Source organism: Emticicia sp. BO119 (genome assembly GCF_013912375.1).
GTDB lineage: Bacteria > Bacteroidota > Bacteroidia > Cytophagales > Spirosomataceae > Emticicia.
In genome coordinates, this window is sequence record NZ_JACETV010000003.1 from 461,370 (window position 1) to 519,040 (window position 57,671).

Genomic DNA, 57,671 nt, shown 5'->3' on the forward strand with positions numbered 1-57,671 from the left:
GATGAGTACTCGGAAACGGTGGGGTTTCAGATAAAAACTGCTCAGAAATCGCTGATTTATATTCCTGATATTGATAAATGGCAAAAATGGCAAGAGAGTCTACCTCAGGTTATCAGAGAAAATGACTTTGTATTAATTGACGGAACATTCTATAAGGACGGAGAAATAAACAGACCTATGAGCGAAGTACCCCACCCATTTGTAACTGAAAGTATCGAACTTTTAAAAGATTTACCAATCAGTGAACGGAACAAGGTGTATTTTATTCATCTGAATCATACGAATCCGCTTTTAAGAAAAGAGTCAGCGGCCTATAAAAGCCTGACAAAACAAGGGTTTAAGGTAGCCTATCAGGGGTTGAGAATTGGGATGTAATTGATATAGCAGACAATTAAAGTGCCATACACAAAATAAGGCATTCAAGAATCATGAATTCCTTCAAATGTACACGCAGGGTTCTAATGCCCTGGGTAATGTGATACTCGACGGTGCGTTCAGGGATAGATAATTGCTCAGAAATTTCTTTGACAGATTTGTATTCCAGCCGATTGAGGGTAAATATCTGACGGGTTTTATCGGGTAGTTTTTCAATACTTTTTTCAATAGCAGTCGAGAGTTCATTGAAGGCGATGGATTCATCAACAGTAACCGAAGACTCGGTTTTGTTCGCTGCATATTCCATAAATCTCTCCTGCAATATCTGGCGTTTGATATGGTTGATAATAAGGTATTTTAATGAAGTATTGAGATAGGCTTCCAGGTTTTCAATTATTCCCTTATCCCGTTTTTCCCATAGACTAATGAACAAATCCTGTAATAATTCTTCGGCTATCTCTTTAGACTGAATCTTGAACTGGGCTGTACGGAGTAGTTTACTGAAATACCTTCTGTAAATTTCCTCAAACGCCCCCTCGTCTCCTACTAACAGGAGCTTCACCAAGAGTTCGTCGCTGAGTAATTTGTATTCCATAGGTTAGAGAATGAAATACAAAGGTAACTGAATTTTGTGAATGTCCTGAAATTTGATTTACCCGATCGAATGATTTTGATACTATAATAATTATTTACTGGTCTGCTTAACCATAAAACCCTAAAAGCAGGTAAATCAAATTTCCAGATAAATTTTCTCAATCACACCCTCCATTTTTTGCAGTAAATACGCTGCCTGTACTGGCCGAAAATCCGGCGGTTAATTCTACGAATTGGGCCTGATAGATGACAGTGGCTGCATTCGGAATGGTGTTGGCACCTATGGATATTACGCTGACTGATGCCTTCTGGTCGGTGGTAGTTGTGCCTGTCGGGGTAAGTGCGGATGGGCAGGGAGACCCTGCAATTTTATAGAGAGCAGTGCTGTTATTGGTACCCATTGCCCAGAAATACAGGTTGTTTCCCATTATCACATAGCTTTGTGTAACAGACCCGGCCAGGCCAGGCACTAAATCCTGTATTAATGAGATAGTATTAGAGGTATTCATGCTTCGGGGTTCATAACCACTGGTATTATCACCCCCAAACAGATACATCTGATTGTTGAAAACCTGAAAACCAAAGGGTGCTCCTCCCCCGCTGCCGGGTAGCATATCCTGTACTAAGGTTGTACCTGCGGCTGTGCCATCGCTCTGCCACATTTCATAGCCCGTAGTACCATCTAAGGCTGTAAAATAAAGTTTATTGTTAAAGACGGTAAAACCAAAAGGCGCGGCATCGGTAGTCGGGTTGATGTTCTTTACTTTTTGAGTAGTTGTCCCATCGGTTTTCCAGAGCGTAAATGCTCCTACAAAGCTCTGCGCCAGTGTGCCATCGTCGGCTGCAAAATAGAGAGTGCCATTCATCTCTGTAAAACCATAGGGGTTGCTATTTGGCCGAAGCACAGAGCTACTGATATTATACACAAGGGTTGTTCCGGCACCCGTACCGTCAGTCCGCCAGAGTTCTATACCGTTGGTAGCGTCTCTTGCCCCAAAATAGAGTTTATTGTTGTAGACTGTCAGCCCGTAAGGGTCAGAGGAGGTTGAGCCTGAATAAATGTCTTTTACCATAATAGTATTGGCGGCGGTTCCGTCTGTAACCCATAATTCATTACCGTTAGATCCATCAGAAGCAGCAAAATAGAGCAGGTTATTAAAAATAGTAAAGTTTTTAGGCAAAGCACTATTGATGCCCGCATTGATATCCTTTACCATCATTGTTCCTATATCTGTTCCGTTGGTTACCCACAATTCAATCCCTTCTGTCGAATTATTAGTGGCAAAATACATTTTCCCGTTATAGACCGTCATATCTGTTGGCCCTGTGGTTCTGACGGTGGCATCTATGTTTTTCAACAGGGTTGTTCCGGCTATTGTACCATCAGTTTTCCAGATTTCTCTTCCGTTAACAGGGTCGTACGCTGTAAAATAGACCGCACCATTGTAGAGCGTAAAGCCATTGGGATCGGAGCCGCCAACACCCGTATTAATATCTTTCAACCTGAAAGTACCTGCCTGTGTGCCATCAGTTACCCAGGGTTCTGCGCCTGCGGTGGGGTCGGTGGCGGTAAAGAATATTCTATTGGTAGTGGATATCCAGAATTTTGCCTCGCCGGCACTGCTGCTAAACGAAGGATAAAGTTGCTTGCTGATGATGGTTTCAACGGAAGCACTACTGGGATTTGTATCTTTTAAAAGTGAAATAGTAGAGCCATCAGACATCCAGGGCTCAGAACCGTTGATCAGATTATTGGCTTTGAAGTACACCTTGTTATTAAAAACATAGAGTTTAGACGGGAAACCGTTGTAATACAAACCTGAAGCAACACCTGGCTGGAGGTCGCCAACCATTACAGTATTTGCTTCTGTGCCATCGGTCTTCCAGAGTTCAGAGCCATTGATGCCATCGTTTGCTACAAAAAACAAGAGATTATTGGCAACTGCCAGACTTGCCCGAAACGGGTTTTCGGTAATGCTGCCTGAGCCTGCCCGTATATTTTTGACTAATGAAGCATTACCGACAGTACCATCGCTTTGCCAGAGTTCTTTACCATTGATGCCATCGTCGGCCAGAAAGAAAAGTGTTGTGCCTTTGGCCGTGAATCCAATGGGGTTAGATGAGGCAAATGAATTATTAATATCTTTTAGCAGAACTGTACCTACGGTAGTTCCATCGGTTACCCAAACCTCTGTTCCGTTCAAATCGTTGGTAGCAGAAAAAAACAGTTTTGCACCCATAGCTGTAAATTCTTTGGGTGATGAGCTGCTTGTTGGGTGAATATCTTTCAGCATAAATGTATTGACTGCCGTTCCGTCAGATACCCACAATTCAGTATTATTGTTGGCATTGGTGGCAGAGAAATAAATTTTATTATTGAATACCGCAAAATTATCGGGCGATGAAGAGGCAGTTGAAAAAGTAGTATTGATGTCTTTTAGTTGCACCGTTCCGCCGGGAGTGCCATCGCTTACCCATAGCTCTATGCCCGTGCTTCCGTCGTTGGCGGCAAAATAGAGTTTATTATTCATCACAACCTGATTGGTGGCAATGCTATGATTATATTCTGTGGAAATCATTGAGGTAGTTCCGGCCAGAGTACCATCGGTTACCCATAGTTCTTCAACACCTGTGCTAAGGTCGGTGGTCCAGAAAAAGGCTTTGGTAGTGCCAACCACCAGATTTTTTACAAATTTCGGATAGAAACTTTTCACCAGGCTTGTTCCGGCATTGGTACCATCAGATACCCAAACACCCGTAGGAAATGCAAAAGTAGAGGAAGGGTCGTTGCCAATGAAGAAAAATCTGGTAGAAGTGCCTCCGAAATTACTACCTGTAGCTATATTTTTGATGGCCTGTGTGCCTGCGGATGTGCCGTCTGTCGACCATAAGGCACTATATGGCGAGTTGACAATGCTGAAATAATTATGCTGACTACTGAAATACATCTTTAAATTCCAGACCAGAAAACCATCGGGCTCGGCTCCGGTTGTCGGAATCTGCACGTTGGCAACCAGACTGGCCTGCCCGGAAACCTGAGTACTTGTGGCAAGTATCAAAAAATAAAAAAAGTAAGATTTAAAGGATAGATTTTTCATGGAAGATGGGTATTGTATTTCTACATACAAAGTACTGTTTTACAACAATACATGTAAATCTACAAACCCCTACATTTCCTCTACAGGAAACCCTGTATTTCTTTAAAGAGGAATATGTAGGGAAACCTACATTTTACCTTAAACGCTTGGAAATAAAGGTATTCTGAGTGTATCTTTTGGGAGGAATTGAATGTTGAACAATGGTCTTTTCAGTAGAGCAATACGTCTCTACGGAATTTACCCTTTACCATATCCCATTTCTCTTAATTGAGAAAATTAAATACCTAACCCCATGCCAAGAGTTCTCCTCTTATTATTTTACTGCTTCTCTTTTCAGGTTGTTTCAGCTCAAACGACCAATAAAACCCTTGATTCGTTGCAGGTTGCCCTTGAAAACCTGAAAAAAGAAAATCCTTCCATCGAACGGGATTCATTAATTATTATGAATCTCAGAGATATAACCTATGAAATACCTGCCGGAGACACAGCACAGTATAACGCCCAGAAACGGTATTTTCAGCAACTTCTGGCATTTACACCATGGGACAAGGCACAGGCGCATTATGATTTCATGAGTGGTACGATGCATCTATTTACCAATGAATTATACGCAGCTTTTTATGATCTGGAGCGAGCGATGCTGGCTTTCAGACAACAGAAGGATTATGAAAATTATCTGAGAGTCAACAATAAGTTTATTCCGTTGATGAGTTGGAATATGATTGAAAATGATATTCCTGAAGAGGCTCAACAGCGGTATCTGCAATACATTAAAGATGCTCTATCTTTGCCTCAGGTGAAAAAAGATACAGCCGTATGGGCCAATATCCAGATTACGCTCGCAGGATACTATATTTTTGTATTAAAAGACTACCAGAAATGCTATGAGAATGCCGGAGAAGTGATACAACTGATAGAAAAGAAAAACCGCCTTAAGTGGTTTGATTATTACTATATCAGCAAATTAGGGCAAAGCCTGAGCCTGTTGAATATGGGTAAAGAAAAACAAGGGCGAGCGATGCTCAATGAGATTATTGCAGTATGCCAGCAAAATAAAAACCTTAACGAAGCCAAATATGTTCTGAGCCAGATCGGGGCTTTTGCAGGACGCTATTATTTAGCAAAGAAAGACTACGCTAATGCGCTTCAACTCTCACTTATGGGTGAGCAGAATGCCAATTTTCTGAATTTCCCCTACTATAATAATATTCTGAACCAAACGCTTTACCAGACCTACAAAGCACTTAACCAGCCTGCCAAAGCCTTTACTTATTTAGAAAAAGTAAAGAAATATGAAGATGATGCAGAAGCCCGAAAACTGAACCAGAACTTTGGTGAATGGCAGATAAAATATGAAGATGAAAAACAGAAAAACCAGATAAAGACCCTTGAAAACGAGAACCTGAAACGTGGCAACGAACGAGACGAATGGATTCGGAACACATTGACTATAAGCCTGTTGATAGGGCTTGGCCTGGTAGCCTATGTATTTTATAATAACAAGCAGTTGAAAATCAAAAACGAAGAACTCAAGACCAAGAATGACGAGATTTCGGGGGCGATGTTTAAAGGACAAACCCTTGAGCGAAAACGCGTAGCCTCTGAACTACACGATAATCTGAACACCAAAATTGTTGCCCTGAAATGGCGGTTTGAAGCGTTGGATACCTCGAAATACAGCGAACATGACCGTAAGGTACTATCAGATTTTGTAAAGGTATTAGATGATATTTATATGGATGTCAGACTGATTGCCCACAACCTCTTACCTGTAGAACTTGAAACACAGGGCTTACCAGTAGCCCTGCAAAAACTGCTGAACAATATCAGCAACCGACACATCAGTTTCCATTTTCTGACTGAAGGGGTTACACACAGGCTTGAACCCCAACTGGAACATGAACTTTATAATATTGCCCTGGAACTCATCAATAATATTCTGAAACATGCCCAGGCCACACAGGCATGGATAAGCCTGACACAGCAGGATGACAGAATCTCGCTGACGGTATCAGACAACGGCAAGGGAATAGATTTAGACCAGAATATGAATGGCGTAGGCTTGCGGAACGTACACTCAAGAGTAGATAATCTGAACGGACGTGTACAGATAACCCGACAAAGCACACATGGCACGAATGTACAGGTTGATGTAACGCTTTAAATCAGGCGGTACTTAATGGCGTATTTGATAATACCAATGGTATTCTTTACACCTAATTTCTGTAAAATATTATGGCGGTGATTTTCAACCGTGCCTACGCTGATAAACAGGCGGTCGGCAATCTGAGAAGAGGACAACTCCTGGGCAATGAGTTTTACTATCTCCAACTCACGCAGGGTCAGGGCTTTAGGCTCTGGGTGAATTTCTTCTGCCGGACTTGCATTGAATGAGACGGGAGTCAGCAGTTCTTTCAGAACAGCTTCGCTGAAATACTTCTCTCCTGCGGCAATAGTAGTGAGTGCCCGTTCGAGTTCGGTACGATTGGCTTTTTTGGTAACATAGCCGGATATACCTGCCTGAAACGCATGGCGGATATTCTCGGCCTCGTCGTTGACTGTCAGCATCAGAATTTTCAGATTCGGATATTGGTTACGAAGTTTCAAGGTAAGGTCGATACCTGTCAGGTAAGGCATATTCATATCGCTTACAAGCACATCAATTTCGTAATTTTCCAGGAAATCCGGTACTTTCCGGCTGTCGTACAGGGTTCCGACCACTTCCATATTCGGGATAGAGGAAATCAACAAGGATAAACTATCCAATAGAATCTGGTGGTCGTCTACAATGAGGATTCGGATGGGCATTGCAGTTTTGGGTTAGAGGGCTATAATTGTTGAGTTCAAAACTAATGAATTGTTGGGGTATAGGCAATTGTTTGGGTGATTTAGTTGCGTGCTGAAGATTAAGGATTACAAATCAGGTGGGGAATTATCGGGTGAAGGATAGGGCTTTTGAGAAAAATGTTTCTATTTAAGAATCTAAGGATTGATGGTTTAATGCGTTTTGAAAAAATTATAAAGTATCGTAGTCTGGCTAAAGCCAATACAGCTCGTTGATACTGCCAATTGCAATATTTAAAAATGGTCGGACACCACACAGGGCTATTAATTCAGGCTATTTTATTAATTTTTTGAAGAGTTTCACCTGATGTTTTTCCTTATCCTGCTCAAAGAAGACTGTGTAATTCCCAGATAGGAAGCCAAATAAGAAAGCGGAATACGGTTAGCCAGTTTAGGAAACTTTTCAAGAAAAGACAGATAGCGTTCTTTGGCATTTTCGGTCATCATCGGGCTAATTTTATTTACTTTTTCAGCTAAACTCTTGGCAGTTATCTTGGCCACGATGTTGTCCCATTCTATAATTGTCATAGATAGTTCTTTCATGGCACTTTTTGAAAGTGAAAGGTAGTTACAATTTGTTATGGCCTGTACGTATTCAGTCGATGGGATTTCCTGGTTATAGCTGTTGATATCTGCCAGAAAATTATTTTCATCAATAAAATACTTGGTTATCTCATCGCCTTTGTTGTTGTAATAACAAACCCGCATAATACCCTCTGTCAGAAAAATAACCTCACGTGGTATTTTTCCTGCTTCATGGAAATACTCATCTTTTCTGATTTCTTTGCGCACCGCTTTGCTCAAAATCAAATCAATCTGTTGCTTGTTCAGATGCCCGAATTGCAGTAAATAATTAATCATTGCTTCCATAGAAAAACTATTTCAGTTGACTCATGATTAGTTTATCAAACAATTTATCTGAGAGAATTTTTCTGAAAAACAGTAATAATTTTGCCCCAGCAGCACCTGCATATCTTGTTCTGGGATTGTGGGCTTCGATTGCTTCTTTGATAAGTCTGGCAATTACGATCGGATCGGAAGCTTCATTTCCTACTTTTCCATAAAAACCGGTAATACCTCTTGCCAGTTTATTATATACTGTATTGCCCGAAACGTGCATCAGATAGTCTCCGCCTAATGCTGACATTTCTGACTTTACGCCCCCGGGTTCAATTACAATCACGTCAATTCCGAAGGGTTTTACCTCTTTCCGAAGGGCATCGCTCAAACCCTCAATAGCAAATTTACTGGCATGATACCACGCCCCCATAGGTAAGGTCATTTTACCCCCAACCGACGAGATATTGATGATTTTCCCGTAATGATTTTTTCGCATAGCAGGCAATACCAATTGTATGAGACGAGCCACGCCAAAAACGTTTACTTCCATCTGATACTTTGCATCAGCTATTGGCACATCTTCGAGCGCACCATAATTGCCAGAACCAGCATTATTGATGAGAATATCTATTTTTCCTGCTTCTTTGAGCATCTGTTCAACACACGCAACCAGGCTTTCTTCTTTGGTCACATCCAGATAAATCGGGTGTATGCCATAGGTTGTCAGGCCTTGCATTTTTTCAGTTCTGCGAGCGGCTCCATAAACTTTATAGCCATTTTGTGCCAGATATATAGCAGTAGCTTTGCCAATGCCTGATGAAGCGCCTGTAACTAAAACCGTCTTTGCCATATTTTCACTTTTTTGAATTAACTAATTATCTGGCAAAGATGATTAAACAGTAACTATTTTTTTTTGCCATTTGGCAAAAAGTGAGGTATCCGAGATGGTAATATGGTTTTGTGCCTATGGAGGTAACCCAAGCGACTCCACATAAAAAACTATACACCAATCGGCTCATACTCAAGAATGAGCACGCCGTTGGATAATATCTGAGCGTGTTTGAGGCTGAATTTCTTTAATTCGCGGCTATCATCAAAAATCCTTAGTCCACCGCCAATTGAAAGAGGAAATATCATCAGCCGTAACTCATCTACAAGGTTGTGATGAAGCAACGATTTGACGAGCGTGGCACTACCATAAACGAGTATATCACCCCCATCGGTTTTCTTTAGCTCTGCTACCTCTTTGGCTACATTGCGCAGAATATGGCTGTTATGCCAATCTGCTTTTTCAAGGCTTGTTGATACTACATATTTCGGATACCGGTTGATAGGGTCGCCGAAGGTATTATCTGTCGAGTTGGGCCAGTATCCGGCAAATTGTTCGTAGGTGTTTTTGCCTAAGAGTAAGGCATCTACACTATGAAGTTCTTTAACTTTATATTCCCCGGTTTCGGGTGCGTCATATTTAAACTCCCAGCCACCATGTGGGTGAGGGGTTTCGTTGCCGCCCGGTGCTTCAATGACGCCATCGAGCGTCATAAATTCAGTAACGATAATTTTTCGCATGGTCTTTTTTTAGTAAAATTAGCGAAAGTTATTTTACTTGACAGGGGGCAAAAACGACATTCAACAGGGGAAAATACGCTTTTTTGAGAATATCCTTCATGAGTGCAGGGAATTGTTGCACCTGATTACAAAACCTTTGTATATTTACATTTTACCACATTACCCACAATTAATGAAAAACCTTCTCCTTAGCCTCTGTATGATGGTATTTACAAACTGCCAGGCACAGCAGGTGGATAACCTACTTATCAAAGAATTAAAAGATAAAATCGCTGACAAAACCTATCCTAAAATCGATGCTATTGTTGTGAAACAGGGTGATGAAATTATTGTTGAAGAATACTTTAATGGATTCAGAAAAGACACTCCACATGATACACGTTCGTCTTTCAAATCCATCACAAGTATTCTGGCAGGCATTGCCATTGACAAAAAACTGATGTCAGTTGATGATAAGATCGGGCGTTTTTTCCCTGAATTAAAAAATGAAGCTAAACGTAATATCAGTATTCAGAATCTATTAGAAATGCGGTCGGGTCTGAACTGTGAGGAGTTTTATGATATTGGCCCTGAATGCGAGGATAAAATGTCGGAAACTGACGATTGGATAGCTTACTGTCTGGGCGTTGATTTGATCAGGACACCCGGTGTGAACTGGTCTTATAATTCTAATGAACCCATGCTTGTGGGAGAAATTATTGCACGAGCCAGTGGAATGACCGTGGTAGAATTTGCCAGACAAAATCTTTTTGAACCTTTGGGGATCAAAGATTATAAATGGACGCTCTCGCCCAAAGGTCAGGCACAGACGGCTGGTTCATTTTATATGAAGCCTGCGGATATGCTCAAAATCATTGAACTGGTGAAAAAAAAAGGCCATTGGCAAGGCAAGCAGGTTGTAAGTGCAGACTGGATAGAAAAATCTACCAATTGCCATATTCCTATCGACTTTTCGTTTGTGCGATATTCAAAGATGCCGGAGGCAAAATACGAAAGTGCACGCTATGGTTTTTTCTGGTATAAAGAGAAGCTGACATACAAAGACATCAAAACAGAGGTATTGTTTGCCTCAGGCAATGGCGGGCAATACATCATGTACCTACCTGACTATAACCTGACGGCGGTGTTTACAGGCAGCAACTACGGCAACTGGAGGGGTAAACTTCCTTTTGAAATATTGCTGAAATATATTATTCCGGCGGTTGAAAAAGGGAAAGACAAATGATTGAAACTGTCAGGTAATCTTTGCTGTAAATACAAACCCTGGGTTTTGTTAACCCCCACCTAAAGCCGGGGGTTAACTATTGATTCAGTATTGAAGACCCTGAAATCTTTTTACCGGGTTTTAAACAGCTTAATTGTAAAATCGAGTAATTGTATATTGCCGTAGGCACCATGGCCCGGAACGACAATCTTTACATTCGGGTAGGTCTTTTTAATTTTTTCTACGGTGTTCGACCATTCTGCTACGTTGGCATCGCCTAAATACCCTTTGCCTGCATCTACTTCTTTGATTAAACAACCGCCAAACATGACATTTTCGCTCGGGAAATAACCCACTACATTATCTTTGGTGTGCCCCTCGCCAAAATACTTTGCCACGATTATCTCTTTCCCTACTTTTAAAGTCAGTGAATCCTGAAAGCTGTTTTCTGGAACAGTATAATTGTTTTCTCTGGCCAGGTCAGTGGTTTTTATATTGGCATAAGAAGGAATATTCGCTGCATGAAAAACCTTTAGCCCGGCTAAACAATCGTTATGAAAATGGGTTGGAATAACGGCATTTATCTGGCAATGAAGCGATTCTTTCACCCATTTGATTAGTTCTTCCGAGCTTTTGTCGTTGGTAGGCGTATCAAAAATAATGGTTTCATTTCCGTTTCTGACTATAAGCCCATTACAGGGGACATTCCCGAAATCGTTGGTTTGTAAAAATGAAATATGCTGAAAAGCATTTTCGGCTATCTGATTCACTATCAGATTGTCGGATTTGTAAACTTCTTTAGGTTTAAATGTGGATTTTTTCTGGGCATTGCCATTAAAAACAGAGAGAGTACATACAAGGAGTAATAGCGTTTTTAGAATGGTTTTCATTTGTGTTTTTGGAGTTTTGCACGTTAATTTTTTAAAGAGCCGAAGCATTTGTAAAGTTAACGAATTTTGTCTGGTCATAGGATAGGTTTATGCAAATGTATTTTTGGGTAGAATACCTGTTTCAAAAAAAGGTGATTACTAAGATTATCATGAAAGTTTTTGTAACTTTTTTGATGGTTTACAGTACTTAACTATATAGTAGCACAAATCAACTAAAAGGCATTTTGATTCTGCCAGGCTTTAATTAATCATCATTCTATTACTTCTTTATCCGACCATACTTATGAAAGACTTTACAAACTTACACAAGAGAATATTGATTAAGCTATCCCTCATTTTTCTTTTTTTTACTCCCCTGATTTCAAAAAGTCAAGAAAATAAGTTAGTGTATGATGCAGTAAAAGAGGTATTTATAGTAAAGTTTAATAAAGGTGATTATAGTGGTATTTATTCACTTTTTGATGACGCTTTCCGCAACAAAATCTCTGAAAAAGTTTTAGTAAACTTCCTTAAGGGCAACCAGAATTCGGGCAGGATTTTAAATTCGTCTCTCCAATCTGTAGAAAAAGACAAATTTGTCTATCTACTGGAGTTTGAACTAAGAGAGATGCTGATGGATATACAATTAAATGAGAAGAAGCAAATACGCAGTTTTGGTTTAAGGAATGTATCTCCTCTGTATCTCACTGATGCACCGGCTGTACAAACAAATAATCTTAAAAAGACTGCTATTGATCAGGCCGTTGATTCGGCTGCGCGCGAATATTTTAAATTTGCCAACGCCACCAGTCTAAGTATCGGCATTATCAAAAACGGCAAAAAATATGAATATTACTATGGAGAAACTACCAAAGGGAATGGAAAAATACCTGATGCTGAAACCTTATATGAGATTGGTTCTATTACTAAAACATTTACAGCTACCTTACTGGCGCAAGCTGTTCTTGATAAAAAACTGAATCTGCACGACGATATAAGGAAATATCTGCCATCACTATTCTCGAATCTGAGTTTTAAGGATACACCTATTACTTTTCAGAGTCTGGCTAACCATACTTCTCGATTACCTGCCTTGCCCGCAGACATTGGCGATAAGCCCAACTATAATCCTGTAAGCCCTGAAGCGCATTATGATTCTTCTATGTTTTATCAGGCATTGCAAAAAGTAGTATTAGATACCATACCGGGGCATACATTTCTTTATTCCAATTGGGGTATCGCCTTATTGGGGCATATACTTGAAAATATCTATAAACAGACCCAGTCTGATTTGATTGCACGGTATATCACCACACCCTTAGGCATGAGGAACACCTTTTATTTAGAAAACATAGGTTCTAAAAAAGTAGCCTTGCCTCATAGCGAAAATGGGAAAACGCTTATAATAACCGACCAGGGGTATTTTGACCCGGCAGGAGGACTTTGTTCAACTTTGCCGGACATGCTTCGATATTTAGAGGCTCAACTACAAGAGCAGAATCCTGCTATCAGGCTTACCCATACACCAACAGCTAATAATATGGGGTTGGGCTGGGGTGTAAGAACGATAGAAGGTAAACGGGATTTTCAACATAATGGAAGTGAACAAGGCTCAACTGCACATATATCAGGATTTCCTGATAACCAGGGTGGTTGTGTTATTCTTATCAATAACAAGATCAATGCAGGCAAACTTATTAATAGTATTCAGGCTATTGTGAGAAGTAAAGCTTATGAATAATAGGTACACCCATGCTCCCTCGGAGTCTCCGTACGGCACGTAAAGTGCGCTGATTTGAAAGACTCAGGGGAGTATTAATTATTATTTATTTTCTTTCACACGTGTACCTTCCAAAGGATATGCTTCCAGTATATTGCCGGTGATATGGTCATCATCCTTTCTGGTCATAACCAGCACCGCATCAATATCGTTGGCGTGGTAATAAATGGTTACCTCATTATCTTTCACTTCCACTTTTGAAATTTTTGCAATTTCAGTTCCAGTTGCATCGTCTTTTACCACGCCTGCTAAGCCATTATCTTTTTTTTCAAGAATAATCAATCGTTTTAAATCTCCAATGGGCGTTCCTGGTATTGATATTTTCCATTTTCCCTCGAAGTAATCAACTCCGTTTTTGGTCTGTGCATTGACTTGCAGTGAGAACAGGAGGAAGACCAATCCTGCCAGGAATGTGCTTAGTTTTTTCATATAGGTTTTTTATGATATGAAATGTGTTTAATTTAGAAAAGTGCCTGTTTACTTTCTTCTATGAGTGTTGTATGGCCCTGCAAAAGGTATCTTAAACTTTTTTTAGGAAACGAAAATTAAAGCCTGACTTACAAAAAGTCCACATGCTGTCATATAAATGTTTATTGGATTGAAGTATTCCTGATTAAAGATAATGCAATATTTATAATTTTGTTGGCGTATTCAAATGATAAGAGTGAATGATGGTTTTATTGTATTAAATGTGATAATTAAAATAGTAGAATTAGCATATTTATGTAATATTATGGCTTGCTTAATATATGCCTTTATCTTTATATTATTAAACTGACAACCAATAATAAATCGGAAAAGATGAAATTACTTGTATTTATTTTTCTATTCTTCATCCAGATTAAAGTTATTTCACAAAGTTTATACGGGACTTCAATTCTTTATTGTATCTCTGATAAAGAGGTCATTATAGCTGCAGATACTAAAATCAATTTTACTACGCCACATAAAGACAGTTCACATATTAAAATTCAACACAACAACAATTTAAGTTGGGTTTATTCGGGTTTTAGTGCTATGGGTAATCAATTTGATGTGAATAAAATAATAAACTTAGTTGCGTCCAAAAAAAAAAGTTATCGGAATACTATTGATGAAATCGATACAAGAATAATAAATATATTGGTGAAGTGTGATTACATATTTTATAATAATACTGTACGTGACAGGATTCTTAAAAGAGAAGGCAAGATTCTTAAATTGTTATTTGTATCATTTGTTAATAAGAAAGTTCAATATGAAATTTTAGAATATATATTGGAACAGAAGGGAGGCCAAGAACAGATTACAAGTTATCTTATAGAAAATCAGGATTTACTAAATCACTCCCCCAACCGCGTGGTAATAGGGAGTATGGGAAAATATGATACTGATAACACAAAATACGTAACAGAAATAAGTAAATTAATTGATAAAAAGGCAAAGAATAGTCAATTTCCGACTGTAAAAATTAAAGGCTTTAGCACTTTTAAGGTTGATTCTTATGCTAAATTATTATATTATCTGGTTTATAGAACTTCTTTAAAATATCCATCCGAAGTAGGTAGACCTATTACTGTTTATAAGATTACTAATAATAACTTTCAATTGTTAATTAATAATTGAGAGAGGCTTTATTGTCTGGGGTCGAAAATAAGTTTGACTTAAGCTATTCCATTATTAGTCAAACTTAAACCACGGAGGGGCCGTGTTAAAGCACCTTTAATTATTTCCGCTTTATTCACTACCTACAATTTTCTCGTTACAATCTAAACATAAATTCACTAATTTTACCCCCACATAAGACCGATACCCGTCGGCCAGCACACTCTACTACAAAACACTCATGAGAAAAATCCTCTTTTTATGCTTGCTTGCAGGCATTACAATGGCCCAAACTCCTAAGCCTTATGGTGCTACTCCATCGGCCGACCAACTCAAATGGCACAAAATGGAATACTATGCTTTTGTGCATTTCGGGCCAAATTCCTTTACCGATAAAGAATGGGGCGATGGCACAGAAAAGGAAGAAGTTTTCAACCCAACGCAATTAGACTGCCGCCAATGGGCGCGCATCGCCAAAGCAGCAGGCATGAAAGGTATCATCATTACAGCTAAACACCACGATGGTTTTGCGCTCTATCCAAGCAAATACTCAACACATACCGTGAGAGAATCGAAATGGAGAGATGGGAAAGGCGATGTATTAAAAGAATTATCAGCCGCCTGTAAGGAATATGGCTTGAAAATGGGCATCTATATCTCTCCGTGGGACAGAAACCACCCGACTTACGGCACACCCGAATACAATCAGGTATATGTAAACATGCTGAAAGAAATCACAACCCAATACGGCGATTTGTTTGAAGTATGGTTTGATGGTGCCAATGGCGAAGGCCCGAACGGCAAAAAACAGGTTTATGATTTTCCGTTGTTCAATAAAACCGTGAAGACCTACCAACCACACGCCCTGATTTTCAGTGATGCCGGGCCTGACATTCGTTGGGTGGGTAATGAAAGAGGTTTTGCCGGAGAAACCTGCTGGAGCACCATCAATGGCGCACAACTGTTCCCGGCCTACGACAAACCTAAACACCTGAATGTTGGTGACGAAAACGGAACACATTGGATTCCGGCAGAATGCGATGTATCTATCCGCCCGGGTTGGTTTTATCACAAAGCTGAAGACGACAAAGTAAAAACTCCGGCTGCTCTGATGGACATCTGGAATAAATCGGTAGGCAGAGGTGCCAATTTATTATTGAATATTCCGGTGGATGGTCGTGGTATTGTGAATGAAAACGACGAAAAATCGTTGATTGAATTTAAGAAAATGCGTGACGAATACTTCAGGAAAAATCTGTTAACTAAAGGCACGTTTACCAAAACAACTGGCGAAAACAGCATTGATATTAAGATGAATAAGGCACAGAGCTTTAACTGTCTGGTAGTACAGGAAGATATTCGTTACGGACAACGGGTGAGTGAGTTTGCCGTGCAGGTAAAAGAAAACAATGAATGGAAAACTGTGGCCACTGCCACTACTATCGGTCATAAGCGTATTGTGTATTTTCCGAGAGTCAACAGCAAAGAAGTGCGGGTGGCTATTCAAGGCACATTAGCCAGGCCATTGATTGCGAACGTAGAATTGTATGATACACCTGCGAATTAAACTGATACCTCATTTAAGATACAGAACATCGCAAAGCAAAACGCCTCATGAACTTAAGTTCATGAGGCGTTTTTGTAAAGATTTATTGTGTGCCTGCTATTCCATCGCCGCTTCTGCGTTAATATTTGCTTCGGCTAAGGCTGTAAGTTTCTGGTCAGCAGCCCCTTCTTCATCCAAAATCGTCTGGAGTACGTCAGCTGCCTCATGATACCCCAATAGACGTGCCACACTTCTCAGACTTCCGTAAGAACCTATTTCATAGTGTTCAACTTTTTGTGCCGCCATAATCAGACCACAGTCACGAACAAAGGTCCCTTCTTTGGTAGAATCAATTATTTCTTCTCCTTCATCAACCAGACCTTCCATAGCGGGGCAATGCTTGGCTTCAGCTTCTTCACCGATCAACTCAAACACCTTTTCTACTCTCAACACATGGCTTTCTGTCTCGGTCAGGTGCATTTCAAAAGCTGTTCTTAATTCCTCAGAGGTGGCTGCTTCTGCCATTTTAGGCAATGCTTCCGTAAGGTGTTGTTCTGCCCAATAAATGTCTTTGAGGCCATCGACAAACAATTCTTTCAGATTTTCATTTTCTTCTTTCGAGAAAATATCCCAGATACTTTTGCTTGAATTTTTCATGGTTCTGTTTTTTTTGTTTTCCGAAAAGGCAAAAAAAATATGCCATTCGGGCTGTGGCTCTGAATATACATAGTGATATAGAGAAAAATGCTCAAATCGAAACAATTACCTGCTTTATTGCAGAGAAAGATTTTCCACATCCAGCGGTGGCCTGATGTTTTACACATTAAGGTAATAGACTTTGAATAGTTAAGTAGCACACATTTTAAAAGTTGGGTCTATTTACATAAATAATAATTGCCATGAACAAATCTGTTTTTTTTCTCGCCGGCATTTGTGCCATTTTTCTTGTTTCCTGTACTTCAACCCGCATTACCAGTAGTTGGAAAGAGCCGGATAAAACGGTTACACTTAATAATCTGAATAAGGTATTGGTGGTGGCCATGCTTAAAGATGAAACCAGCCGCCGGAAGGCCGAAGACCAGATGAAAAAATATCTTAACGGAAAAGGGGTTGTTTCTTATAATTATCTTGACAGAAGCATCAGCGAACAGGATGAGCAGCAGATTTTAAATAAAATCAGAGCCGATAACTTTGATGGAGCCATTATCATGCGATTGATTGACGTTGATAAAGATGTTGACTATGTACCCGGCACTATTTCGTCATATCCTGTCTATTACCGTACTTTTGGTGGGTTCTACCGCAGAAGCTGGGTGTATTATTCTACTCCTAACCGATACTATTCAACCAAAACCTATACGGTTGAGGTGACTGTTTTTTCTATTAAAGACGACAGAATTATCTGGACAGGGCTGACGGAATCGACTGAGCCGGGCGGAGTTGATAAAATGACGCGGGAGGTAGCCAAAGTTGTGTACGACAGAATGGTTGAAGAAGGATTTATTACAAAATAATATATATTCATAGTGGGAAAGGCTCAGGACAGTTGATTGGACTGAGCTTTTTTTATAGGCAATAAGGGTTATTATATCTGGAACATATAATTCTATTCTTTATCTCTACTGTATGCTACCCATTATCAATAAAAAAGAAGTACTCTTTCATAGGGTAGGTTGAGTTTTGAGTCTTATCTATACTAAGCATTTCTTAAAAGCATATAAAACCATGTTAACTAAGGTTGAGAAAATTTCATCTTCTTTCTTTTATCTAACTATGCTTTTATCAAGTATATAATTTATTCTGACAAAACTGTAAAATTTATATTGGGCTGAATCAAAAACATACCTTTAAATAAAAAATCAGTCTTTGAAATAATAATTATGTAACTTAACCACATAGATTAATTCAAAACTAATTTAGACAGATGAAAGCACTAATACTAACTCTTATACTTTTTTTACCAATTATTGTTTACAGCAAGGAAAAAGCACCAGATACTAAACAAACCCCCTCTATTGATACCCACAAATCTTATTTCAATACTCCTTCACTAAACTCTGTCAATGACAGTCTGCTTTTTCAAGGGCTTATCTTTTCCAATAAAATTATTAGTAATGACTCAATTTTACTGACAATTTTAAAGAACGCTCCTTTATCAATATCTGCATCTGACAATATTTTCAGAGAAAACTACAAATCTGTGATAATTTCTTCATTAGCCTATAATAAAGCTAAATTTGATTATTATAGTAATGGTTACACACACCAGAGTAAAATTTTCAGTTTTCAACTATTTTCTTCTCAAATAATATTCTGGCTTGTAGTTGCTATTGTAATTTCAGGACTAATTATGTCTGGATTACAATTTTATAATTCATTCAAATCCGTAAAGTTACATAAGGAAGAAATGGAAGAAGAATCTCAGGATTATATAAGAGAAATTGAAAAAAAACTGCATTCAAATTTAGAAATATCTCTGAAAGGCATGAGGGTCAAAAACTCAATTATAGGTATTTTGATTCTATCAATTTCTCTGGCTTTCTTTTATTTGTATATGGTTTATATATATGCAATGTAACAAGTATAAATAAATCTGGTTCATCTTGTAAATACTGATGCAATATTCTGAAACAGGCTTGTACAAACCCGTTTCAGAATATTACGACTGGTTGCCACCCTTGAAATAACTCATTTGTTACGCGCCTGCAAGGTTCCGTCGGTGGTTAATTTCCCTCCAAAAACAGGAAACAGGCTCGCATCACCATAGTTTTTTATAGGTTTGATATTCTTAAGTACTTTCATATCAGTTTCCGAAATTTCAAAATCTAAGGCTGCATTCAGACGCATATGGTCAGGTTTGGCCGTTTTAGGCAATGGCAGTGTACCTAATTGCAGACAGTAACGAATGCACAACTGCGGGATACTTACACCATAGCATTGTGCCATAGCCGAAACCTCCTCGTTCTTTAACATTTCTCCATGAGCAACCGGAGAATAGGCCTCTATCAGAATGTCTTTACTCTGACAAAAAGTAATGAGGTCAAATGGTGTATTGCTTACGTGTACAAGAATCTGATTGACCATTGGTTTGACAGTGCAATGTGCCAGTATATTCTCCAGGTCGACCTCTTCAAAATTTGAAACACCTATGGCACGTAGCTTTCCGGCAGCATAGGCTTCTTCCAACGCCCGCCATGCTTCCAGATTACCTTCAAAGAAGTGTTCACCTTCTCGGAAGTCCGTCCAGGGCTGAGGGCTATGAATAATCATGAGGTCTATGTAGTCTAATCCTGTTTTTTGTAATGACCCCTCAATTGCGGCCACCGTTGCCGCATAATTCTTAATGGCGGCATCAAGTTTGGTTGTAACAAAAATTTCTTCACGTGGCACGCCACAGGTTCTGATACCCTCGCCAACGCCTCTTTCGTTGCCGTATGCTTGTGCGGTATCAATATGACGATACCCTATTGCAATAGCAGAACGAACCGCCTCTGTCGCTTTGCTATCTTCAATCATCCAGGTTCCGAGTCCTAACTTCGGAATCTCAACCCCATTTGACAGGGTAAATGTTTCATTTAAAATCATGACTAAATCTTGTTGTTTCGGATTAATAAAAATTTATGCGTCCCTTTTTTGTTGTAAGGAAGCAGCATTTGTACTCCTAATATTAAAGGAATAATGCATCGGGTTAATTTCCGTTTTATTTAAGCCCCTTGTACTCTTCATCAGAAACAGGATTTAACCATTGCACAATACCTTTATCAGTGTTTGGAAGGATATACATTTGTTGTAGCCCCACTTCTTCGCTTGCTCCGTGCCAGTGTAAGGTATTGGGTGGACATTTAATGACATCGCCTTTTCTGAGTGTCTGGCGGGGTTGTCCTTTTATCTGATGATAGCCTACTCCGTCTGTAATGATCAGTATCTGACCCGAAGGATGCGAATGCCAGTTGCTTCTGGCTCCCGGCTCGAAATACACATTGCCTATCACAGTTGTATAAACTGAGTCGTGCGGTACCAGTCCTGTATTCCAGGCTTTGCCGGTAAAGGTTGTAGAAGGGCCTAAAGCTCCTTTAGGAAATATCCCTTTTTCAATAGCATTAGCTGATTGCTTCCGTGAATTAACTGAGCAACTATGAAGTAAAATAACTAAAGCTGTCAATCCTGCTAATCTGATTTTTTTCATTTGATTATTTCTCATTGTTCTACTATTTTAATGTTCTATATTTTTCAGTATTCTTGCCGGAACGCCCCCTGCTATCGTATTGGCCGGAACATCTTTTGACACCACCGCTCCGGCAGCTACTACCGAGTTTTCGCCAACTGTTACGCCGGGCAGAATGATTGCTCCTGCACCAATCCATACATTTTTCTGAATATGAATAGATTTTAATTCAAGGGCTTTACGTTCTGAAGGTTTAACCGGATGGTTTTCGGTAATTAATTGAACATTAGGCCCTATCAATACATCATCATCAATAGTGATACCACCCAAATCCAGAAAAGTGCAGTTTTTATTGATGAAAGCATTGCGCCCGATATGAATAAACCGTCCGAAGTTAGTATGAAACGGTACAAAAACCGTTGTACTTTCATCAACTTTTTTATCAATTATTTTCTCTAAACACTTTCTTATCTGGTTCCTTTCTGTTGCGTTGTTGAGTTCGACAGACCATTGCATGGTTGTATTTACAACCTCAGTAATTTTATAATATTCGGGGTCATCGTATGTGATGATACCACCAGCAAGCATTCGTTCGAATATGGTCAGATGGTTTATTTGCATCGGGCAGACTATTTTATACTTTTTTGAAATTCTTACTAAAATTATAACTTAGTTGTACATTCCAAATAAAATTCTTGTTGCCGGGTATATCTGACTTAAACGTCTGGTTAATGGTGGATTGCAGGGTAAAAGGAAAATTCTTTCGTGACAGAATCCCCGTAGCAGTAAAATAACTTCCTTTATAGGCATCGGTATAAAGCAAATACACCATCGGAATCAGCTGAAAACGCATTTGTCCGCCCAGTTTTATATTTGACACAGAAGTATTGAAAAACAAAACGTGGGTATTCTGCGGCCCGCGTTTTTGCAGGGCTTTTCCGTACAGATAGATTGCTCCGACGCTCCAGTTTGGTGAAATCTGATAACTGGGTGCAACTTCTCCTGCACCGAATCTGAGTAGCTCAGTAATTTTGGTAGTTGACCCATTATCGTTAATTTCTGTTCTGAGTAAATTAAAGGCCGGATGCACTCCTAACCTTACACTGAATTTCTGTTGCTCAATAATCCGATAGCGTAACCAGAATAACATTCCTCCCTTGCTGGCATCGGGTACGAGGCGTATGTCTGGGTCGAAACTGAATCTTTTTTTACGCCACGATAAATTCATGATAACAGCAGGGCTGTTTAAAGAAAAAGTCGGTATAATCGAAAACCCGTTATTAGTCAGCCCTACTGAACCCGAAAAGTTAGCAACAGACTGCGTGGTATCAGGCTGTTGGGCATACATACAATGAAGTGAAAGTACTAAAAATGTCTGGATGGTAAATATTCTGAAAACGCTCATTTGTAATAGGTTATAAATCCGATAAAATTAACAATACAAAATTACGGCAGGATAAAACGGGATGTCTTATACATTTTACGGGAATACTTACCAATTTCAATGGTGGCGATTTATATATGAAATATTCAGATTAATTTTGGTTAGGAATTAAACAAAACAAGCAGATGCTGATATACGATACTATTAAGAAATACAGCGAAATGTTCAGTAATCCCATGTTGCATCCGCTAATTAATGTGGTTGACCTGAGCAGGTCACAGATGTGGCCAAGAACCAGATTCATGATGGAGTTTTATGCCATTGTTATAAAAGACAGCAGATGTGGGGAGTTCAGATATGGGAATCAATACTATGACTACGACGAAGGAACCATCGTATTTTTTGGACCCAATCAGGTAGTTACGCACGAACCTGAAGGCGAAATGCACCAGCCTTATGGAACGGCACTGGTTTTTCATCCGGATTTAATCAGAGGGACTTCTCTGGTTAAACACATTCAGGATTACTCCTTCTTTAGTTATAAAACCAATGAAGCCCTTCACGTTTCTGAAAAAGAAAGAGTGCTTGTTGATATATGTTTTGCCAATATAGAAGCAGAAATCAAGCAGAATCTGGATAAGCACAGCAGAATGCTTATTGTAGCGAATCTTGAATTATTGCTGAAATACTGTTCGAGATTCTATGACCGCCAGTTTATTACGAGAGAAGCTGTGAATCATGGCGTTATAGAGAAATTTGAGCAGCTTTTGCAAGGGTATCTCACGGGTGAAAAACTTAAAGTCAATGGTTTGCCCTCGGTGGCCTATTTTGCAGACGAACTGCACCTTTCGCCCAACTATTTTGGTGATTTGGTAAAAAAAGAAACCGGAAAAACTGCCCTTGAGTTTATGCAGTTAAAATTGCTGGAGGTGGCCAAAGAACGGATTTTCGATAATACTAAATCACTGAGCGAAATCTCTTATGAATTAGGCTTTAAATATCCTCAGCACTTTACCCGCTTTTTTAAACAAAAAGTTGGTGTAACTCCGCATGAGTATCGAATGAATTAAAAAATACAGGTCTGTTATCAGGCAGATAAAGGCTATATAGATGTAATTCTATAGATGAGGAACAATTTGTTTTTTTCAAAACAAATTGTGATTAGCAAAAAGCTTCCGGCTTCGGGAGCTTTTTGTTTCTGGTTTTCGGAATGCCTCGAAGCTGATTGTATGAGGGTATCGAAACCAGATTATTATTAACTCGTTCATTTCTTTACCTGCCCACATGGGCGGCTCTGCCATGAATGCATCTATCTTAAACCTTTCATACCTAAAACAGATTTCCCTGCCTAAACATTTTGGCTAAAGCCAGTCAGGGTTTTACAATTTAATCCCCCTATTTAATAAAGGGGTAATAAATGTAATCTTCCCGATTAGCTTTAGCCAGAACTATGTACATAAGTATGGCAATTGTTAAACTTCCACAAGAACCCATTCGCAAACCTGTCATCTCCTTCAGGAAGATCTTTCGAACAGATAGGGGCACATTTACTTCCACTCACAATCCTCATCCAGCCACTCGTAGCCCGGCTCAATCGGAGCACCATCAGGGGCAGCCAGAGAATTAGACGGGATGGTAATATCCGGATTATCTTCAAATTGTTTGATTTTCAACAAGGCCAGTCGTGCGAAACCTGCACCATCTACTGTATTGCTTTTCAGCCAGTCCTGTATATCGTCAATGGCCCCATAGGCATTGGCGCGTGCTTCCATAGCGGCATCTTTGTTGTTGGCTAAGGTCATCAACTGGTCTAAGAATAACATGGCTACCATGCGGTCAATCTGGGCATAATAGCTGTTATTTTTAAACATTTCAGGCTTTTTCCAGAGCTTTTGTACCATCAGGCTTGATACCTCTGCCAGTGTTGGCAGGTCGGGTTTCATTACTTTCTGGCTTACTAATCTGGCGCTACGCTCAGGGTTCAGTATCAATCTTAAAGTAAATGCAGCCGATGCTTCTGCCGGAGCGAGCGGGTCGAACCCTAAACCTGTACGGCGTTTGAATACCTCCCTCGGATTAGCCTGATAACGGAATGCTCTTGGAGGAATCATTTTCAGGATATGGTCAGGCACAGCTAAAAACTCAGGTGTCAGCGTCTGCATTAAAGCATTGAAGGCTTCGCGCTGTTTGGTGGCTGGTACAGGGTCGTAGATTACCTGTCCGTCGCCACGCAAAGCAAAGTTATAATCTGCACCACCTAATACTTTTGCTGTTGCTTCTGTCTGATAGCGGTGAAACATATACATCGGCACTAAAACTTCTTCAACTGTAGACATTGGTGAATTAGCCCTGATTTTTTTGTCGGTAAACTCTCTCAGAGCAACTCTGCGTAGCTCTATCACTCTTTTTAATTCTGTTACGGCATCGCCACCGTTATCCCACAAGTGTGCCGATGGACTCACGGAGCCTTCCGGGCGGGCATCCTGATCGGTTAAGAACCTTAACCCCTTTCTAAGAGTATTCTGTACTATTTTCTCTAACTCTGCTTTCTCGTTCAGATTATCGGGAAAATCCTGATAACCCCAGATGATAGAGGCCTTGTCGTACTCGCCTATACCCATTGAGTAGGCACGCGAAAGATCGAATCTGCCATTAGCATAGCTAATGAGGGGATGCGGGTAATCCATTACCGAGGCACGGCCGTTGATGCTCGAAATATAGTTATGCGGAAGCCCCAAAGTATGCCCGATTTCATGGGCCGATAATTGTTTTAAGCGATCCAGGGCCATCTGGTTGATTTCCTGTACTTTTGAAGTATCGGTTTCATAATTACCGATAAACCCTTGAGCAATCAGGAAATCCTGACGTACTCTTAATGAGCCTAAAGTTACCTTGCCTTTAAGTATCTCTCCGGTGCGTGGGTCTATGATACTGGCGCCATAAGACCAGCCACGGGTACTACGGTGTACCCATTGGATGAGGTTATAGCGTATATCCATAGGGTCAGCATCTGGCGGAAGAAGTTTCACCTGAAACGCATCTTTATATCCGGCGGCTTCATACGCCTGATTCCACCATGAACCTCCTTCCATCAATGCAGAGCGGATAGGCTCGGGTGCGCCAGGATCCATATAATAGATGATAGGTTTTACCGGCTCACTCAGAATAGAAGTCGGGTCTTTCTTTTGCAGACGATGGCGCGAAATGTATCGTTTCGTGATAGGCTCGCTGATAGGGGTAGCATAATCAAAGAACGAAATGCCCCCATAGCCTATGCGTGGGTCAAATTCTCTTGGGGTAAATGCCCTGCTTTTTCTATCAGCCTCTATATCAGGTAACTCAATAAATGAGTGGTGCTGGTGCATCGTGATAATATTGGCAGTAGGCACTACCTCACGCAGATAACCACCGGGGTTGTCGCCTGTCAGGGTAATAATTACTTCAAACTCTGAATTTTTGGGGAAATTTTTTGTATTGGGCAGATACATGGCACTACGGGAAGCATCTAAACGAAAGGTTCCCTGTCTGCTACGGGCAATATCCTGAATGGCCCCTACGGCATCCTGAATCAGAAAAGGTGTCAGGTCTACTAATACTTTGCCATTGCTTTCGGCTTTTATATCAAATCCGAAGTGTACCGATTTAGCAAACGACTGATCTACTGCATTTCTTTCAAGAGGGTCGGCTGAAATGGCTCTGTAAGAATAGTTAGGCTCAACCATCAGTACTTTGTTGCCACTTCTCTGAAACTTCACTACGTGTTCCTGCCCGAGACGCCCACGGTCCAGGCCGATGTCGTTTGAGCCTACCCCCTGTGCCAACGACGGGTAGTACAATAACTCTGAATCAAATTTGTTGATTTCGAGATACACTTTGCCGTCTTTGGCATTCCAGTAAAAATTCAGAAAGCCTTCTCGTTTATCCATTCCGGTAGTAAAGGCATCAATTGATTTGGGGTCTTGTGCCATTGAACAGACACTGATTATCAGCAAGGCCAGTGTTTTGATGAAGTGTTGTTTCATAGAGGATATGTTTGTTTTTATGGTTGGTTTTTGTGGTGGGGTTATTCGCAGAGGTGTATGCTTATTCAGGTTTCACTTATAAACCTTCTCCCCCACCTTAATCTCGGCTTTTATAAAGTTTTCTTTCGGTGGAATCGGGCATATATAGCTTTCGTTGTAGGCGCAATAAAAATTATGTGCATTATTAAAATCAATCTCTATTTTATCGCCTACCAGCTTATCTTTCTCAATATTAATGTAGCGACCGCCACCATAGGTTTCCTTGCCACTGGTGAGGTCGCGGAAAGGTAGAAGATAAATTTTCCCTTCATCAAAAAGGCTTACTGTATAGTTTTCACCATTTAGTAAGAAGGTGGCTTCACCGGCTTTTTTGAATTCAGTTTGGGTACTGTCGGTCATCAGAATCAAGCTTTTTCCACTATCAGAAGTGCCCTTAAATTCTGCCTCTATCCGATAATCGACATTCGGTTCAAAATATTTAAAGCCTGTGAAATCGGACAGATTAGCAATGGGAGAATCTTTCTCATTTGTCAGGTTCTGTGCATATTCATTACGTTTTTCGCTGATGGTGGCAATATAATCTTCTGTTCCGCGAAGTGAGTAAAACAAGATGCCAGCAATGGCTATGACAAGAAAAAAGAGGACGAATTTGTTTTTAAACATAATGTTGTATGATTATAAGTAAACCTGCGCTAATATACTTAATAAGAACTTTTATTCGCTATTTTAAGTTGAAATATCGTAATTCGCAGACGAAAAATCACCTGATATTAATATGTTTACCGGAATTGTAGAGTCAATGGGTCACCTCATTGAGATTCAGCCTGATGGCACAAATTTAACTTTTACTTTTGAATCTGATATAGCCCACGAGCTAAAAATAGACCAGAGTTTATCGCATAACGGCGTTTGCCTGACAGTAGTTGAACTGCTGAACCTTGAAAACGAAACCATCAAAGGAACGAACGGCGATGCGGCGGTTCGCTATAAAGTAACTGCCATTGATGAAACCCTGAAAAAAACCAATTTAGGTAAATTGGGTATCGGCGATAAAGTAAATCTGGAGCGTTGTATGCCTGCCAATGGGCGTTTCGACGGGCACATTGTACAAGGTCATGTCGACCAGACTGGTATCTGTACCGCTCTTGAAGACCAGAACGGTAGTTGGCTGATTTCGTTTGAATATGATGCCTCAACCAATAATATTACGGTTGAAAAAGGGTCTATCTGTGTGAATGGTGTGAGTCTTACAGTTGTCAATTCAAAAGACAATGGTTTTAGTGTGGCTATTATTCCTTATACATGGGAGCATACCAATTTCCATCAGCTGGCAGTGGGTAGTACTGTGAATCTTGAATTTGATATATTGGGTAAGTATATGCAAAGGATTTTGCAGAGGAGGTAAAATTTGATTTGCCTATTTTTATCTATTATTATTCGTATAAAACATTATCTGGTTACATCACGTAGGGGTTCAAAATTTTGAACCCCCTAACCGGCATCCCAATAAAACCAAAAAGCCTCAGAGACCAATCTCCAAGGCTTTTATATATATAATTCATAATACTCTTATCTGTTTTCCAACTCTACAAAAGGGCGCAAGGTTGCTCCGGTGTATATCTGACGAGGACGACCAATCGGCTCTTTGTTGGCTCTCATTTCTTTCCATTGTGCAATCCAACCCGGAAGGCGTCCCAATGCAAACATTACTGTAAACATATTGGTCGGAATACCCAAGGCACGGTAGATGATACCCGAATAGAAATCTACGTTTGGATATAGTTTTCTTGACACGAAATAATCATCGTGTAAAGCTGCTTCTTCCAATCCTTTTGCAATTTCCAATACAGGGTCATTTACGCCTAATTTACCTAAAATATCATCAGCCGCCTTTTTAATGATTTTGGCGCGTGGGTCGAAGTTTTTATACACTCTGTGGCCAAAGCCCATCAAACGGAAGCCTGAATTTTTATCTTTTGCTTTGTTCACAAACTTCATTACATCGCCACCATCAGCCTTAATATCTTCAAGCATTTCGATCACCTCCTGGTTAGCACCGCCGTGTAGCGGGCCCCATAATGCCGAAATACCTGCCGAAATTGATGAATATAAATTAGCTTTTGACGAACCTACCAGACGAACCGTTGAGGTTGAGCAGTTTTGCTCGTGGTCGGCATGAAGAATCAATAGTTTGTTCAAAGCCGCCGAAACTACCGGATCAACAGAATATTCTTCTACCGGCAGCGAGAACATCATATGTAGAAAATTCGAGCAATAATCTAAAGAGTTTTTTGGATAATTGATTGGGTGTCCGTTTGATTTTTTATAACACCAGGTAGCCAGAGTAGGAAACTTAGACAACAAACGGATGATGTGTGTCTCGGTATGGTCTGGTGCTTTATCATCATACGAATCAGGATAAAAACCGCTCATAGCACTTACCATTGCCGACATCACGCCCATCGGGTGCGCATTTACAGGAAATCCGTCGAAAATGCGACGCATATCTTCGTTTACGAGGGTATGCCTGCGAATAGCATTATCAAATTTTTCGTATTGCTCTTTGTTTGGTAGTTCGCCATAGATAAGCAAATAGGCTACTCCGAGGAAATTAGCTTTTTCGGCCAGGTCTTCAATCGCATAGCCACGGTAGCGTAATACACCTTCCTCGCCATCTAAAAAAGTGATGGCACTTTTGGTAGCTCCAGTATTTTTATAGCCGCTATCGATTGTTATATATCCTGTTTCATCACGGAGTTTAGCAATATCAATCGCTTTCTCTCCTTCCGAACCTTCTATGGTAGGGTATTGGTAAGATTTACCGTCAAGTATTAATTCTGCTGTACCAGCCATAAAAACATTAAGATTATTTTGTGGTTATCAATTTTATTGATGAATTATTTTGCTAATTCCGTTGCAATAATAGCAAAAAAAGCATAAAAATAACCATCAACCATTAAATATTTGTTAAGGCAACTAAAATTTAATCTGAGCCTGTAGAATCACGGCTTCAAATTTACAATTTCTTAAATGATAACTCCCACCTTTTCAAAAAAGTTTGTGTTTTCATAAAAACTTACGCAATTTTTGAAGAAATGTTTGTAGCTTCACTTTCCGAAAATCTTTGATGCCATGCTCACAGCGATTTTAATTGACGACGAGAAAGGTTGCCTCGATACCCTTGAAATAGAACTGCAAACCTATTGTGCCGATGTAAAAGTACTTGCCAAATTCCAATCTGCCGAAAAAGCCCTTGAAGTCCTGGAAACTATCCGCCCTGATATGATTTTTCTGGACATCAGTATGCCACAGATGAATGGATTTGATTTTTTGCTGAAGATTCCGAAAATCAATTTTGAAGTCATTTTCTGTACTGCCTACGATGCCTATGCACTAACAGCTTTTGAATTCTGCGCCATAGATTACCTGCTGAAACCCATCTCAAAAGATAAGCTGATCAGAGCGGTTGATAAAGTGCGCCAGAAACAAAGCAAGCAGGTTGATATCCAAAACCTAGAGCTACTTCTGGCTAATATGCGCGGAGGTATCCATCATAAACCCAATGTGGCTGTTCCGACTCCCGAGGGGTTGGAGTTTATCTCGATTAACGATATTATCTATGCTGAAGCCGATGGAAATTACTCAAGAATCATGATGGCAAACAAAGAAAAGGTATTGATTTCCCGAACATTAAAAGACCTGGAAACACTTCTTTCCAATCACCCTTTTGTTCGTATCCATCAATCATACCTGGTAAATCTGACGCATATCAAAAAATATATCAAAGGCGAAGGGGGCTATGTTGTGATGAACAACGGCACCAGTTTGCAGGTTTCGAGAGCCAACAGAATGAAACTGATGGATCTGGTGAGGTGATTTTTTTGCTGTTTTCTTTAGAAACAACATTTTTGGATAATGCCAGTAAGGATAATTATTTTCATTGTACTCCCAATTTCATTGTAGTAATGGAATTACTGCATTTAAAAATGGCGCGACACGCGGTAAAACATCGTGTAAAAACAAACTAATTACCTTGAGATTACTTCTCACATTAACGCTATTATTATCTCTATCAGTCCTCTGTTTTGCGCAGAAAACAGACACTATTACTATTACCAGAAAGTTTATCGATAATAAGGTTATTCTGTTTTCTGAACAAGCCCAACTCTACATTGATTCGAGCGGCAAATCTCCTGTACAGCAGATTGACAGGCAAACCTTTTTCCCTTTACATACTTTCCGTTTTCAGCCTTTTGCTTTCGATTATTTCGACTACGTTTTCTGGCTTAGAGTTACTATTAATAATCCTGCCGATGTGATGATCCCTGCGTTGTTTACGGCAGGTGTGCATAAGGGTGTAAAGATATTCCGAAAGGTTAATGGCAGGTTCGTTGTACTGGAATCTACTCAACAGGATTTACTGCCGCACCAACGGCCTTTCCGCTATGATGAGAAATACGTTCCGCTGAAATTTTACCCGCATCAGACCTACGAGCTACTCATTAAAATAAGTGAACACCCGCAGTTATTTATGAATCTTCAGCCAAAGCTGGTGAGCTACGGATGGGAATATGATGATAAAATGCGGGCTTTTTTTGATGAATACCGTTACCTGATGGCTGATGGATTTTTTGCTTCAATACTTTTTTTTGTAGCCATGTATATGTTTGTGCTATATTTTGTAGAGCACAAACGCTATTATATCTATTATGCAGGATATCTGTTTTTTATTCTGCTGTTTGCGCTTTGGGGCATTGAGCATTCGCCCTATATGCGTATTTTTTTCAGTTTTATTCCTTTCCTGAAATTTTCTGCTAACAATAATACCTATGCACTTATTGCCAATATCTTTTATTACCTCTTTCTGAACGAGTTCCTTGAGCTTGGTAAAATTGCGCCAAAGTTTGAGAAAACAGTCAGGATTTACCTTCGGTTACTGATTCTCTTACTGATAGCTGATACCCTGCTCAATTTCATTTTTCAGGCTTATCAGGCAGGCGGGTATGTCTGGATAATCACCCAGCCTGTAATTGCTTTCTTTGGTATCTATTCAACTATCATGGTGCTTACCTTGAAAGGCTCATTTGTAAAATATATCAAGTGGGGGTCGGTTGCTTTGTTGTCAGGGGTAATTGTAGGTATTTCGGAACAATTGCTCATGATGAAACCCTTTGAAAACGTGTTAATGCGGCTGGCATTGAGTATGCCTTTTAATATTGGTGTGCTGGTCGAAATCCTGTGTTTTTCTACGGCACTCGGCTATAAAACATGGTTGCGGCAGCGTAACCGTAATTTGCTGATGAAGTCGGTCAAGGAGTCTGATTTACGTACACTACGCTCGCAGATTAATCCCCATTTTATTTTCAATAGTCTCAATGCTATTAAGAGCTATATTCTTAACCACAGGTCGGTAGAAGCAGCTGAATACCTGACCGATTTCTCGACACTGATGCGGTCTATCCTACAGAACTCAAAAGAAAAACTGATTCCTTTAGCTGACGAACTCGAAACAACTCTTCTTTATATCAAACTTGAAAAACTACGGTTTGATAATGACTTTGAGTTTGTTTATGAGATAGATAATAAAATTGATACCAGCGAAACCCTCATTCCACCCATGCTTTTACAGCCATATATCGAAAATGCCATCAAGCATGGGCTAATGAATAAACCCTCTGACCGACGGCTGACCATAAGTATCAGAGCTTTAACATACAAAACCCTGATTGTGATTGATGACAATGGTATTGGCCGCGAGCAGGCCTCTCTGCTAAGAAAACATCTATTTAAAAATCAGTCGATGGGAATGAATATCAACGACGAAAGAATAAAGCTTTTAGCCATGACCAACGACTGGCACATTGATATACAGATTATTGATAAAAAGGCATCAGGCAAAGCCCTCGGCACTAAAGTAATGATTTATCTGCCTGACATTGATTAGATGAAAAAATTAAGGAAACCCAACACGGCAGCTACCTGTCCCCAACCCTTCTGCGAGGATGACCCTCTCAACAACGGGAAAGGGCGTAGAGGTTTTTCTCGGCTCTCTAACCAATGCCGGAGAGGGTTCGAATGGGGTATATTACTCTGTCTGGTTATCATGTCTGCCTCCTATCAGGTCCGTGCCCAGATTCCGTTATACTTTGAGCTGGAAAAAAATGGTTTTTTAGCCTGTGCCGACAGCAGTTTTTTATTTGTGGATTCTGCCCGGAAAGTACCCTTGCAGGCCATACCGAAACAAAAATTTGTACGATTGAACGATTTAACCAAACCTCAGTCCTTTTCTGAAGGATACCGCTATGATTACTGGTTGAAGCTTTCCATACACAATCCAACCAAAGACACCCTTGATTTACTTTTTACTGCCGGGCTGCACCGCTCAGTGGTTATGTATCGCGATATTTACAACCAGTTGATTGAACTACAGAGAACCAACGAAAAATATCTACCCGGCCAAAGGCTGTTCCGCTACGATGACCAATATATTCCGATTCGTTTCCTGCCCGGTGCGCATTATCAGTTGTATGTCAAGGTAAATGATTATCCCAAAAAAGACTTTGCCCTAACCCCTAAACTGGTAAGTTATCTGTGGGAGAATAATCATAAGGTAAAGGCATTTTACGATGAATACATTTACCTTATTAATAATGGGGTAATCATTTCTATTCTACTGTTTGTTGCGTTGTTTGTACTGACCTTTTACATCCTTGACCGACAAAAATATTATCTTTATTACGGGTTTTATACGGCCTCTCTCGCCTTGTTTAATTTATGGGAGTATGAACATTCACCTTATTTCCATATTTTATTCAGTTACCTGCCATTTCTGAAATATACTGGCAATAGCAATATGTATATTCTGCTCACGCAGATTTCTTACTTCCTGTTTGTGTACGAATTTCTTGAACTGAAAGAAAAATACCCTGTTTTAGGTTTGGTGTTCAGACGGGTTATCCGAACACTGATTGTATTTCTGATTCTGGATGTAATAGTACTATTTGTTTTCCGCCGACTGGATTGGAGTGATTCTTTTTACTGGCTTTTTCAGGGAGTTTTCCCGATTCTGAACATCATTCTTTTAGTGCTGGTCTTTAGAATTAAGGGCAGAATCGCCCGAAATATCAAAATAGGCAGTACTTTTCTGGTATCTGGGGCTTTTGTTGGTTTCATGACCCAGTGGTTTAGCCATGAGTCTTATATTATCCTGCGGATTGAACCCAGTATTGTTTTTACTCTCGGGACACTGATAGAAATCTTCTTCTTTTCTATTGCCATCGGCAGCCGGAGCTATCAGATACAGAAAGAGCAGAATTCGCTGTTTAAAGCAATTAAGGAATCTGAGCTGCGCACGCTGCGCTCGCAGATTAATCCGCACTTTGTGTTCAATAGCCTGAACTCTATCAAAAGTTATATTCTCACCCATCGTTCACTGGAAGCAGCTGAGTATCTGACCGATTTTTCGATGCTGATGCGGTCTATTCTTCAACATTCAAAAGACCAGTTGATTTCACTGACTGATGAACTTGAAACAGCCGTGCTGTATGTCAAATTAGAGAAATTACGGTTTGAAGATAATTTTGAGTTTATCTACGAATCAGACCAAAGCATTGATACCGACGAGATACTTACCCCTCCGATGCTTTTGCAACCTTATATTGAGAATGCCATTAAACATGGCCTGATGAACAAACATGATAAACGGGTACTGGAACTGAAAATCAGGCAATTGACAGAATCGATTGAGATCATGATTGAGGATAATGGCATCGGCCGTGAACAGGCTTCTCTCTTACGAAAAAACATACCTAAATATCAGTCGATGGGTATGAATATCAACGAAGAGCGCATCAAACTCCTGAGCCAGGCCAACGACCTGCACATCCAGATTATGATTGAAGATAAAAAATCAAAAGATGGAACTCCGCTTGGCACTAAAGTAACAATACATATACCCCTCGCTCCTGAAGGGGAATAAAACAAATTCTAACATGAATCTTTAGCTCCCCTTCAGGGGCTGGGGTGGGTGTCTCCTTCCCAAATACTAACCGAAACCTACCAAATATCTGCTATATCCGCCAAATACTAAATGGGTGTAGAGAGATTATATTTTTCTTGTCAAATTTGACAATCCATATTATAATCCCTTTTTTGAACAGCCATGAGAAAATTTTTTATTAAGCCATCCTATTGTGACCCTCAGATGATCTGGTTTGACCACGGTAAAACCTGTGTTCAGCCTGACGAGGTAGTGTATCTGAGTAGTCTTGAAAATTACACCGAGTTTCATCTTAAATGCGGCAAGAAAGTAGTTTCTTCGCGCACGTTGGGAGTTCACGAAAAACAATTAGTTGAAAAAGGGCACTTTGCCCGTATTCATCGCAAGTTCATGCTTAATCTGCAATACCTCAAACGTATAGAGTCGGTAGGTGAAGAGCACATTGCCCACCTGACAACAGGCGACAAGATTGTAGTGTCCAGAAGAAAAGCACGAACACTCATTCATCAATAAGTTACTGTAAACCATCTGTAACGACATTAAAAATGCGAAAAGCCTTGACTAGTCAAGGCTTTTCGCATTTTTAGGAGTACATAACATTAATTCTTTTTTACTTTCTCAACACTGCCAGTTTATTTTTTAATTCAACTGATAAATCAACGTTACCTGTCGAAGAAATGGTTGCTTTTTCACAGAATGCCCGCGCCTGATTTCCTAAATATTGTTCATACCCTGATGTCTTGATCGTAGCAAATGACAGCCAGTTTTCCTTATCCTCTTGTGCAAGAAACTCTCCACATAATACGTAGATCTTCTCATTACCAGTTGATAGCGTATAACCCGCTTTTACATGACGGAAATCTATGGGAGTTGGATGCTTTTGTTTGCTAAAATCTATTGATGCAGAAGTGATTAAAAACTGAACGGTAGAGTCTGGTATTGCTTCACTGACCTCAGAAGTAGCAGAAATCATGATTGAATCGCGCTTTTCTTCTTTTTTATTGCCGGCATCACAACTCAATAGTATAGATATGAAAAATGTAAAAACAAATACCTTTAATAAGATCGAGAAATTGTGCTTTTTCATAGTATAAATCAATTGATAGCTGTACTGGTTTTTTGTTTCAGATTAATAAATAATGTCTTTCCGCAGCAAAGCTAACTAAAGTTCATATACTATGCCCCTGATAGTAAATTTTTATCGCCAGTTTTTATTTGTTCTGCGGGAAAAGAGAAATATCCGACTTTTCCGAAAAAGCGATAAATCCTTTTCCGTCGTAACGGCTCAACCCTGTGTTCCTGGTACCTATCCAGAGATTTCCCTTTTTATCTTCCAGAATTGACCACACATCATTATTGATTAGTCCGTCTTTTGTGGTAAAACAAGTGAAAGATTTTTCTTTCGCCATGTGCGAATCAGAATGAGGCGAGGCCGGAGCGTCGTAGCGGCAAATTCCGCTATTACCACCTCCAAACCAAAGATTCCCTTTTCTGTCTTCAATGATTCTGGTAACAGCACCAGATAAACCATCTTCCTTAGTGAAACTGGTGAACGATTTGCCATCATACCGATACGCTCCATTCCAATTGCTAAACCAGATGTATCCTTGTTTGTCTTCCAGAGCGGGCCAGGCCCAACTATCCCCATTGGGTTTAAGATTGGTGAGGGTTTTACCATCGTAATAAAATACACCTTTATTACCCCGCCCCCCAAACCAGATGTTACCCGATTTATCTTCCAGAATATATTCTACGTTATTTTTTTCGTTCATGTATCCACTTACCCCCTCATTAACGGCGAAAGGAATAAAAGATTTGCCATCATAGACATATACACCATTAATTGTTGCAAACCATAATTTCCCGCTTTTGGCCTGCATTATACTGAATACATCATGCTTGGTAGCTGGCGTATCAAATATTAGGGGGATTTTAACTTCAACAAAAGTTTTACCGTCAAAAAAGTAAGCCCCAGCCGCTGTGCCTATCCAGATTTTCCCATTTTTATCTTCCATAATATGATTAATCATATTACTTTTAAGTCCATTCGAGGCTGAAAATTGGCTGAACGATTTCCCATCATATTTATAAACACCTTCACCCGTAGTCCCAAACCAGAGGTTACTCGCTTTGTCTTGCAGACTACAATGCACATTGTCGGCAGGTTGTGAACCTTTAGTTTTTGTAAGTATTGGGTGTGTAACAGAAATAGTTGTATTCTCTTTTGGCAAGTTTGTTTTCACTTGTCCGGTGCAGGGAAAAACAGCCCCCCAAAACAGTGAGAGAAAAGTTAATTTGATTCTATTCATCATATTGTCTCTAAGATTGTCTGCCCTCTGAACTATTTATCCTTAAAAGCAGTAATAACTCTTTCTCCTGCCCTGAGCGGTGCCGCAGGGTCATACCGATACACCCCACCTAATGAGCCAAACCAGATGCTCCCGTCATTCGCTTCCAGAATCCCGAAAAGCATGTTTTTATAATCTTCATATCCTTGCATAATGTCGGTTGCTGTTGGCTTCGGGCTCAATAAAGTCTTTGCATCATAACGAGAAAGAGCCCATCTGTCACCTCCGTTGTAGCTATACTCTGGTTTTGAGCTCGTCCAGATATTGCTCTTTCTGTCTTCATAAACATATCCGGTAAAGTTGAGAGTAAAATTGGTAAAGGTACTGCCATTAACACGCCAGAGTCCGGGAGCTCCCGCAAGCCAGATATTCCCTTTTTTATCTTCCATAATCGTACGGACATTGATAAAGGGGTCACCATTATGGGTGAAAATGGTAAACTTTTTCCCATCATAGGTAAAGAGATTTCCTCTTGTAGCAATCCAGAATTTCCCTGTTTTGTCTTCAACAATAGAGTTTATATCATTATCGTTAGGGTCTGCATTGGTCAGCCCTGCATTGGGCTTAAAAGTCCGAAACGATTTCCCGTCCCAAAGGCTTGCGCCACCTTCAGTACCAAACCAGACATTCCCGGATTTGTCTTCGTAGATATGAGGAACGCGGTCATTAGCAAGCCCTTCTTTGGTCGTAAAATGCTGAAAGGCATCCTTATGTGTCTTGGAAGGGTTATAATAAAACACGCCTGACCCAATAGACGAAAACCAGAAATTCCCTTTTCTATCCTCTAACACATCAAAAAAACGGGCTTTGCTCACCTCACTCGTAATATTGGTAAAAGCCTTTCCTCCTATCTTCAACAAACCCGAAGGATCGTACCGGAAAATGCCATCAAATGCCGCAATCCAGATATTTCCCTTTTTATCCTGCTTGATATTACGCGTGATACTCAGCGGCCCGTGTGAAGTGACTACTTCTTTAGTTTCTGGTTCGATCGGGTAATAACTTCTTTGTTGGTTTTGTGCGTTACAAACAGTACAAGAAGTAAATAGCAATAAAACATAGAAGTATAGGTGCTTCATGATCTTTTTAATAAGTAGTTTCAACAAAAATAAATGTCTTTCTATCAGGCTTTTGTTAATGCCTTGTTAAAGGCAGATAATGAATTGTTAATTTATTTGAGACCACATACCACCAGAAAATAAATGCTGATCTTTTTACTTTTAAAGTTCGTATAGCTCTTTCTGCCCTGAGCGAATAGGACTGACGCTCGGCTGAAAGGCTATAGCCCCCTGGTTGAAATCTAATGGATTCAGCTATTATTTTTTTGCTACGATGTGCATAAGGAGTTTAACGTCATCCAGAATGGCATCACCAGACTTAGGGAATTGTTTTTCTGAATTATAATTGATACCCCAATCTGTTCGATCAATGATTAATGTGCCATTCACCTCTACAGTTCCGTCCATTCCATCCTTAAAATACATTTTAGCTGGAAAAGTAACAGCCTTCGTGATACCTTCAATAGTCAGGTTCCCTGTAACTTTTAAATTTCCTTCATTTCTTGAATTTCCATCACTCCATTTTTCAACCTTTGCAATAGTTAATGTAGAAACAGGGAATTTTTTGACATCAAAAAATGGAAGTAATTGATTGAGTGAACGTTGATCAACAAAATTTTCAATAGTATTCATGTCGACTTCAACTACACCACTCAGCAGCTGACGGTTGTCAATCAACAACTCTCCTTTTAATATATCTACATCTCCGGTACTGGTACCATCACCAAGAAATTGAGTACCTTCCCATGCACCAAGTAGCCTGGAGCCTTTCCATACTACAGCACTTTGCTTCGTATCTATGGCATATTTTTTCTGTCCATCTTTTCGATAATAGTCTGTGATGGTTTTCCCATTGTAACTATACACTCCGGTTGCATCTCCAAACCAGATACTTCCATCGTTAGCTTCCAGAAGCCCGAAGAAGGCTCTTCCTGACATAATTTCGGTTAAAGTGGGATTATCACTATCTAATGTCTCTGCATCATAACGTGAAAGTGCCTGTACCGCCTGATTGGCCGGATTTACGGGGCCAGTTGTCCAGATGTTCCCTTTTTTATCCTCTATTATAGCATAAGCCCCTCTCTCCGACACCTTAGTAAAAGTACTGCCGTTATAGCGATAGAGGCCACCGGGTCTACGGCCTCCACTAAAGCCATTGTAACCACTGAGCCAGATAGTGCCTTTTCTATCTTCCATTATAGCCGTAACATGTAGAAAGGGTTCACCTTTATGAGTTAAAGTAGTGAATTTTTCTCCGTCATAAACAAAGGCGTCGCCCTTTGTGCCAACCCATAATTTCCCTGTTTTATCTTCAATGACTGTATTAATTTCATTATTCCAATGCCCTTCTTTATAAAAAAGCGGAGCGTTGGGAGATGTAAAATTCCGAAAAGATTTCCCACCTGCCTGGTTGGGATCGTAACGACTTATTCCAGCTCCGGTGCCAAACCATATAATGCCGTCTTTATCTTCATAAACAGACTTAACCTGATTGTCGGCAAGACCATCTGTGGTTGTAAAATGTCGAAAGAATTTACCATCATAATGATAAATACCTGAGTCAAGAGTTGTGACCCAGATATTTCCGTGTAGATCTTCCAGAACATCCCAGAATTTGTGCTGACCTATTTTATTGGTCAGATTAGTAAAAGATTTACCATCGTATCGGAAAACATCACCAAATGATGCGTTGTTCGGGCCAGCAATCAGAATGGTGCCATTTCTGCCTTTTTTTATATTGCGAGCCATTAGGTTAGGCCCAATGTCTTTTACTTCTAACTTGATACTATCTTTTGGTACGTTTGTTTGTTTTTGTCCACAGGAAGTACAAAAAACAAACACCAGGTACAAAGCATATATGTGTATGTATTTCATGATTAATACTCATTGACAAATGATTTTAAACTCAGCAATACCATTATTGCTGAGTCTGGCGTTTTCAACATCCTTTATTGGGTAGGATATACATCACATTGCCCGAAACAGATAAATTGAAGCCAAAATTTTCTATAGCCGGAAGTGATAGTTTTTGCCATGTTTTGCCCATGTCAGCTGACCGGAATATACCATCTGCGCGACCACATAATAAATATTTACCCATTTGTTTGATAGATAAAATATCAGATGAAGATTTAACTAAGCCGACTTTTCTCATAAATAAATGACTCCAGGAAGGCTGAAGGTCTTCACCTATGGTATTCCAGGTTTTTCCATTATCCTGTGAAATGTGTATTGTGTTTGTTTTGGTTATTGTATTGTTTACTATAGCGGCAAATCCTCCATCGATACGTTCTATAGCGATGCCATACCCCCCTTCGCTAATCGCGCGATCCCAGTTCTGACCCTCATCAGTAGATCTTAATATCCCTTCTTTGTCGATAGCTAAAAGTACACCCTCTGACTCTATCAATTTCATTAACCCACCACCAATCTGCACTCGTTCCCAGGTTTTTCCTTTGTCAGCAGATCTGAAAAGGCTGTTGCCTGCACCGATGAAAACTGTGCCTTGGGCGGTTTCAAAAACGCTGCATACTTGTCTCGCTTTATAATTCTTGTACATCCAATCTATCGTCGGGTCTAATCGTACGGCTTGCTCCTGAAAATTCGTGTACATGGGAGTCCAATCATTGGTTCCATTTATTTTTTGTAAAAACTGACCCCTGAAATCATAAGCAAATATCCCATTCTTGCCAGCGGTAATATTACGTTGTTTACCAGGGAAAGTCTCTTTTGTCCAGAAAGAAGTGGTGGAATTTGGTTCACTATGATAAACCCCATCGCCAGCACGTAAATAGAGACCATTGTCAGTTGCCATTAAACCTTCTCTCCACACACCTTCTCTCTGCAATTTTTCAGGTAGCCCTTTGCTAATGTCCTGCCAGGTTTGTCCGCCATCATCAGATTTAAAAATGATGCTGGCAATATCCGATGATTTACCCTTTTTTACTAGTGTCTTTTTTGCTTCCTTTTCTTTCAGCACAAAAGAATTCAGTAGAAATAATACCAGCACAATAGCCGGAACAAATACAAATAACTTTTTCATATTTTTAGATTTAAAGTAAAACATATTGAATATTAATTTTTAGTGGAAAGTAGCAGGCCGGCACTACACATTATTTCTGACCCTCTTTAAAGTCTGTGATGGTTTTTCCATCATAACGATATACGCCACCACCAGAGCCAAACCAGATATTTCCTTCAGCGTCTTCTAAAATCCCCAAAAGCATTACAGGCTGTGACATAATTTCGGTTACTGTGGGCTCTTTATCGTACAGGGTCTTTGAATCATAACGGGAAAGTGCCCATATGTTCCCATTAGGATTTACGCCACCAGTAGTCCAGATGTTGCCTTTTTTATCCTGGATGATAGCATAAGCCCCCCTATCCGACACTTTAGTAAAGGTGCTGCCGTCAAATCGCCAAAGACCATCGGCACCAAACCAGATGTTTCCTTTTTTATCTTCGATTATTGACCAAACGTTGTTAAATGGTTTGCCATCTTTGTTTTTTAAAACGGTAAATGCTTTTCCACCAGCCGCTGAAGGATCATAAACGAACATATCTTCTCCTTGTGCACAAAACCAAAGCTTACCGGTTTTGTCTTCAAGGAGCAAACGAATACTGTTAGTAGGGAAGCCATCTTCTGTGGTAAAATTTCGAAAATATTTCCCATCTGCCCTCACCGGAGTATCTGCCGTTGCGGTCGAATCGGACCGCCGAGCGGGATCGTAACGGCTTGCTCCGAACCAGATATAACCTGCTTTATCTTCATAAATATGAAGAACCATATTACTGGCAAGCCCATCCTTTGTTGTAAAATGCTGAAAGGCTTCCCCACCCACCTGTTTGGGATTGTAATAATAGACACCTGAATCTCTGGAACCGAACCAAAGATTTCCTTTTCGATCTTCCAGGACATCCCAGAAGCTGGAGAAACGGGGCGGACTTATTTTATTTGTCAGATTGGTAAACGATTTTCCATTATAACGGAACACCCCTAAGAAAGAAGCAATCAGAATGTCTCCATTTCTGGCTTGTTTTACATGCCGAACCATACTCATAGGCACCCCTAAGGTTTCGGCTTCTTTAAGGTAAGCCTCAGTGTATAGTCCTTTACTTACATTGTCCGGTGGCGGATTAGTTTTGTTTTGTCCTACGCAGGAAGTGTAAGAAACAATTAACATTAAAGCATAGATGTGTAAGTACTTCGCCATTTTTCCAGGAGTTTAGACAAACTTACAAGGTTTTCCTCTGAGCTATGTGAATGGCTTGTAAAAAGATGTAAACAAAATGTAAATTTGTTTGGGAAAAGTACATGGCTGAGCCGTTAATGCACCTTTCATACATTTTTACTACATCAACTTATTGTTATGTAGATAAAATTGTCATATTCCATAACCTTTAGTTATTGACACTCAATAACTATCCTTTTATTGGCATTAAGAAAAGGAATACATTTGTTGTATTAAATATGATGTCACAATGGAATCAATCGAACATACAAACAGCGAACAAACCTTACTCATCAGATACATGACAATCTTGTTTTTGCTTGTTTCATTTTTATCAATATTAGGTTTGTTTCTGTTATCGAATATATACTGGAAAGATACTGCTTTGGCTGAAACTCAAAAAGGCAGCATGAGTTGGAAACCTGTGGATAGTGATTTATGCCACAATGCGCACTAAGTTGCCAAGTGTTACAAAATTTGATAAAGCTCTATTGTGTTACATTGAGGTTCCTTGTGTACATTGTGGCAATTTCTTTAGATACACCAAATTCTATGATTGCCATTGATTTCAAAATATCGGTTTTTATTGCGGCGGCAAGGCATCTCAATTTTACCAAGGCTGCACAGGAGCTGAATATCTCTCAGCCTGCTATCAGTAAAAATATCCATGAACTGGAAATACAGACCAGGCGCAACCTTTTTGAGCGAAACGGCAACCGGTTGATGCTCACAGAGACCGGACAGTTACTATTGAATTATGCCCAACAATTACAAGGGATTTATGATCAATTAAACGAAAATTTAGATATTCTTGACGGTCGAACCGCCGGAGAGTTGCGTCTGGGGGCAAGTACTACTATCTCCCATTATATTATTCCTGAAATCCTGGCCGATTTTCATACACAATATCCTTCAATAAAGATTAAGACACTGCATGGTAACTCAAGGCAGGTAGAAGAATGGTTACAGCAGAAAGAGATAGATCTGGGCATTGTAGAGGGGTTGTCAGATAATGCTTCTATGAAATATGAGGAGTTTCTGAAAGACGAACTGGTGCTGGTTACCCGCCAGAGGAATCCGTTGATTACTGTTGGGAAAGCCGTTAAACCTGAACAGTTGAAAGAGGTAGGTTTTGTACTACGTGAGCAAGGGTCAGGTACTAATGAGGTTATCAGAAAAGCCCTGATGAAAATAGGAATAGGCCTCCACGAACTAAATGTAAAAGTAGTGTTAGCCAGCACAGAAAGCATCAAGAATTTTCTGCTAACTACCAATTGCTTTTCTTTTCTGTCGGTTCATGCTATTACCAAAGAACTGAAAAATGATGAACTACAGATAGTAGAGCTGAATGATTTTGATATAGAGCGTTATTTCTTCTTTGTTCACCCGCAAGGCGTAATAGGCCGGTTGCCAGATAGTTTTCGTAGGTTTGCTATGAAGAGGCATACGCCTGGTCGCACAGCGAACCTTCCCTGAAGGAGAACTGAACACAAATATGTGCAGGGGTTCAAAATTCTGAACCCCCTGTCGGGCGTCCCCAACTACGACCCAACCTTCACTTCATTTAACCCTATAATTTATATCTGATGTATCAATCTGCCGTCCGGAATGAAATCCCATCCAGACTCAAAAAAGTATTTACGCCACTATAAAACTGTACATTTCCGTTGGGTAATACGTCTATCCTGCCGAAGGTTCCCTCGCCACTTGGGACAGCAAAAACCTTGATCTCTGCCGGCCGATACCCTGTGGGAAGGCTGAATATCACAGCATTTTTAACAGCAGTACCATCTTTAATCATGCCTTTCAGATGCACCACCGATTCATTGTCTTTATAATACCCAATGGTTGAATACCCATTATTTAAATGCACCCAGTTATTCTGTAATACCCCCCCTATAAAATTCGGAATGGGTCTGTTCACCTTTCCGCCTACATTTACATCCCCACTGATAATCATATTGGTCAGGTTGGGGTTATACTCCCAGAAATCATACATATACCCTCCATTATTACCCGTTCCGACATATCCCTTATTGCCTATAGCAAACCCGACGCCTTCTATGCGGGCAGAGCTTGGATGACCGAAATTGCTTTTTTTTGTCCAGGTATCATTGCCTGCATTATACTCCCACATATCATTGCGAGCCGTTCCATCTGTTCCGGTTCCTACATATCCTTTTCCACCAATCGAAAACCCGACTGCATGAGACCGTGCGTTACCTGCAAAGTCTGCTTTCTGGCTCCAGGTATCTGTCTTAGGGTCATACTCCCTGAAGTCGGCCTTTCGTGTGCTTCCGTTAATGCCGGTTCCGATATAGCCTTTGTTTCTGATTGAAAAGCCAACCGCTCCAGACCTGGCACCACCACTAACATTGGCCTTCTGTGTCCAGGCATTGGCTGTGGAGTCATATTCCCAGAAATCTTCCTTATTAGTACCTGCACCAATATACCCTTTGTTACCTATAGAAAATCCAACTGCGCTGACTCTGTTTCCTCCTCCGACACTTGCTTTCTGCGTCCAGATATTAGTAACAGGATTATACTCCCAGAAATCATCTCCGGCTGTCCCACCATCACCTGTTCCTACATATCCTTTATTACCAATTGCAAAACCAACTGCATTTCTTCTTACCCCCCCGCCGAAATTTGCTTTCTGGGTCCAGACATTGGTAGCAGGGTTAAACTCCCAGAACTCACTCGTGGTTGGATTAATAGGTGACCCCTGTATAACACCTGTTCCGATATAACCTTTGTCACCAATAGAAAACCCAACGGCATATTGTCGGCCGGTGCTAAGGTCAGCTTTTCTTGTCCAGTCGTCCGAAGTGGTCATTTCTAATCCTGAACCACAGAGATTTTGCCAGTCTCCATTCTGAAACACATTAAAACATTCCTCGTTGGTATTATAAATCATTTGTCCGTTAACCGGAGCAGTGATAGCATTACGCTGAACAGTTGACATCCGCGGAACGTACACTCCGTCGGTTGCCAGTGTACCCGATTGAGCAAATAAATCATTGATTCCAAAAAGCGGGAAGAGTATAAAGGCGGTCAGTATAATTCTAATCATTTTAATCTGAGGTTTAGTTCGTTCTCGATTTCTTCTATACTAAGTGTTGGTGGCAGATACCCCTGAGTAATTTTTGAAGATGCCAGTTCTGCGATTTTCCTGGCATGAGTCTGGGTTTTAAAGGGTTGGTTGCCCGATAAGGCAGGTATATTGGGCTGATTGACAATCAATTTATAACGTATATATATACGGTAACCCCACCCGCCTGATAGTGGATGGGTTTCGAATTGAAGGCTATCATTGTAGTAATACAAGATGCCGTAATCGTTGTTTTTTAAGTGAGGTTTTTCAGGGGTCTGCACCAATGATACAGACACTAACCAACTATACAACAGTAAAAAACCGAATACTTTCATTAGGGTGAGGATAAAGACAGGTTTACAGGCTACTCATACTTATGCAAAGTACAGTGTTAAACTGTATCTGTTCAATACGGCAATTGCCGTATAATTACTACCAAAAAAGTGCATTTGCCCTATTATTTTAAATAAGCGCTGCGGGTTGTCAGGAAGAGTAAAATGAGGTGCAAAAACACTTTTACAGGGCAGATAGGACGTAAAAAAAGAGAAGTACTACTATAATGAAGTTTTTTTAATGAAATTCTAATTTGTTTATGATTTGCTTGTGTACTAAGTTTGAAAACTTTTTTAGTCACAGCAAAACATTTTGGAATAAAGCCACCATTGGTGGCATTTATTTTATCATTTACCTGGCAACATTTAATTGGTCAACATTGCTACAGTTGTTTCCAAGCTAACATTCGGGTATCACAATGGCTTTAAAATCCAATTCTTCCTTTCGCCTTTTTTCTTTCTCCTTTCGCTATATATTCTCTCATATCTTCTAATTCTTTTTCAAAACCTCCACTGAGAATCGGGAAACGACACCAGCTACGGGGATCGAGGTTATGGCTATCCAGATGAAAACTCGGCGCGTAGCGTTCGCGTTTCCATTGGTTGCGGCTCCAGAGTCTGAAAAACCGCTCTATCCATGCCGCTAATGTCGCACGATCGAAACGCTCAGCAAATTGAGCTTCCATAAATAACAGACACTCTAAAGGTGGTTTTTTATCTCTTACAGCCACTTTTTCTATCTCGTTCAGCACTTCATAAGGCATCAGGTCTTTTTCATCGGTCTGCTTTTTATCTAATGGGCGTAGCTCTGCTGTTGGTTGCAGGCTATTTACTTTATGCAACCCTTCTATTTTAATATGTTTGCCTTTTACGTCGCAGCCAACTGTTTCTAACCACACCAACCATTGTTTAAGCCAGAATTTGTCTATACCTGCAATGGGGTTGATACTTCCGGCGGTGTCGCCGTCCATAGTGCAGTAACCCACCGCTACTTCCGAGCGGTTTGAGGTTGCCAGAAGCAGGTGATTATACAGGTTTGTCAATAACCATACACCCGGGGCGCGTACCCGTGCCTGAATATTCTGTAAAGGCAAATCGTCGGTTTCCCAGGTCAGATTACGGCCGATCTGGTCTTCAATGAGCCCTTTATAGGTTTCTACCAGCCCATTGATGTTGATATTATAAAAGGTTGCTCCGATTGATTGAGCCAGGGTCTCTGCCGATTCATAGGTATCTGCCGAACTATTTTCTGTGCCCTGATAAATACTGTGAATCAGTTCTGTGGTTAGTTCTTCTACGGTGTTACAATTCTGTATTTTTTTGATATAAGAGAGTTTTTGCTTGAACGCACCTAAACCAATACTCTCATCGGCCAGCCGGATCATTAACCCACACAAAGCTACACACGCGCAGGAATCTGCTCCACCCGATAATGAAACGGTAAAACCCTGAGAGCGTGATTTCCGAAGATAATCGAATAAAGCTAATGAGACCGCACGGGCAAATTCTTCTTCTTTCAGGTAGCCTCCTCTTTCAAACTTCTCTAATTCGGCATATTGATTGGCAACTGGTTTAATCTCAGGGAAATCAAACAGAAGAGCTACTTTCCAGGTACTTGCCAGAATCGGCGATTTAATTTGGGAATGGTTGACCTTTGGTGCTTCAATATCAATAGTGGCACTGGTTACATAAAAATCATTATAACCGAAACGAGGCGATGAAACCAACAGATTACCATCAGAGGCAATCATGGCATCACCATCAAAAATAAGGCGACCCGATTCATTACCCAATAGATTGGTATAGATATAACTACAAGCAAACGAACGGCTGCCATCAATGACAAATCGTTCACGTGTCATGAATTTTGAAAATGAAAACGGGCTTGCACTTGGGTTGAGAATAATATCAACGGCTCTATCGAACAATACTCTACCCGGACGATTAGCTACCCAGGCGTCTTCACAAATCTCAAAGCCGATGCGTACACCACTCAAGTCAAACACTAAATCTCCAATCGGATATTTGAATTCATCAATTTCAATTTCGTCTCGCAAGCCAGTTTGCCAGCGATGAAACCATCGGTCTTCGTAAAATACCCCATAGTTGGGCAGGTGCTGTTTGCACACAAAGCCCAGAATACGCTTGTTGGCTATCAGGCAGGAAGTATTGAAAATTTTGTTATTAAACCGAATTGGCAAACCTACTGATACAATCATACCCGAAGTGTGTTGCACGATTTCGAAGAGACTTTCTTTTGCCTGTTCGGCAACATCAAACGAATAAAACGCATCTTCACAACCATAACCTGTGATACATAATTCGGGCAGGCATAACAGGCTCACATCTTGTTTATCGGCTTCTTTGATGCAGTCAATAATATTTTTGCGGTTCTGTTCCCAGGCCAATGGTGTCTGGTTCAATGTTCCGGCAGCTACTTTAATCAGTTTCATTCTATACTATTTATAATTTCTTCTAAATGTTCTTACTCAATTAAATGGCAAAACGGGCTCTAACTGGTGAGCTATCAGGTCTCGGAATAACGTGGGTGAATAGATTTTCTGTCTGTCAACAGTACTTTTTCCTTTCCAGACTATGTCATTTGTTATGCTGCTATAAATCTCCACTGTTAGGTCAACTACATACTTTTTCCCCTCGTTTGCGCGCAAAACACTCTTCTTATCTGCTGTATTTATAGTTTCGGTCTTAAAAAAGAAATCCAGATAAATGACAGCATCTACCTGCAAAGCTTTCGCTATTTCTGGTTTTGATAGTTGACCAATGTCCTGAATACTGATATTTTTTTCTTTCAATAGCTGATTTGTCAGCTTATCGTCAAGCCAGTCTGTTTTCTTATTGACTCTGTACAATTCTTCGTAAATAATATGCTGAAACTTATAGGCTTTCTGTTCCTGCCTGACAAACGGGTCTGTATTGCCGTCGATCAGTTTTTCTACCGCATCTTTACTATCACTATCAGCTACATAATTGACAGGCAAAACAGCTACTTTTTTATGAGTAGCTTTTATTTCATAGGCCGGATATTCTTCTTTTATAGTGAATAGCTGTTTAGTGTCAATACATGAAAGTTGTAAGAATGCTAATAATAGTAAGACTATTTCCTTCATGTTTAACATACACTAGTCGAAATTTATTCTTGATATTATCTATTTGAAATGAGTCCAAAATTATCCAGATATTTCTATACCTATTAATTCATCGTTTTCATCAAAATCTAAATAAACTGGAATGCCTTTATATCCTTCGATAACGTCCTTTAGTGAAATCGATTTCTTAACGACCCCTGAAATAAGAGTTTTAGGGTGCTTGTTGAGATATAAATACCCTACCACGGATTATTGCTGCTTGTTTTGAATAATATTTTTTCTTGTTTCATGGATGTTATGCTTGTTTTCTCTAATCTATAATGATTTTGCTCTAAATTTAACCACGATACTGTGGGTCACCAGATTTTCAATACTTTATCTGGATTTATGCTTTTGTAAGATTCTTCATAAAAGTTATCAAAATTTATTCTTAAAACTTCTTTTGCTAATACCTCATTACACAATGTCTCATTTCTATGCAGATAATAGTCTGTGAAAGAAGAGAACTCCCAGTCTTCCAACTTCGATACCAACAAAGCAACATAAGGATTCTGATGAATATAATGAAAACAAGTGACAGGATATTCCCAGTCAACAGGTGCGGGGGTTAAATCTTTTACTTTTGTGTTTTGTGTAAATAACGAACCCGTCCGTCTTTCCTGTTTATTAATAGCTAATGAATACGAACTCAACATATTCCTTAATGCCTCCGATATAACATTTCTCTCCTCGTCTTTTATCTTAACAGTTTTTATTGATTTTTCGTTAGCTCGAATCTGAAAATGGAAATGATTTGGCATTAGGCAATACGATAAGATGTCACAATGAGGTTGTAGGAATCTTCTCATTTTCTCTAAAAAGAATAAATAATTGTTTCTCTTAAAGAAAAGCTTTTGTCGGTTATTACCTCGGTTGTAAATATGGTAGATATGGTTTATCTGATATTGCATTGTTTTAGGCAACAGTTTTGCAAAATACTTTTAATTTCAATGAAAGACAAAATATAGGTATTCTTTCTATTATTAAGTACCATGCTGTCCAGCGTAGTACAATATGGCCTCCGTGTCACGCGTCTACTCGTCCGCAAAAGGGCCGGACACCGCGTGGGTGGCACGGATAAACTCAGCAGACCAACTATTATCTAATTACATATATCTCTTATAAGAATAGATGTTTAATATTTTCCTCTTCCCACCAATCACTCCTAATTATGCGTGACACGCCCGTCTAATTCCGAGTAGAGGCGTGCCACGCGGTCCGTTTATCACCAAAAAACTGTTATTCATAAATAATTTACTATTTATTAGCATATATTTATTGTTTATCGATAAATAATATATACCTTTGTCTTATCAAATCAATCAGAAACATAAACCTTTATGAAAACAAGAACACAAAATATACTAAGCGTTGTCAGAATTATTGCCCTGATAGGATACATAGGTGCCATTGTTGCCGGGCTCAGAATTGCGATTCCCTTTGTTATAGGGTTTATTACAGACAAACTCTCTTTTGATACCGGAACGGGCCTCGATAGCCTGCAAGAAACACATTTGCTATCTTACGTATTTATGATGTCTTTTATTATAGTGCTGGCCATTATGAAAATTCAGGTTTGGGAAAAACTCAGAGAGATTCTGGAAGAAATAAATCTCAGTTCTCCTTTTTCAAACAAGATAGCATCGATGTTAGAAAATATGAGCTATATTATTGCAGGTATTGGGTTGATTTATTTTATGGCTGATATTTATGCAAACAATCTTTCTAAAACCATTAGTATGATTGACAAACATTATTTTAAAAGCGACTTCCAGTATCTATTTTCAGCCGGTGTAGTCTATGTAATGGCGCAAATCTTCAGGCGTGGTGTTGAAATACAGGAAGAAAACGATTTAACCGTTTAAAAAACGCTATATGGTATCTGTCAAATTAGTTATACAAAAATCACTCACTAAATAAATCAATGAAAACCAGAGCTCAACTAATACTAAGCATAGCCCGCACGATTGCCCTGATTGGCTATATCGGTGCTGTTATTCATGCAGTTCGCATCGTTGTTCCTTTTGTTATCGGTTTTTTTACAGACAGATTTCCGGTTTCGACAGGAACAAATCTTGATCACCTGCGAGATAACCATAATTTATTCCCTTATATCTCACTCATTATTTTTGCTATTTCCATTGCGATTATTCAGATTGAAATCTGGCAGATGTTGAGGAAAATTCTGGCAGAAATCGACCTCAGTTCTCCTTTCACAACCGACGTAGCTGTAATGATTGAAAAAATGAGTAGTATCATTTTAAGTTCATGGATTGTAAGCTACATAGCCGATTTCAGCCTGAACCAGTTTGCGAAAGTTGTGGATGGCATTCATGGCAATCCTTTCAAAACTGATTTTCAGTATCTGTTCTTTGCCGGAATCATTTATGTGGTTGCTCAAATCTTTAAACGTGGCGTTGAGCTACAGGAAGAAAGCGACCTGACAGTTTAAGATACCTCACAGCTGACTTCAACTGTGAAATTGATTTGAAAGTATGCCCCCACAGTAGCAAATTTATGCATTAAAAGTGGGCTGATTACGACTGTATAGCACCATGATGCCCATTCAACATTTAAAATTAATTAACAATGCCAATAATAGTAAATTTAGATGTGATGCTCGCCAGAAGAAAAATGCCGCTTTCGGATTTAGCAGAAAAAGTAGATATTACCCTACCCAATTTATCGATTCTGAAAACAGGAAAGGCCAAGGCCGTGCGTTTTTCGACCCTGGAGGCTATTTGTGAAGCACTCGATTGCCAGCCAGGAGATATACTGGAATTTGTATCTGAAAAAAAAAATCATAATTAAGTGCAACCCAACTTTATATACTTGCATCTACAGAACAAAAGCAAGGTTTTGCCACTCATCATACTATTAAAACCACTTATGTAATATCAGTTACCTTGTATTACAAAGTACTATAAGTTTGTATCAGAAAATTATGAAAAAGCTTACGACATTTAGTTTAGTTTAGGTTAATTTAAAGATTAAAACTGTCTCAGGCTTTAGAGGCAGTTTTTTAAAAAACTTTGTAACCTCAACCCGGCTTTTACTATCTAATAGGTAGTTAAAAGAAAACAGAAGAAAATTTTGAAAAAGCATTAATAAAAACAATATACCAACAGTGCATTTGCTTCACAAAAGCATTCAAAACACAAAGCTATTACTAAGTAAATAATTAAATCTGATGAAAAAGCTATTACTAACACTCCTGTTGGCAGGAGCGAGTCTACTTTCTTTTGCCCAATCGACCAAAGGAAAAATTTCAGGAAGCCTCTACGACGAAAAAAAACAAGCACTTCCGTTTGCTACCGTTTTATTGCTTAAAGCACAAGACTCTACATTAGTAAAGGGCAGTGTAAGTGATATGGAAGGAAAATTCGAAATCGAACAGTTTATCAGTGCCGGAGCCCAGAATCAGTTTATTGTATCTGTTTCGATGGTCGGCTATCGCAAATATTTCTCTCCAAAAATTGTACTAAGTGCCGAAAACCTTGAGGTTAAACTCTCTAATATTCAGTTGGAGCTGGACACCAAAAACCTCAAAGAGGTAACCGTAACCGCCAGAAAACCATTTATTGAGCAACAAGCTGATAAACTGGTGGTAAACGTTGAGGGAAGCATCGTAGCCAACGGTAATACAGCACTGGAGGTGTTGCAGAAATCGCCGGGGGTAACTGTTGACAATAACGATAATATCAGTGTAAAGGGTAAACAAGGTGTGCTGATACTAATGGATGGTAAACAAACCTATATGTCGCAAAGCGATCTGGCTAACTTGTTGAAAAACATGAACAGCGACCAGATTGAGAAAATCGAGATTGTATCGAACCCTTCATCACGTTATGATGCAGCCGGAAAAGCGGTGATTAATATCGTAACGAAGAAAAACAAAAACTTTGGCACGAATGGTAGTGTATCTTTAGGAGGGTCGTTGAGCTTGCCCCCTTTTATAAAAACCGGGCTAAACAAAGACCTAACGGCCGTAGAAGAAAAGAAGCCCGGTATGATGCCAAAGTACTTTACAAGCCTGAATCTAAACAACCGCCAAGGCAAATTCAATACGTTTACGAATCTTACGTTTTCTGATAACCAACGTTTTAATAACAATGCCTTTGTAAGAGACATGAGTGGCCAGATTTTTGAGCAATATGCCCACCGCTATCAGAATAACCAGAATCTTAGCTATAAATTAGGCGCAGACTATTACGCTACTAAAAAAACCACCGTAGGTGTTCTGATAACAGGCAACGTAGGGGCATGGGAAAGTTCGAATCCTAACAAGAACATCACCTATATGCGCAAATCAAGCACAGCAATACCTGATTCAAGTCTGGTGACAACCTCAAGCAATATCAGAACATGGGTAAATACCACTTTCAATGCGAACCTGAAACATACGTTCGATTCGACAGGAAAAGAGATTACTGCTGACATTGATTATTCGGTTTACAACAATCAGGGAAAAGAAAGAGGGATGGTGTCAAGATTCTACCAATATGTTGATAAAGTAGAAACAGAATATGGTACACCGCTGAACATTACCAGCAATACGCCGAACAAGTATAATATCTTTGCCGTAAAAGCAGATTATGTGAACCCATTAAAAGGTGGTGCAAAATTAGAATTTGGCGTAAAAAGTAGCTGGGTGACATCGGATAACGACATTCGCTTCTACCAGAATGGAACAGTAGACAAAGGACGTACCAACTACTTTATCTATACAGAGAACATTAACGCGGCTTATGCCAACTTTAACAAAAAACTGAACAAGGCTTTTAACTTACAAGCGGGTTTACGTTTAGAACATACTCATTCAGAAGGTAAATCAGTAACCCTGAACGAGTCTCGTGAGCGTAATTATGTAAAGTTGTTTCCGAGTGTGTTCCTGACTCAAACAATTAACAAAAACAATCAGTTGACGTACTCGTATAGCCGTCGTATCGACCGTCCGGGATATAATTCATTGAATCCGTTCATTTATTTCCTTGACCCATACACGTATCAGTTGGGTAACGAATACCTGATGCCGCAATACAGCAACTCATTTGAATTGACTCATACCTATAAACAAGGGTTCGTAACCAGTGTAGGCTATACCGTTACCAATGATTATATGGCAGAGGTTATCAAGAATGCCGTAAACGTGCCAGAAGTATTGGAGAAACTGAAAAAATACAACAATATCCAAGGTATTGACCCTGAGAAAATCACGTTTGCGACACAGGAAAACATTGCCAAATTCGAGAATCTGAATGTAAATTTCAGCATACCGATCCCGATTACGAAATGGTGGAATTCTCAGAACAACATCTCGTTTTATCATAACCAATACCAAGGGGTAGTATCAGATCAGAATCTGAGTGTGGGACAATGGGCTTATAACTTCTATACAAGTCAGAACTTTAAATTACCAAAAGACTTGTCGGCCGAAATCTCGATGTGGTACAACTCACCAAACGTGTATGGTATCATGCAAGGACGCTCTCAGTATGCAGTAAATGCAGGTTTACAAAAGAGCTTGTGGAAGAAGAAAGCAACGCTTCGTTTAAATATCAACGACATTTTCTTAACAAGCTTCTGGCGTGGCAAAACCGAATTTGCAGGTGTAAACATGACGCTGAACAACCGTTGGGATAGCAGAATGGTACGTTTATCGTTCTCGTACAAATTCGGTAACCAGAACGTTAAAAATGCTCGTAACCGTAGCACAGCCACAGAAGCCGAACAACGCAGAACAGGCAGCGGAAACTAATTGTTAATACGTCTAAAATATGTGGAAACGCCTCGGAGATTGTCTTCGGGGCGTTTTTTTTTGTTTAATGTGCAGAGTTCTAAAATAGGTTTGAGGAACTTATTTTAGAACTAAAGATTATTTTAATAGTACAGATTAATAAAAAGCACTGTAAAAGTTTCGCATATTTACAATACAATTATTGATTACTCTATATTATGAAACTTTTCGACAGATATATAAATGGAGAAACAACAAAAGTTTACGACGAACTTTCGGCTCTAAGAGAGGGAGCGTTCAATTCAAACAATTTTATTCAAACTGATTTGATTTTAAAGGAAACCTTTAGAAGAGTTAAATTCAATCTTGATATAATTTATAATGCGTTAAAAAATATTGACTATAAGTTTGTATCTACTATACAATATAACTGGCAGATACCTGTGCTGCCACCAGACCCAAATGTCGATTTACTATTATTTGAATTGAAATCGAAACTTAAGAACGCTGGACATATCCCTTTGTCTTTGGAATATTTTTATAGAATTGTTGGCTCTTGCAATTTTTGTTGGGACTGGAAAGTTTATCCTGATATTCCTTGGGTAGGTGCTGACCCAATAGATATTCCACCAATTAGAACATTACTGACTGATTTGATTTATGACGACTATGATATAAATGAGATTCTATTGTCTGGCGATTATTTGCAAAAAGATAATATAAGTGGCTCTTGCTATAATCTTGAGTTAACTACTTCACCATCAATTGATAGTTTACTTATTGGTTGGGATATACCTTTTATTGATTATTTAAGGTTAACATTTAAAAATTGTGGATTTACGATGGCAGACCAATGTGAGTATGATACTTTGGCTGCATTTTGCAATTTTGTTAGACCACAAATGTTGGAAATATAACTACATAGTTTAAGACTAATCAGATTGCATAAATCTTGTAAAACATCATTTATAGAAGTTCTGATTCATTACAAATAATTTTGGCGAAAGCCAATTAGGATGATTGCTTTATTGTTACCCCCATTTGAAAATGGGGGCTATTGAAAAATTGCTATTGAGAAAATTGTTTCCTATCTCAATAGCCCCCAGCTTTAGCTGGGGATACAGAATTAATACAGTCCTAATCGGCTTTAGCCGAAACATTTGTCTTACTCAATATGAACAAAACTATTTAATTCTGAATATCTTTACACAAACCTATTTTAGATTAGACAATTAAAAATCAACCCAATTCTAACCCCACAAAATGCCCTTCATTAAAGTCTACATCCATTTTGTCTGGAGTACGAAAAACCGCGAACCATTGCTTGCTAACCAAGAAAAAAGGCATCTGGTCTGGCAACACATCAGAGAAAATGCGAGAGAAAAAGAAATTTTTATAGATACAATCAATGGTTACTCTGACCATTGCCATTGTCTTGTATCACTCGGAGTTGACCAGAGTATTCAGAAAGTTATCCAACTCATAAAGGGAGAAGCCTCATTCTGGATAAATAAACAGAAAATAACAGAACAACAATTTGAATGGCAAGATGAATACTTTGCTGTGTCAGTATCAGAATCTATGATTGAAAAGGTAAGAAATTACATTAAGAACCAAGAAGAACATTATAAAACAAAAACATTTGCACAGGAATATGAGGAATTTATGTTGAGATATGGGTTTGAAAAATTTAAGGGTTGAATAGATTTTGATTAATTGTTTTATTCAATAGCCCCCAGCTTTAGCTGGGGTATAATGAGAATAATTATGCCGATTGGCTTTAGCCAAAATCTTTGGACTAGCAATGTTTATGATTTGGCTAAAGCCAATTAGGACTATATTCATTTACTATCCCCCAGCTAAAGCTGGAGGCAATTGATTAAATAGTGAAGTTTTCTCCCAATCACCTCACCACCTCACTAACCAAAATCACAGGAGCAACATTCGTATAATTTGCAAAATCTGCTCTTATTGCATCTCTGTTTGGGGCGATGGCTGCCTGATACTCACTCAGGCTTTTTACGTAAAAGGTGCCGATAGCCATATACGGTAGTGGTTGGTTAGGAATACCACTGGCAAGTCCTTTTTCAATGGTGTATTTTACCAGATTTGACCCTAAATACGCTGCCACCATGGGCATGTGTTTGGTTTCGTAGTAGGCCATATTAAAGGTTTTACCTTCGGCAAAAGGGTACATGACCGATATTTTAATCAAGCCTTTTTCAGGTTTAGCAGATGGTTTTTCCTGACTAAATGCAGTAAATCCAATGGTCATTAGTAATAGCGATGTAATAAGTTTCAACTTCATGATTGATATAAAATTAAGTTTTAAAATACACTATCTGAAATAGTATTCCACAAATATCATAACAGTGCCTATATTTGCAAAACGCTATTTTTCGATAAAATCAATCGATAAAACCGATTTAGAAATATGGAGCTACGCCAACTCAGATACTTTTTAAAAGCGAAGGAATTATTAAATTTCACAGAAGCTGCAAAAGTGCTGAATATCAGCCAGAGTACCCTATCTCAGCAAATCAAGCAGTTGGAAGATGAATTAAATGTACCTCTGTTTAACCGCGTCGGCAAAAGAATAACCTTAACCGAAGCCGGAGAGATATTTGGCGAATATGCTTTGCAGAGTATCAACAGAGCTAATGAAGGTTTATTGGTGCTGAAAGATTTGAAAAATCTCAATGCCGGAAAAATCATTATCGGCGTGATTTACTCTATGCGGATACTCTTTGCCAAAACATTGATAGCGTTTGCCAGACAATACCCCAATATCAAAATCCAGGTGGTATTCGGCACTACCAAAGACCTGCTCGAAAAACTAAATTTATACCATTTTGATTTTATTATTACCTTCCATGAAGATGCTATAGAGTCGCATCTGAAATGTCAGACACTTCTCAAAGCCAATATGGTATTGGTAACAGCTAAAAAATCGTCATTGGCTAAAAAAAACAGTATATCGCTTGATGAAGTTGCCCAACTGCCATTGGCATTGCCTTTCAGTGGCTATAGCACTATTCAATTCTTTGTAGAATCATTCGGACAAGAAAACCTGAACCCGAATATCTGTATGGAAATCAACGATATCCCCACTCTATTCGAAATCGTAAAAACAGGGCATTGGCATACCATATTGAGCGATACGAGTATAAACGACCCAGAAGTTGTAGGCATACACATCGACGGGAAAAACATGAAGCGCACGCTCATGATTCTATCGCTTAAAGAAGTCTATGAAAAGAAAGCCGTGCAAAAATTCTACGAGCTACTCAGAAGTATGCACACTGACATGCCCTGAAATAGCCACGACTTATTCTAAAACTTTACACTGATAATTTTCTTTATTCAGTAGTTGAATAATTTTCTCTATTGCAATATCTTCTCCCTGCACTCTTAATATCTTTTCGCAATCGTTCAGGTCAAAATTTATTTTGTGTTTGGGAAACTGATTTGAAAGTTTTTGCAGAAGAAATATTGACTCCGAAGTCTCCTCTACGTTTGTTTTGAATATTTCGACCATAACAAAGGAATGTTTGCGAAAATTGTTACGCGGGGTATCAACCCCTAAAAAATCCTCTTTGATTGCTCAAACAAATTATACCACCTCCTATTCGTGGTTCGGCAATTCAGCGCCATATTTTATGGCAGCTTCAAGTATGTCAATATTGATGTCTTTCACGGTTTTAAATCGGATACAATACCCGGTTACACTCGCCTTACCAAGCTTTGCTCCATAGGTTCGGGGCAAAAAGGTTTTATCTTTTATACCCAATATATGCACAGAGATTCCGGTTGAGTTGGCGAGCAAACCAATCCGAAAAAAATCTCTGGTG

General features: G+C 39.5%; 53 protein-coding genes (2 of these 53 cut by a window edge). 23 read left to right on the forward strand and 30 right to left on the reverse strand.

Annotated elements, in window-relative coordinates:
• Nucleotides 1-375, forward strand: partial view of an MBL fold metallo-hydrolase gene (locus H1R81_RS13410; protein WP_181841234.1) — the 3' portion only. It extends 537 nt beyond the left edge of the window; the window shows 375 of its 912 coding nt (coding positions 538-912); its start codon lies off the left edge, out of view; it ends in the stop codon at nucleotides 373-375.
• Nucleotides 376-391: 16 nt separating this feature from the next.
• On the opposite strand, the gene H1R81_RS13415 is transcribed toward H1R81_RS13410, so the two are convergent.
• Together H1R81_RS13415 and H1R81_RS13420 are read right to left on the reverse strand one after the other, a co-directional pair.
• Nucleotides 392-970, reverse strand: a complete 579-nt coding sequence (locus H1R81_RS13415) for an RNA polymerase sigma-70 factor (protein ID WP_181841235.1) — start codon at nucleotides 968-970, stop codon at nucleotides 392-394.
• Between the two features lie 157 nt (nucleotides 971-1,127).
• Nucleotides 1,128-4,067, reverse strand: coding sequence for an ELWxxDGT repeat protein (locus H1R81_RS13420; protein WP_181841236.1), 2,940 nt, complete (start codon nucleotides 4,065-4,067; stop codon nucleotides 1,128-1,130).
• A 292-nt stretch (nucleotides 4,068-4,359) separates the two neighbouring features.
• Here H1R81_RS13420 and H1R81_RS13425 point away from each other — a divergent pair, with 292 nt between their 5' ends.
• Nucleotides 4,360-6,231, forward strand: a complete 1,872-nt coding sequence (locus H1R81_RS13425) for a sensor histidine kinase (protein WP_181841237.1) — start codon at nucleotides 4,360-4,362, stop codon at nucleotides 6,229-6,231.
• On the opposite strand, the gene H1R81_RS13430 is transcribed toward H1R81_RS13425, so the two are convergent.
• The 4 genes from H1R81_RS13430 to H1R81_RS13445 form a co-directional block, all read right to left on the reverse strand.
• Nucleotides 6,228-6,875, reverse strand: coding sequence for a response regulator transcription factor (locus tag H1R81_RS13430; protein WP_181841238.1), 648 nt, complete (start codon nucleotides 6,873-6,875; stop codon nucleotides 6,228-6,230). The two genes, H1R81_RS13425 and H1R81_RS13430, sit on opposite strands and share 4 nt — an antisense overlap.
• A gap of 336 nt (nucleotides 6,876-7,211) precedes the next feature.
• Nucleotides 7,212-7,781, reverse strand: coding sequence for a Crp/Fnr family transcriptional regulator (locus H1R81_RS13435; protein ID WP_181841239.1), 570 nt, complete (start codon nucleotides 7,779-7,781; stop codon nucleotides 7,212-7,214).
• A gap of 7 nt (nucleotides 7,782-7,788) precedes the next feature.
• Complete coding sequence (locus H1R81_RS13440; RefSeq protein WP_181841240.1) at nucleotides 7,789-8,601, reverse strand: oxidoreductase; 813 nt, start codon at nucleotides 8,599-8,601, stop codon at nucleotides 7,789-7,791.
• 149 nt (nucleotides 8,602-8,750) lie between these two features.
• Complete coding sequence (locus H1R81_RS13445; protein ID WP_181841241.1) at nucleotides 8,751-9,320, reverse strand: dihydrofolate reductase family protein; 570 nt, start codon at nucleotides 9,318-9,320, stop codon at nucleotides 8,751-8,753.
• 172 nt (nucleotides 9,321-9,492) lie between these two features.
• On the opposite strand from H1R81_RS13445, the gene H1R81_RS13450 reads away from it, so the two are divergent.
• Nucleotides 9,493-10,545, forward strand: coding sequence for a serine hydrolase (locus H1R81_RS13450; RefSeq protein ID WP_181841242.1), 1,053 nt, complete (start codon nucleotides 9,493-9,495; stop codon nucleotides 10,543-10,545).
• A gap of 110 nt (nucleotides 10,546-10,655) precedes the next feature.
• Here H1R81_RS13450 and bla read toward each other — a convergent pair whose 3' ends face one another.
• Nucleotides 10,656-11,414, reverse strand: a complete 759-nt coding sequence (gene bla / locus H1R81_RS13455) for a subclass B1 metallo-beta-lactamase (protein WP_181841243.1) — start codon at nucleotides 11,412-11,414, stop codon at nucleotides 10,656-10,658.
• Between the two features lie 283 nt (nucleotides 11,415-11,697).
• Between bla and H1R81_RS13460 the strand changes: the two genes are divergently transcribed.
• Entirely contained in the window at nucleotides 11,698-13,134 is a 1,437-nt protein-coding gene (locus H1R81_RS13460; RefSeq protein ID WP_181841244.1) for a serine hydrolase, read from the forward strand.
• Nucleotides 13,135-13,215: 81 nt separating this feature from the next.
• On the opposite strand, the gene H1R81_RS13465 is transcribed toward H1R81_RS13460, so the two are convergent.
• Nucleotides 13,216-13,602, reverse strand: coding sequence for a hypothetical protein (locus H1R81_RS13465; protein WP_181841245.1), 387 nt, complete (start codon nucleotides 13,600-13,602; stop codon nucleotides 13,216-13,218).
• A gap of 372 nt (nucleotides 13,603-13,974) precedes the next feature.
• Here H1R81_RS13465 and H1R81_RS13470 point away from each other — a divergent pair, with 372 nt between their 5' ends.
• Nucleotides 13,975-14,778 (forward strand): hypothetical protein, encoded by an 804-nt coding sequence (locus H1R81_RS13470; RefSeq protein WP_181841246.1) that lies wholly within the window; start codon nucleotides 13,975-13,977, stop codon nucleotides 14,776-14,778.
• A gap of 220 nt (nucleotides 14,779-14,998) precedes the next feature.
• Nucleotides 14,999-16,324 (forward strand): alpha-L-fucosidase, encoded by a 1,326-nt coding sequence (locus H1R81_RS13475; RefSeq protein ID WP_181841247.1) that lies wholly within the window; start codon nucleotides 14,999-15,001, stop codon nucleotides 16,322-16,324.
• Nucleotides 16,325-16,420: 96 nt separating this feature from the next.
• On the opposite strand, the gene H1R81_RS13480 is transcribed toward H1R81_RS13475, so the two are convergent.
• Nucleotides 16,421-16,960 carry a ferritin-like domain-containing protein gene (locus tag H1R81_RS13480; RefSeq protein WP_181841248.1) on the reverse strand — a complete coding sequence of 180 codons (540 nt, stop codon included), beginning with the start codon at nucleotides 16,958-16,960 and terminating at the stop codon, nucleotides 16,421-16,423.
• Nucleotides 16,961-17,202: 242 nt separating this feature from the next.
• Between H1R81_RS13480 and H1R81_RS13485 the strand changes: the two genes are divergently transcribed.
• Nucleotides 17,203-17,817: a hypothetical protein gene (locus tag H1R81_RS13485; protein ID WP_181841249.1), complete on the forward strand. Its 615-nt coding sequence runs from the start codon at nucleotides 17,203-17,205 to the stop codon at nucleotides 17,815-17,817.
• 410 nt (nucleotides 17,818-18,227) lie between these two features.
• A complete protein-coding gene (locus H1R81_RS13490) occupies nucleotides 18,228-18,881 on the forward strand; it encodes a hypothetical protein (protein WP_181841250.1) in 654 nt (217 codons plus the stop codon).
• A 110-nt stretch (nucleotides 18,882-18,991) separates the two neighbouring features.
• Here H1R81_RS13490 and H1R81_RS13495 read toward each other — a convergent pair whose 3' ends face one another.
• The 4 genes from H1R81_RS13495 to H1R81_RS13510 all read right to left on the reverse strand — a co-directional run bounded on the left by H1R81_RS13495 (nucleotide 18,992) and on the right by H1R81_RS13510 (nucleotide 21,873).
• Nucleotides 18,992-19,888 (reverse strand): aldo/keto reductase, encoded by an 897-nt coding sequence (locus H1R81_RS13495; protein ID WP_181841251.1) that lies wholly within the window; start codon nucleotides 19,886-19,888, stop codon nucleotides 18,992-18,994.
• A 115-nt stretch (nucleotides 19,889-20,003) separates the two neighbouring features.
• A complete protein-coding gene (locus H1R81_RS13500) occupies nucleotides 20,004-20,489 on the reverse strand; it encodes a cupin domain-containing protein (RefSeq protein ID WP_181841252.1) in 486 nt (161 codons plus the stop codon).
• A 27-nt stretch (nucleotides 20,490-20,516) separates the two neighbouring features.
• Nucleotides 20,517-21,089 carry a sugar O-acetyltransferase gene (locus H1R81_RS13505; RefSeq protein ID WP_181841253.1) on the reverse strand — a complete coding sequence of 191 codons (573 nt, stop codon included), beginning with the start codon at nucleotides 21,087-21,089 and terminating at the stop codon, nucleotides 20,517-20,519.
• A gap of 13 nt (nucleotides 21,090-21,102) precedes the next feature.
• Nucleotides 21,103-21,873, reverse strand: a complete 771-nt coding sequence (locus tag H1R81_RS13510; RefSeq protein ID WP_181841254.1) for a hypothetical protein — start codon at nucleotides 21,871-21,873, stop codon at nucleotides 21,103-21,105.
• A 164-nt stretch (nucleotides 21,874-22,037) separates the two neighbouring features.
• Between H1R81_RS13510 and H1R81_RS13515 the strand changes: the two genes are divergently transcribed.
• Nucleotides 22,038-22,922, forward strand: a complete 885-nt coding sequence (locus H1R81_RS13515) for an AraC family transcriptional regulator (protein WP_181841255.1) — start codon at nucleotides 22,038-22,040, stop codon at nucleotides 22,920-22,922.
• 477 nt (nucleotides 22,923-23,399) lie between these two features.
• Here the strand turns inward: H1R81_RS13515 and H1R81_RS13520 are convergent, their stop codons facing one another.
• Together H1R81_RS13520 and H1R81_RS13525 are read right to left on the reverse strand one after the other, a co-directional pair.
• Nucleotides 23,400-25,874 (reverse strand): zinc-dependent metalloprotease, encoded by a 2,475-nt coding sequence (locus H1R81_RS13520; protein WP_181841256.1) that lies wholly within the window; start codon nucleotides 25,872-25,874, stop codon nucleotides 23,400-23,402.
• A gap of 72 nt (nucleotides 25,875-25,946) precedes the next feature.
• Entirely contained in the window at nucleotides 25,947-26,537 is a 591-nt protein-coding gene (locus tag H1R81_RS13525; RefSeq protein WP_181841257.1) for a DUF1684 domain-containing protein, read from the reverse strand.
• 112 nt (nucleotides 26,538-26,649) lie between these two features.
• Between H1R81_RS13525 and H1R81_RS13530 the strand changes: the two genes are divergently transcribed.
• Entirely contained in the window at nucleotides 26,650-27,279 is a 630-nt protein-coding gene (locus tag H1R81_RS13530) for a riboflavin synthase (protein WP_181841258.1), read from the forward strand.
• A gap of 164 nt (nucleotides 27,280-27,443) precedes the next feature.
• Here the strand turns inward: H1R81_RS13530 and H1R81_RS13535 are convergent, their stop codons facing one another.
• Nucleotides 27,444-28,727, reverse strand: coding sequence for a citrate synthase (locus tag H1R81_RS13535; protein WP_181841259.1), 1,284 nt, complete (start codon nucleotides 28,725-28,727; stop codon nucleotides 27,444-27,446).
• A gap of 279 nt (nucleotides 28,728-29,006) precedes the next feature.
• On the opposite strand from H1R81_RS13535, the gene H1R81_RS13540 reads away from it, so the two are divergent.
• The 4 genes from H1R81_RS13540 (at nucleotide 29,007) to H1R81_RS13555 (ending at nucleotide 34,386) form a co-directional block, all read left to right on the forward strand.
• On the forward strand, nucleotides 29,007-29,750 hold the full coding sequence (locus tag H1R81_RS13540) for a LytTR family DNA-binding domain-containing protein (protein ID WP_181841260.1): 744 nt from the start codon (nucleotides 29,007-29,009) through the stop codon (nucleotides 29,748-29,750).
• Between the two features lie 157 nt (nucleotides 29,751-29,907).
• Nucleotides 29,908-31,818, forward strand: coding sequence for a histidine kinase (locus H1R81_RS13545; protein WP_181841261.1), 1,911 nt, complete (start codon nucleotides 29,908-29,910; stop codon nucleotides 31,816-31,818).
• The gene (locus H1R81_RS13550) at nucleotides 31,819-33,852 is read left to right on the forward strand and encodes a histidine kinase (protein ID WP_181841262.1); all 2,034 of its coding nucleotides are present in this window, start codon (nucleotides 31,819-31,821) and stop codon (nucleotides 33,850-33,852) included.
• A gap of 183 nt (nucleotides 33,853-34,035) precedes the next feature.
• Nucleotides 34,036-34,386 (forward strand): LytTR family DNA-binding domain-containing protein, encoded by a 351-nt coding sequence (locus H1R81_RS13555; RefSeq protein WP_181841263.1) that lies wholly within the window; start codon nucleotides 34,036-34,038, stop codon nucleotides 34,384-34,386.
• 97 nt (nucleotides 34,387-34,483) lie between these two features.
• Here the strand turns inward: H1R81_RS13555 and H1R81_RS13560 are convergent, their stop codons facing one another.
• From H1R81_RS13560 to H1R81_RS13585, 6 genes are all read right to left on the reverse strand, one after another.
• On the reverse strand, nucleotides 34,484-34,960 hold the full coding sequence (locus tag H1R81_RS13560; RefSeq protein ID WP_181841264.1) for a hypothetical protein: 477 nt from the start codon (nucleotides 34,958-34,960) through the stop codon (nucleotides 34,484-34,486).
• 124 nt (nucleotides 34,961-35,084) lie between these two features.
• Nucleotides 35,085-36,185 (reverse strand): two-component regulator propeller domain-containing protein, encoded by a 1,101-nt coding sequence (locus H1R81_RS13565; protein WP_181841265.1) that lies wholly within the window; start codon nucleotides 36,183-36,185, stop codon nucleotides 35,085-35,087.
• 29 nt (nucleotides 36,186-36,214) lie between these two features.
• Nucleotides 36,215-37,300: a two-component regulator propeller domain-containing protein gene (locus H1R81_RS13570; RefSeq protein WP_181841266.1), complete on the reverse strand. Its 1,086-nt coding sequence runs from the start codon at nucleotides 37,298-37,300 to the stop codon at nucleotides 36,215-36,217.
• Between the two features lie 237 nt (nucleotides 37,301-37,537).
• A complete protein-coding gene (locus H1R81_RS13575) occupies nucleotides 37,538-39,154 on the reverse strand; it encodes a YceI family protein (protein ID WP_181841267.1) in 1,617 nt (538 codons plus the stop codon).
• A 64-nt stretch (nucleotides 39,155-39,218) separates the two neighbouring features.
• Nucleotides 39,219-40,322: an exo-alpha-sialidase gene (locus H1R81_RS13580; RefSeq protein ID WP_220275222.1), complete on the reverse strand. Its 1,104-nt coding sequence runs from the start codon at nucleotides 40,320-40,322 to the stop codon at nucleotides 39,219-39,221.
• A 70-nt stretch (nucleotides 40,323-40,392) separates the two neighbouring features.
• On the reverse strand, nucleotides 40,393-41,493 hold the full coding sequence (locus H1R81_RS13585) for a two-component regulator propeller domain-containing protein (RefSeq protein WP_229251124.1): 1,101 nt from the start codon (nucleotides 41,491-41,493) through the stop codon (nucleotides 40,393-40,395).
• 268 nt (nucleotides 41,494-41,761) lie between these two features.
• On the opposite strand from H1R81_RS13585, the gene H1R81_RS13590 reads away from it, so the two are divergent.
• Complete coding sequence (locus tag H1R81_RS13590) at nucleotides 41,762-41,968, forward strand: hypothetical protein (RefSeq protein WP_181841269.1); 207 nt, start codon at nucleotides 41,762-41,764, stop codon at nucleotides 41,966-41,968.
• A gap of 65 nt (nucleotides 41,969-42,033) precedes the next feature.
• Nucleotides 42,034-42,987: a LysR substrate-binding domain-containing protein gene (locus H1R81_RS13595; RefSeq protein WP_220275223.1), complete on the forward strand. Its 954-nt coding sequence runs from the start codon at nucleotides 42,034-42,036 to the stop codon at nucleotides 42,985-42,987.
• 115 nt (nucleotides 42,988-43,102) lie between these two features.
• Here the strand turns inward: H1R81_RS13595 and H1R81_RS13600 are convergent, their stop codons facing one another.
• The 5 genes from H1R81_RS13600 to H1R81_RS13620 all read right to left on the reverse strand — a co-directional run bounded on the left by H1R81_RS13600 (nucleotide 43,103) and on the right by H1R81_RS13620 (nucleotide 48,844).
• Nucleotides 43,103-44,584 (reverse strand): hypothetical protein, encoded by a 1,482-nt coding sequence (locus H1R81_RS13600; RefSeq protein WP_181841270.1) that lies wholly within the window; start codon nucleotides 44,582-44,584, stop codon nucleotides 43,103-43,105.
• On the reverse strand, nucleotides 44,581-44,940 hold the full coding sequence (locus H1R81_RS13605) for a DUF4907 domain-containing protein (RefSeq protein ID WP_181841271.1): 360 nt from the start codon (nucleotides 44,938-44,940) through the stop codon (nucleotides 44,581-44,583). Before H1R81_RS13605 ends, H1R81_RS13600 begins: the two co-directional genes overlap by 4 nt.
• 422 nt (nucleotides 44,941-45,362) lie before the next feature.
• A complete protein-coding gene (gene nadE, locus H1R81_RS13610; protein ID WP_181841272.1) occupies nucleotides 45,363-47,390 on the reverse strand; it encodes an NAD(+) synthase in 2,028 nt (675 codons plus the stop codon).
• Nucleotides 47,391-47,426: 36 nt separating this feature from the next.
• Nucleotides 47,427-48,065 carry a hypothetical protein gene (locus tag H1R81_RS13615; RefSeq protein WP_181841273.1) on the reverse strand — a complete coding sequence of 213 codons (639 nt, stop codon included), beginning with the start codon at nucleotides 48,063-48,065 and terminating at the stop codon, nucleotides 47,427-47,429.
• 335 nt (nucleotides 48,066-48,400) lie between these two features.
• Nucleotides 48,401-48,844 carry a transposase gene (locus H1R81_RS13620; RefSeq protein WP_229251131.1) on the reverse strand — a complete coding sequence of 148 codons (444 nt, stop codon included), beginning with the start codon at nucleotides 48,842-48,844 and terminating at the stop codon, nucleotides 48,401-48,403.
• 579 nt (nucleotides 48,845-49,423) lie between these two features.
• Between H1R81_RS13620 and H1R81_RS13625 the strand changes: the two genes are divergently transcribed.
• The 6 genes from H1R81_RS13625 (at nucleotide 49,424) to tnpA (ending at nucleotide 55,521) form a co-directional block, all read left to right on the forward strand.
• Nucleotides 49,424-49,948, forward strand: a complete 525-nt coding sequence (locus H1R81_RS13625) for a DUF2975 domain-containing protein (RefSeq protein WP_181841275.1) — start codon at nucleotides 49,424-49,426, stop codon at nucleotides 49,946-49,948.
• A 59-nt stretch (nucleotides 49,949-50,007) separates the two neighbouring features.
• Entirely contained in the window at nucleotides 50,008-50,535 is a 528-nt protein-coding gene (locus H1R81_RS13630; protein WP_181841276.1) for a DUF2975 domain-containing protein, read from the forward strand.
• 137 nt (nucleotides 50,536-50,672) lie between these two features.
• Nucleotides 50,673-50,894 carry a helix-turn-helix transcriptional regulator gene (locus H1R81_RS13635; protein ID WP_181841277.1) on the forward strand — a complete coding sequence of 74 codons (222 nt, stop codon included), beginning with the start codon at nucleotides 50,673-50,675 and terminating at the stop codon, nucleotides 50,892-50,894.
• A 379-nt stretch (nucleotides 50,895-51,273) separates the two neighbouring features.
• Nucleotides 51,274-53,841 carry an outer membrane beta-barrel protein gene (locus H1R81_RS13640; RefSeq protein ID WP_181841278.1) on the forward strand — a complete coding sequence of 856 codons (2,568 nt, stop codon included), beginning with the start codon at nucleotides 51,274-51,276 and terminating at the stop codon, nucleotides 53,839-53,841.
• 197 nt (nucleotides 53,842-54,038) lie between these two features.
• The gene (locus tag H1R81_RS13645; RefSeq protein WP_181841279.1) at nucleotides 54,039-54,737 is read left to right on the forward strand and encodes a hypothetical protein; all 699 of its coding nucleotides are present in this window, start codon (nucleotides 54,039-54,041) and stop codon (nucleotides 54,735-54,737) included.
• Nucleotides 54,738-55,083: 346 nt separating this feature from the next.
• Nucleotides 55,084-55,521 carry an IS200/IS605 family transposase gene (tnpA, locus tag H1R81_RS13650; protein WP_181841280.1) on the forward strand — a complete coding sequence of 146 codons (438 nt, stop codon included), beginning with the start codon at nucleotides 55,084-55,086 and terminating at the stop codon, nucleotides 55,519-55,521.
• Nucleotides 55,522-55,723: 202 nt separating this feature from the next.
• On the opposite strand, the gene H1R81_RS13655 is transcribed toward tnpA, so the two are convergent.
• On the reverse strand, nucleotides 55,724-56,128 hold the full coding sequence (locus tag H1R81_RS13655; RefSeq protein ID WP_181841281.1) for an EthD family reductase: 405 nt from the start codon (nucleotides 56,126-56,128) through the stop codon (nucleotides 55,724-55,726).
• A gap of 126 nt (nucleotides 56,129-56,254) precedes the next feature.
• Between H1R81_RS13655 and H1R81_RS13660 the strand changes: the two genes are divergently transcribed.
• Nucleotides 56,255-57,136 (forward strand): LysR family transcriptional regulator, encoded by an 882-nt coding sequence (locus H1R81_RS13660; protein WP_181841282.1) that lies wholly within the window; start codon nucleotides 56,255-56,257, stop codon nucleotides 57,134-57,136.
• A gap of 12 nt (nucleotides 57,137-57,148) precedes the next feature.
• Here the strand turns inward: H1R81_RS13660 and H1R81_RS13665 are convergent, their stop codons facing one another.
• Both H1R81_RS13665 and H1R81_RS13670 read right to left on the reverse strand, forming a co-directional pair.
• Nucleotides 57,149-57,358, reverse strand: a complete 210-nt coding sequence (locus H1R81_RS13665) for a hypothetical protein (protein ID WP_181841283.1) — start codon at nucleotides 57,356-57,358, stop codon at nucleotides 57,149-57,151.
• Between the two features lie 87 nt (nucleotides 57,359-57,445).
• A protein-coding gene (locus H1R81_RS13670; RefSeq protein ID WP_181841284.1) for a DUF1801 domain-containing protein crosses the window boundary here: on the reverse strand, nucleotides 57,446-57,671 show its 3' portion. The gene runs 206 nt beyond the window's last position; the window shows 226 of its 432 coding nt (coding positions 207-432); its start codon lies beyond the right edge, outside the window; its stop codon occupies nucleotides 57,446-57,448.

Excerpts from the sequence above, each read along its gene's own strand:
- H1R81_RS13415 (WP_181841235.1), bottom strand. The coding sequence starts at position 970 with ATGGAATACAAATTACTCAGCGACGAACTCTTGGTGAAGCTCCTGTTA.
- H1R81_RS13420 (WP_181841236.1), bottom strand. The coding sequence starts at position 4,067 with ATGAAAAATCTATCCTTTAAATCTTACTTTTTTTATTTTTTGATACTT.
- H1R81_RS13425 (WP_181841237.1), top strand. The coding sequence starts at position 4,360 with ATGCCAAGAGTTCTCCTCTTATTATTTTACTGCTTCTCTTTTCAGGTT.
- H1R81_RS13430 (WP_181841238.1), bottom strand. The coding sequence starts at position 6,875 with ATGCCCATCCGAATCCTCATTGTAGACGACCACCAGATTCTATTGGAT.
- H1R81_RS13435 (WP_181841239.1), bottom strand. The coding sequence starts at position 7,781 with ATGGAAGCAATGATTAATTATTTACTGCAATTCGGGCATCTGAACAAG.
- H1R81_RS13440 (WP_181841240.1), bottom strand. The coding sequence starts at position 8,601 with ATGGCAAAGACGGTTTTAGTTACAGGCGCTTCATCAGGCATTGGCAAA.
- H1R81_RS13445 (WP_181841241.1), bottom strand. The coding sequence starts at position 9,320 with ATGCGAAAAATTATCGTTACTGAATTTATGACGCTCGATGGCGTCATT.
- H1R81_RS13450 (WP_181841242.1), top strand. The coding sequence starts at position 9,493 with ATGAAAAACCTTCTCCTTAGCCTCTGTATGATGGTATTTACAAACTGC.
- bla (WP_181841243.1), bottom strand. The coding sequence starts at position 11,414 with ATGAAAACCATTCTAAAAACGCTATTACTCCTTGTATGTACTCTCTCT.
- H1R81_RS13460 (WP_181841244.1), top strand. The coding sequence starts at position 11,698 with ATGAAAGACTTTACAAACTTACACAAGAGAATATTGATTAAGCTATCC.
- H1R81_RS13465 (WP_181841245.1), bottom strand. The coding sequence starts at position 13,602 with ATGAAAAAACTAAGCACATTCCTGGCAGGATTGGTCTTCCTCCTGTTC.
- H1R81_RS13470 (WP_181841246.1), top strand. The coding sequence starts at position 13,975 with ATGAAATTACTTGTATTTATTTTTCTATTCTTCATCCAGATTAAAGTT.
- H1R81_RS13475 (WP_181841247.1), top strand. The coding sequence starts at position 14,999 with ATGAGAAAAATCCTCTTTTTATGCTTGCTTGCAGGCATTACAATGGCC.
- H1R81_RS13480 (WP_181841248.1), bottom strand. The coding sequence starts at position 16,960 with ATGAAAAATTCAAGCAAAAGTATCTGGGATATTTTCTCGAAAGAAGAA.
- H1R81_RS13485 (WP_181841249.1), top strand. The coding sequence starts at position 17,203 with ATGAACAAATCTGTTTTTTTTCTCGCCGGCATTTGTGCCATTTTTCTT.
- H1R81_RS13490 (WP_181841250.1), top strand. The coding sequence starts at position 18,228 with ATGAAAGCACTAATACTAACTCTTATACTTTTTTTACCAATTATTGTT.
- H1R81_RS13495 (WP_181841251.1), bottom strand. The coding sequence starts at position 19,888 with ATGATTTTAAATGAAACATTTACCCTGTCAAATGGGGTTGAGATTCCG.
- H1R81_RS13500 (WP_181841252.1), bottom strand. The coding sequence starts at position 20,489 with ATGAAAAAAATCAGATTAGCAGGATTGACAGCTTTAGTTATTTTACTT.
- H1R81_RS13505 (WP_181841253.1), bottom strand. The coding sequence starts at position 21,089 with ATGCAAATAAACCATCTGACCATATTCGAACGAATGCTTGCTGGTGGT.
- H1R81_RS13510 (WP_181841254.1), bottom strand. The coding sequence starts at position 21,873 with ATGAGCGTTTTCAGAATATTTACCATCCAGACATTTTTAGTACTTTCA.
- H1R81_RS13515 (WP_181841255.1), top strand. The coding sequence starts at position 22,038 with ATGCTGATATACGATACTATTAAGAAATACAGCGAAATGTTCAGTAAT.
- H1R81_RS13520 (WP_181841256.1), bottom strand. The coding sequence starts at position 25,874 with ATGAAACAACACTTCATCAAAACACTGGCCTTGCTGATAATCAGTGTC.
- H1R81_RS13525 (WP_181841257.1), bottom strand. The coding sequence starts at position 26,537 with ATGTTTAAAAACAAATTCGTCCTCTTTTTTCTTGTCATAGCCATTGCT.
- H1R81_RS13530 (WP_181841258.1), top strand. The coding sequence starts at position 26,650 with ATGTTTACCGGAATTGTAGAGTCAATGGGTCACCTCATTGAGATTCAG.
- H1R81_RS13535 (WP_181841259.1), bottom strand. The coding sequence starts at position 28,727 with ATGGCTGGTACAGCAGAATTAATACTTGACGGTAAATCTTACCAATAC.
- H1R81_RS13540 (WP_181841260.1), top strand. The coding sequence starts at position 29,007 with ATGCTCACAGCGATTTTAATTGACGACGAGAAAGGTTGCCTCGATACC.
- H1R81_RS13550 (WP_181841262.1), top strand. The coding sequence starts at position 31,819 with ATGAAAAAATTAAGGAAACCCAACACGGCAGCTACCTGTCCCCAACCC.
- H1R81_RS13555 (WP_181841263.1), top strand. The coding sequence starts at position 34,036 with ATGAGAAAATTTTTTATTAAGCCATCCTATTGTGACCCTCAGATGATC.
- H1R81_RS13560 (WP_181841264.1), bottom strand. The coding sequence starts at position 34,960 with ATGAAAAAGCACAATTTCTCGATCTTATTAAAGGTATTTGTTTTTACA.
- H1R81_RS13565 (WP_181841265.1), bottom strand. The coding sequence starts at position 36,185 with ATGATGAATAGAATCAAATTAACTTTTCTCTCACTGTTTTGGGGGGCT.
- H1R81_RS13570 (WP_181841266.1), bottom strand. The coding sequence starts at position 37,300 with ATGAAGCACCTATACTTCTATGTTTTATTGCTATTTACTTCTTGTACT.
- H1R81_RS13575 (WP_181841267.1), bottom strand. The coding sequence starts at position 39,154 with ATGAAATACATACACATATATGCTTTGTACCTGGTGTTTGTTTTTTGT.
- H1R81_RS13580 (WP_220275222.1), bottom strand. The coding sequence starts at position 40,322 with ATGAAAAAGTTATTTGTATTTGTTCCGGCTATTGTGCTGGTATTATTT.
- H1R81_RS13585 (WP_229251124.1), bottom strand. The coding sequence starts at position 41,493 with ATGGCGAAGTACTTACACATCTATGCTTTAATGTTAATTGTTTCTTAC.
- H1R81_RS13590 (WP_181841269.1), top strand. The coding sequence starts at position 41,762 with ATGGAATCAATCGAACATACAAACAGCGAACAAACCTTACTCATCAGA.
- H1R81_RS13600 (WP_181841270.1), bottom strand. The coding sequence starts at position 44,584 with ATGATTAGAATTATACTGACCGCCTTTATACTCTTCCCGCTTTTTGGA.
- H1R81_RS13605 (WP_181841271.1), bottom strand. The coding sequence starts at position 44,940 with ATGAAAGTATTCGGTTTTTTACTGTTGTATAGTTGGTTAGTGTCTGTA.
- nadE (WP_181841272.1), bottom strand. The coding sequence starts at position 47,390 with ATGAAACTGATTAAAGTAGCTGCCGGAACATTGAACCAGACACCATTG.
- H1R81_RS13615 (WP_181841273.1), bottom strand. The coding sequence starts at position 48,065 with ATGAAGGAAATAGTCTTACTATTATTAGCATTCTTACAACTTTCATGT.
- H1R81_RS13620 (WP_229251131.1), bottom strand. The coding sequence starts at position 48,844 with ATGCCAAATCATTTCCATTTTCAGATTCGAGCTAACGAAAAATCAATA.
- H1R81_RS13625 (WP_181841275.1), top strand. The coding sequence starts at position 49,424 with ATGAAAACAAGAACACAAAATATACTAAGCGTTGTCAGAATTATTGCC.
- H1R81_RS13630 (WP_181841276.1), top strand. The coding sequence starts at position 50,008 with ATGAAAACCAGAGCTCAACTAATACTAAGCATAGCCCGCACGATTGCC.
- H1R81_RS13635 (WP_181841277.1), top strand. The coding sequence starts at position 50,673 with ATGCCAATAATAGTAAATTTAGATGTGATGCTCGCCAGAAGAAAAATG.
- H1R81_RS13640 (WP_181841278.1), top strand. The coding sequence starts at position 51,274 with ATGAAAAAGCTATTACTAACACTCCTGTTGGCAGGAGCGAGTCTACTT.
- H1R81_RS13645 (WP_181841279.1), top strand. The coding sequence starts at position 54,039 with ATGAAACTTTTCGACAGATATATAAATGGAGAAACAACAAAAGTTTAC.
- tnpA (WP_181841280.1), top strand. The coding sequence starts at position 55,084 with ATGCCCTTCATTAAAGTCTACATCCATTTTGTCTGGAGTACGAAAAAC.
- H1R81_RS13655 (WP_181841281.1), bottom strand. The coding sequence starts at position 56,128 with ATGAAGTTGAAACTTATTACATCGCTATTACTAATGACCATTGGATTT.
- H1R81_RS13660 (WP_181841282.1), top strand. The coding sequence starts at position 56,255 with ATGGAGCTACGCCAACTCAGATACTTTTTAAAAGCGAAGGAATTATTA.
- H1R81_RS13665 (WP_181841283.1), bottom strand. The coding sequence starts at position 57,358 with ATGGTCGAAATATTCAAAACAAACGTAGAGGAGACTTCGGAGTCAATA.